Below are 57,671 nucleotides of genomic sequence, written 5' to 3'. Positions count from 1 at the left end.
CGGGCACGATCCCCGCCTTGCCTCGAATCATCACCGGTCTTCAGCAGAAGGGGCTACGCCCGGTGACGGTACACGATCTTTTCGCCTGACCTCGACCAGGCGCGGCGGCTGATGGCGCCGCGCCTGGATAGTGTCGGGCGATGCGAGGGCTCGCGGTTGCCGACGAGGTCCGGGCAGCGCTGGGCACGGGGCAGCCGGTGGTCGCGCTGGAGTCGACACTGATCGCCCACGGCCTGCCGCGTCCCCGTAACCGGGAGGTCGCGGCCGAGCTGGAAACGCTGCTGCGCGACCGCGGAGTGACGCCGGCCACCATCGCCGTGATCGACGGGACACCCACCGTCGGCCTGTGCCCGGATGCGCTCAGCGCAATCGCGGAGGCCTCGGATGTAGCGAAGCTGTCCGTCCGGGACCTGCCCGTCGCCTCCGCGCTGCACCGTACCGGCGCGACCACGGTCGCCGCCACGTCGCTGCTCGCCGCCCGTGCCGGCATCCGCGTCTTCGCCACCGGCGGGCTCGGCGGGGCGCACCGCGGCTGGGCCGACAGCGCGGACGAATCCGCGGACATGGTCACGCTGGCCTGTACCCCGATCACCGTGGTCTGCGCGGGGGTGAAGTCGATCCTGGACGTCGGCGCGACGCTCGAACGGCTGGAAACCCTCGGCGTGACCCTGCTCGGGTGGCGAACGAACAGCTTCCCCGGTTTTTACCTGTCCCGGACGGAGTTCGCTGTCGACTGGCGGGTGGAGGACGCGCGGCAGGTCGCCGCCGTCATGGCCGATGCCGACACGCTCGGCCTGCGCTCTGCCGTGGTCGTCGCCAATCCGGTGCCCGAGGCCGAGCAGCTCGACCATGACCTGCATGACCGGGTCCTCGCTGAGGCGCTGGCCGGGGCGGCCCGGCGGGGCCTGCGCGGGAAGGCCGTCACCCCTTTCCTGCTGGAGACGTTCCACCGCGAAACGGCCGGCGCCAGCCTGGAGACGAACATCGCCGTCGTCCGCAACAACGTGACCGTCGCCGCCGGCATCGCCACCGCCTGGGCCACCGAAGCTGGCGCTCCGGGTGTCGATGGAGCCGCAGGCTGATGGGGCACAGCATGCCGCCTGCTCGAAAACCCTGATAACCCGTCACGCTGTCGCGCCCGCCGTATCGCTTCCGTCTCAGACGGCCTTCCTGCGAACATCCTTGCTTGGGACCGGAGGCGGGGATGCTGGTGGACAGAGCCTGGAGAATCGTCGCGTGGTCGGCCCGGCCACGGCTCAAGTGGGCCGCCCTCCTGCTGTGGATCATTATTACGGTCGTTGTCAGCCCACTCGCGTCCAGACTGGCCGACGCGCAGAAGAACGACGCCGCGGCCTTCCTGCCCGCCGGAGCCGAATCCACCCGCGTGCTCACGGCCCAGCGGCTCCTGCCGGGCGGGGACGCCGTACCGGCGATCGTCGTCTTCGCCCGTGATCCCGAGCTGACCTCCGCCGACCGGGCAACGGTGGAGGCGCTCGGTCACGAGCTCCAAAGGTTCTCCGTAATCCCGATCGGTGGGCCTATCCCGTCCCCCAGGGGCAATGCGCTGCTGCTGAGTATCAGCCTCGCGCAGCGGTCAGACATCGTGGATTTCACCCATGACGTCAAGGAGATCCGCCGGATCGTGCGCAATGCCGCGCCGCCCGGGCTACAGACGGGGCTGGCCGGACCAGCCGGTCTGTTGACAGACTCCTACGACGTGTTCAGCGGTGTCGATACCACCCTGCTGTTCGTCACCGGTGGGGTTGTCGCGGTCATTCTCCTCATCGTCTACCGCAGCCCTTTCCTGTGGCTGGCGCCGCTGCTGTCGGTCGCCATCGCCGACCAGGTGGCCACCGCCCTGACCTATCTCGCGGCCAGGTACGGCGAGCTGACCGTCAACGGGCAGAGCGCTGGAATATTACGGGTGCTTGTATTCGGCGCGGGCACCGACTACGCGCTTCTGCTCATCGCCCGATACCGAGAGGAACTGACCAGGCACGAAAGTGCGCACGAGGCAATGGGGGTCGCTATCCGCCGGGCCGGGCCGGCGGTCGTCGCCTCCGCCGCGACGGTCATCGTGGGCCTGCTGTGCCTGTTACTGGGCGATCTCAACTCCGACCGAGGTCTCGGCCCGGTGGGAGCCATCGGTATAGCCGCGGCGCTGGTAACGATGATGACGCTTCTCCCGGCCGTGCTTGTCGCGTGCGGCCGGCGGTTGTTCTGGCCGTTCATCCCCGTGTACGGCACGGGAGCGGTCGAGGAATCCGGTTTCTGGTCACGGGCCGGCGCTCGAATCGCCGCGCGGCCTCGCCGGGTCTGGATCGCGGCCACGCTGGTACTGACCGGGCTGGCGTTCGCGACCGTACATCTGAACACGGACCTACGTGGAGATCAGGGATTCACCGGACCGGTGGACTCCGTGGTAGGTCAGGAACTCGCCCAGCGCAGTTTCCCGGCTGGCGCGACCGCGCCGGCATATGTCATTGCCAACGCCTCGGCCGCGGCCGACGTCCTTGCCACCATTCGCGGAAATCCCGCGGTCACCGCTGCCGAAGAAAACGGGCGCGGAGCGAACCTGGTCCAGTTCATTGCTATTCTTTCGCCGCCGCCCGACACGAAGGCCTCCTTCGACACGGTTAAACAGCTCCGGGATGCCGTCCACGCGATACCCGGCGCGGACGGGCTGGTCGGCGGAACAACCGCCGTGAATCTGGACGTACGCACCGCCTCCGTGCGCGATCAGCGGGTCGTCATCCCCGTGGTCCTGAGTGTCCTGGCCGTGATTCTCGGGCTGCTGCTGAGGGCGGTGGTCACCCCGTTACTGCTGATCGCGACCGTGGTGCTGTCGTTCCTGGCCGCGCTCGGCGCCAGCGCGCTCGCATATGACTGGCTGTTCGGCTTCGCCGGTGCCGATCCCTCCCTGCCATTGCTGGGATTCATCTTCCTGGTAGCGCTGGGAATCGATTACAACATCTTCCTGATGATCAGGGTCCGGGAAGAAGCTGAGAGAATCGGCCCCGAGCCGGGAGTACGCCACGGGCTTGCCGTCACCGGCGGCGTCATCACCTCGGCGGGAGTCGTGCTGGCGGCCACCTTCTCGGTACTGTTCATCCTGCCGCTGGTACAGCTTGCCGAGGTGGGCTTTCTGGTGGCGTTCGGCGTGCTGCTCGACACCCTGGTGGTGCGCTCGATCCTCGTCCCCGCGCTGGCGCTCGACATCGGCCCGAAGATCTGGTGGCCGAGTCGCCTGGCGACGCTACCGCCGGACCGGCTCGGGACAGCCGGCGCCGGCTCTGCCACCGACCATCAACAACGCCGAGGTCCTAGTCGGGCTTTGGGGCACACAGAGCACACAGAGCACGCCGTGACCACGCCCCGGGAGGCGGCATCCGCCATCACGGACGTGCCGCGGTCGCGAAGGGACTCTGCCACCGATATCCGCGAAAGCCCCTAACCGAAAGTCGGAAACTCCGGCCCGAATACCTGCCGCCACAGGTTGACAGCATCCTCGTGCCGGCCTGCCTGTTCCGCTTCAACAGCGTCATCAGCATGGGCACGGGCGAAACGCACCGACTCCGCAAGGGCGTCGCAGTCGCCTGGCTGCAGGTACGTCGACAGGTCACCGCCGACCTCCGCCGGGTCGTAGGCGGTGAATCCCTTGTTCTCGATGTGCCTGAAGACCTCCGCCAGCGCTTGCCGGGTGTTGAGCCCACGGTTGATCAGAATCTTGCCCGCGAGCGCCTCCAGGTGGAACGAACGCAGATGACTGCCACAGACTCGATTCCACGCCTTGAGCAGCCGAACCGCCGAGGCGACCCGCGGGCCCGCGTCCGCCATCCAGCTCGCGTGCCGCTCAGGGCGGGTCGGCAGCCATCCGCCCACACAGTCCGGCATGACATAACCAGCCCGCGGATGGTCGAAGGCGGGCACGAGATGGACGTCCGGGGCTGAGTTGTAGACGATGCGCATGGCCTGGCCACGCGTGCCGATCGTCTGGATGCGGTCACCGCCGATCGCGTTACGGACACAGAGCAGCAGGTCGCGAGAGTCCCAACGGAAGCGCTTCCACGCGCTGTTGGCGGCGCTGAACACGACAAAGATGTCAACCTCGTCCAGCGGGCGGATCATCGTGTCACGCCCCGCGGAACCGATGGTCGCCACACCGACGAGAGGCAACGCGCAGCGCGGCGGGAAGATCGCCCGCAGGGCCTGCTCGGCGTCATCCCGCCGGGCGTCGATGACCGCGCGGTCGTCGGCATTGAGGCGGACCAGGTCGTCGAGCTTGGCGAACGCACGAGCGGTGGTACCCACCAGCAGAGGGCCGGTCATGGCGCCCGTGATGGGACCGGTCTGTGGATTATGCGGATCGATACACGGATCATCCGGGAACAGCGGATTGCACGCCCCTGGCCCGGACTCGTCCGAACGGCGCCAATGTGGCGGAATAATTAGATGATCATACGTGACCTCGGACCCGCGCGGTCGCACTGGACCTGCCTCGTCCGGACTGTTCGTAAGTGCGACTTCACGCTGGGTTTCCACGCTCACTCTGAGAACCTCCCAGGCGCCTTCGCGCCAACCGTACGGTCCCCCATCCATGACACGCGCCGATGATCAACCGACACGGACGCGCGAGCTGGGCGACCGGTCCACACCGTCCCATTCGCGACATCGCATCTATGGTGCCGCATCCTGCGGCGAGGTAAACATCGGGGCCAGCTTGGTAACTCTAAGTTATGAAAATGATGAGAATGCGACCGTGCCGCCCGGACAGTGGTGACGCTACGGAGGCGGCGGCCGGAACCAGACCCGCCAACCATCCGCCAGCACTATGTCCGCGGGCACGAACGCGGTCGCCACAGCCAGCCGCTCACCCGTGCGGTCACCCACCCGCACCCGGCTCTCGACGACTACCTGACCGCGGAACTCCAGCCAGCTGGCCAGCGCCCGCAGCGCCTCGGTGGCATACCCCCGACGCCGGTAGGGACGTCCGATGGACACCGACACCAGGGCACGCCGGTCAACGGCATCCACCGCCAGCAGCCCGACAGCCGCCGAGTCGTCACCGCGTACCGTCCACGTCATCACACCGCGCCCCGCACCGGCTCGGCGGCGCAGGTCCCGCCGTAGCGCGGCGGTCGGATCGCCCGCCGCGTCGACAGCGATCCCCTGCGCCCGGTGCAGGCACGCACCCGCCAACAGCGGTCCCAGCTCCTCGGCCACGAAGCCCGCGTTCCACACCGTCAGGGGAAGCGCGAGCAGCCTGGATGTCGTCAGGGTCGGCCCCTCACCCACGGCTGGCGGGCTTCGCAACGCCGAGCAGTCCCCGCTCTCTCAGCAGCACCTCCGTGCGAGCCATCCCCTCGTCAAGGCCAACGCGGGGCTGCCAGCCGGCAAGGCGTCTGATCTTTGCGATCGAGTAGGTACCCGTTCGGGTCAGCTCCGTCAACGCAAGGGGGCCAAGATCGACATAAGATCGAGGATGCAGGCGCGAGCTCACCCGCCCGGACAACCACCCACGCTCGATCAGCAGTCGGTCGACCGAGTCGAGCGTACGAAGCACCGCCGCAGGTACCGAGTGTGGCAGCGGCAGGCCCGCCATCCGCGCATACCGGCCGAAAAACTCGGCTGCCCCGATGCCCGTGCCACCGGTGACATGCAGGATCTCACCTACCGTCGCCGGGGAGTCCGCCACCGCGGCGATCGCCGAAACAAGGTCGTCGACGTGGACCGGGCTCAGCACGCCCCGGCCAGAGTCCACCAGAACGAATCGGCCAGCCCGCAGCAGCAGCAACGGCCACAGGGTCCATCTGCCCGCCCGTGGTCCGTACGCGTCGCCGGCCCGCAGCACCGTCACCGCCAGACCGCGGGCGGCGGCGGCTATTGCCGTGTGCTCGGCCGCGGCCAGCGCGTCAGCCCGCGCCAAGCCCGTCATGGTGACGGGCACGGCCTCGTCAGCCTCGGCCGGGAAGGAGCCACCCAGCACGCTCACGCAGGAAATGTGGACAACGCGGCCGACACCAGCACGTTGGCATGCGTCCAGGACGCTGGCCGTGCCCGCTACCGTGATCCTGCGTAGTTCACCGTCCGCAAGCGGAACCGACCGGCTCGGCACGCCAGCGCGGACCGCGGTCAGTTCGCCGCCGCCGCCTGTCCCGACCGCTGCCGCATGCACGACAAGATCCGCTCCGACAAGGAGTTTCTCCCAGTCACCCGGATGGGTGATGTCGGCCACGACGATGCCGGGACCACGACGGACGTCTACCGGCACGACGTCGTAGCCGCGTAGACGGAACTCCCGCGCAACCGCGTCCCCGATGAATCCGCCAGCGCCGGTCACCACCGCACGAACCACGTCGCCCCCTCTCGCCCTGGGGTCCACCCGGTGAAACACAGACCACGGGGATCCACTTTCTCGGAAGATCGGTTCACGATCCACCGGGTTCCCTGGCCCGGACACACCCGGATCCATCAAGATCCACTAGATAGACCTAACGCACCGTCACGCCCAACGCGTCGACAGGTCGCTCCAGTCGCATGATATCGACCCTACGTGATCGGCACCCAAGAGTAACCGCTTTTGAGAACCGATGGCTGTGACCGTCCGAACGCAATTGCCGGTATCATGCGGCGTACGCCAGCACCCGACAAGCAGCGAAATATACGTTAAAAGCGACTGGTAACAGGGGACGCGGCCGAGCGGGGCCGGGGTGCGTGCGCCCCAGTCCCGCTCGGTGACTCCTAGGGCGTCCCGAAATCCTGCGTCCAGTACATCCCGTAGCTGCCCCCCACGCCGTAGCCGACGCCGATCTGCTTCAACGAGCAGTTAAGGATGTTCTCACGGTGCCCGGCACTGTTCATCCAGCCGGTCATGACCTCAGCGGGAGTGCGCTGCCCAGCGGCGATGTTCTCGGCCGCGATCGAGAACTGGTACCCGGCGGCGGCCATACGCTGGAACGGCGTCCGGCCGTCCTGGCTTGTGTGACTGAAGTAATTGTGGGTGGCCATGTCATCGCTGTGCGCCTGCGCCGCGGCTGTCAGCCTGGAGTCAACGGTCAGCGGAGCACAGCCAGCTTTAGCCCGCTCGGTGTTCGTGAGCGTTACCACCTGGGATACCGGGTCTGCCGGCGCCGCCTCGGTCGCGGCGACCGGTATGGCCGGCGCGGCCGTGCGCGCGGGACCTGTCACCGTGGCCTCCGCGCCCGCCGCGGACCGCGGCTGTGGGCTCGGCACGAACGACGGCGACGGGATGACCGTCGCTCCGGGCGACGCATGTGCGTCCGAGGTGCTTGCCGGTGCGGGCGTGTTGATGATCCGCATTCGGCTCGTCCGTACCCACGGGGTCCGCGACCCATTGAACACGGCCTCGTTCAAGGTGTATAAGCCGTCAGGTACCGAACGGGTATCGAGACTGATCTCATATGGGGCAACGGGTGCCACCCGGACGATCGTGCCGGGCCCTCGCAGAACGTAGGCCACCCACGTCTGCGCGTCGGCTGGGACAGCGGTGCGAATCTGAACGGTCCCGCTGACCGTGCCGCGGTCGACAATCTGCTGCGATACAGATTGAGCCGCAAGCTCAACCGGTGATGTCGACGACATCAGGGCCGAGGAGGCAGTCGAATTGCCCGCGGCGGCGGGCCCTCCCCCGTGGACAACCTGAGTCAGCAGCAGCCCGGTCGTGGCAAGAACAAGAACGAATACTGCCAGGACAGCGCCGGACCAGCCCTGCCGGGAACGGCGATGTCTGCGATGTCGATCCATGGAACCTTCCGTATGGTCGGTCCCCCCCGCGTCGTGTCCCCTCCGCGTCCCCTCCAACAGGGACAAGGGTAGCGAGTACTAGGCATGGTGAGCCATCTGATATCGCTTTTGACCGAATAGTCATGAGCAGATCGGGCCAGCGTATCGCTGTGCCTGAGGAGCCCGCGGACGCGCCGTATCGGATAAGCGACCAGCGACCCAGGCCAGCTACCCCCGGTAGCGCCGGAACGGACCCGCCCGCGATACCGACGACACTGGAACTCAACCGCCGCCCCGCCCCGATCAGGAACATCGCGATCGGGAACATCGCGACAGCACCGGCAGTCCAGCCGTGGTGCCCGCTCCCGCACGCCCAGGGGCAAACGTCCGCATCCGTCGGACAAACCGGGCCACAAGCCGGGCCAGAGTGCCAAAGCCCTGGTAGAGGGCATCAACACAGGCACGTGTCCGGCCGTGACGCCGTTGGAGACGGGGCCCGCCAGACCTCGGCGCGGTAACATGACCGACTACGGCGCCAGCGGTCGCGGCCAGCACGATCCCGGACGTGGGCGCACTGTGCGACATGTCCGTGCGCGGGTCTGCCGCGAGCAGGCCGGCAACGAACAGGATCGTGTCACCAGGCAGCCAGAAATCGATATCGATGAGGACGCCGCTGTCGACGAATACGAGCGTGAAGATGCCAGCATAGAGCGCCGCGCCGGACGGGCCATCCACACTCACGGATCCCAGCCCGCCCCGATGACCCGCTCATCATACTCATCGTGCGGCTTCCCGCCCATGATTGCCGAACAAATCAGTTCATTACCAACCGGACAGACACGCAACCCCGACTGCTCACAGGAGCCAGACCCATGCCCATCGCCACCCCGGACGTCTACGCGCAGATGCTTGACCGGGCCAAGACCGAGGCGTTCGCCTACCCGGCGATCAACGTTACTTCGTCCGAAACCCTGAACGCCGCGCTGAAGGGCTTCGCCGATGCCGGCAGTGACGGCATCGTACAGGTTTCCACCGGTGGCGCCGATTTCCTCTCCGGCACCAGGGTGAAGAACATGGTCCTCGGCGCCCAGGCGCTCGCCGAGTTCGCCCATCATGTCGCAAAGGCCTACCCGGTCAATATCGCCCTGCACACCGATCACTGCCCGGCGGACAAACTCGACACTTATCTGCGTCCGCTGCTCGCGATCTCCAAGGAACGGGTTCTCAGCGAAGGAAGGCCCCCCCTCTTCCAGTCACACATGTGGGACGGCTCGGTGGTCGAACTCGAGGAAAATCTCAAGATTGCCGACGCTCTCCTGATTGAATGCCACCAGGCTGAGATCGTCCTGGAAGTGGAGATCGGCGTCGTCGGCGGTGAGGAGGATGGGGTCGTCGGCGCGATCGACGAGAAGCTCTACACCACACCAGCGGATATGTGGCGAACCGCCGAGGTTCTCGGCACCGGCGAACGGGGTCGCTACATGCTCGCCGCAACCTTCGGAAACGTACACGGTGTGTACAAGCCGGGCAACGTGAAACTCCGTCCAAGCATCCTTCGGGACGGACAGCAGTATGTCGCGCGACAGCTCGGGCTGCCAGCCGATACCAAGCCGTTCGACCTGGTGTTTCACGGCGGTAGCGGCTCCGACCCGGCCGAAATCCGCGAAGCGCTGGACTACGGCGTTGTGAAGATGAATGTGGACACCGACACTCAGTACGCGTTCACTCGGCCGATCGTCGACCATATTTTCAAGAATTATGACGGAGTGCTGAAAGTTGACGGCGAGGTCGGTGTGAAGAAACAGTACGACCCACGCAGCTACGGCAAGGCGGCCGAGAGCGGCATGGCCGCCCGCGTCGTGCGGGCCTGCGAGGACCTGCGCTCCGCCGGGCGTTCGCTCACCGGCTGAGCCGGCCGGCTCACCGGCCGGAGGACGCGCGAGCATCGCTTTTCGCGCATCCTCCGGCCGCCACCGGATCCTCGTACCCAACCAGACCGGTCCGTGCGGCCCTGCCCTTCCCCGTCGTAGAACCTGTTTTGAATCACAGCCGTCGACCGCCCGGACAGAAGATTCAAAACAGGTTCCCCCAGAATGCATCGGACGATATCGTGTGAACGTCCGCTATGACTGCTGGGAACCTGAATTCGATGCGGTGCCGCGGGCTACGCAAACAACCTGTCCGGGTGCACGCGGTATTACTCGGGCCAGCTGCGGCACGGTGGCCGCCCCACCGCTGCCCGTGGTTTCCGTCGCTGGAAAGTGCTGAGCGCGCGCCTGCGTGCGTTAGCAGCCGATCTCGAGATACGGCAAGGGCGCCCAGCCCGATGTGCGCATAGTCACGAAGCGCATTCACGACTTGTTCAGCCACCAGCGATGCTGGTTATGGTCTGCGCCGTGCCCGTCGATACGGCGGGGACACGTCGGGCGGCACGCCGAATCCTGCCCGCGCCCGACGAAAACCAAACTTGCGGCAGGAACGGGGGACCCACTTCCGGGCGTCGATACCAGGCGTCCTCGGGGTGAAGCCGCGAAAGCGGCCGGGCAGTCCCAGCCCGAACCCGACAGCTCACCTCGCAGGCGTGGGGAAGGGCATTACCAATATGTCCCGTACAAGTTCTCGCGGCCGACATCGCGGAATTCGCCGGGCCCGGGTCCGTACCCGAGCCATGGTGCTGACCCCGGCCCTGCTCGCGGCGATCAGTGGTGGCATCGCGATGTCACAACCGGCCAGCGCCGCCACCACGTGGGAGGGGCTTCGCCAGTGCGAGTCCGGCGGTGACTACACGGCCAACACCGGCAACGGCTATTACGGCGCATACCAGTTCTCGCTGAGCACCTGGCAGAGCCTGGGCTACACCGGACTGCCCAGCAGCGCCTCCCCGAGCACCCAGGACGAGGCCGCGCTCAAGCTCGCCACCCAATCCGGCTTCGGCCAGTGGCCCGTCTGCGGCCGGGGCATGGGCGCCGGCCAACTCGGGGCTGGCGCCAGCTCGTCAGGCAGCGGCTCATCATCAAACAGCACCGGCACCGGCTCGTCGGGCACCAGCTCGTCGGGCGCCAGCTCGTCGGGCGCCAGCTCGTCGGGCGCCAGCTCGTCAAGTCCAGGCAGCGCCACCGCCAGCAGCGCCAGTCCAGACAGCACCGGTTCGTCGGACAGCAGCTCGTGGCAGGCACGCTCATACGGCAGAAGCGGTTCCTCGCGTTGGGCATGGCGCGCGGCGGACGCGGCCACTCCGTCGACCGCTGTCGCTTCCGCTGCCACGCCCTTCACGACCGATCTGGTCGACCAGGTGCGACCGGACGTGCGGTCATGGCAGCGGCAGATGAACGGTCTTGGTTACAACATCCAGATTGATGGTCAGTACGGACCGGAGTCGGCTGGTGCGGCGAGCCATCTCCAGGCTGACAAGGGCCTGACGGTGGACGGAATCTGCGGACCGCAAACCTGGACGGCCACCTTCAGCTGAGCCTGAACCGAACGGCTACCGCCTGACGGCTACGAAACTGATATAGACCCCGCACACGACGAGTCGGGCTGGCCACACCAAAGTGACAACAAACACAACAGATAAACACCATAACGACCAGCCCGATTACTCGTCGTTACAAAAACCCAACACAAGCAACCCTCCGGCGGAGCTTTCCCAATCGCCAGGTACAGTTCTCAGTTTGGCCCACATAGTTCATTCGGGGGATGTAGGCCAGATCCATGTAGTTCATCCGACACCCCGATTTGCTTCGAAAGAGCCAGGCTCGCTAGAGTCCTCCCCACTCGCCAGATCGGCGAGGCCGCGCGAACGGACGCCGAATCCCGTCCCCGTCCGCCGTGGCAGGACCTACCGCGAAGCCGCCAGGACGGGATCGGGGGAACCACATCCGGATACCGAGACGCCGGTGTCCTTGGGGTGAAGCCAACGACGCGCATGGGCGTCACCGGCCGGGCATGTTCCCAGCCCGAACCCGACAGCTCACCTCGTAGGCGACGGGAAGGACCGACCCACATGCCGTCTGTTGGCAGGCACCGCGCCCCGCAACAGTCGTCCACCGCAGTCAAGGTCCTGCGCACCACTGGTGCTGTCACAGCACTCGTGGGCAGTGGTCTCGCCGTCGCGGCCAGCCCAGCGAGCGCCGCGACCGCCGACGACTTCGCCAAACTCCGCCAGTGCGAGTCCGGTAACAACTATCACATCAATACCGGCAACGGTTTCTACGGCGCCTACCAGTTCGACGCCGGGACCTGGCATGGCCTGGGTTATTCCGGTCTTCCCAGCGACGCGCCACCGGCGCTGCAGGACGATGCCGCCCACAAGCTCTACAACGCTCGCGGCTGGTCCCCTTGGCCGTCCTGCTCAGTCAAGATGGGCCTGACCAACAACGGCCCAGCACCGCAGACAGCGGCAGCCGTCCCCAGCACCGAGGTGGTCCAGCAGGCGGTTGCCCCAGCGCAGCCTCCGATGACCTTGGAACGCGCGAAGGCCCAGCTGGCATCGTCAAACTTCGCCGGCACAACCCTTTCCACCGCGCTGGCCGGTGAAGTTCGCGCTGACGCTTACGTCTGGCAGAGCACGATGCGTGAGAAGAAGTTCATTCTGCAGGTGGACGGCCGCTTCGGCGGGGAATCCCAGGGTCTCGCGTCGCTGTACAGCTATCTGACACGGGTCGACGACGGACAGACCGGTGTGGTCGGCAAGAACCTCTGGGACATCACCGTCACCAGCCCGTCGGCCCTGTGAGCGCGGGCACTCGTAAGAGGCTCCAGCAGTAGGGTGTTCGATCAGACAGCGGCGTCCGGATGGATGGATCGCGAGGCTGCGGAGGGGTGCGCCGGAGGTGTTGGGCGTCGACCGACGAGCCAGCGTATCCGTGCACCACGCGGCGATGGACGGGGAGCGATGGCTTGCGGCGCCGCTTGGGCGGCGCAAGCCGGACAGTCCTGTTGCCGGGCGCTCTGAACCACAATTTTCCCGGCTGTCCGAAGACGATGTCGGCTTCGGCCCCCGATCCCGCGGCGGACCTGATGGCCCACCCCCTCCCACCAGGTCCGCCGCGTGAGAGCTCCCCATGCGATGCGGCATGAGCGCGATCCGGCAGGATGAGCCTCATGACGACATCCCCCGAACGTCCGGATCTCCTTGGCGGTCCGCCTCCGACAAGGCTCGCTCTCGATCCGGCCGCAGCCAGGGCCCTCAGCGTCGGCGATACCCCGGAGGCTGTCGCGGGCCGCTTCCCGGACTCAAGCCTCGCCTGGGCGATGTTGGCCGAGCGCTCCCTGGACGCGGGCGCGGCTGTCACGGGCTACGCCTACGCGCGGACCGGGTACCACCGCGGTCTGGACCAGCTGCGCCGTGCCGGTTGGCGCGGGCATGGGCCGATCCCGTGGTCCCATGAGCCCAACCAGGGCTTCCTACGCGCGCTCGCGGCGCTGAGCCGTGCCGCCGCCGCCATCGGTGAAACCGAGGAGGCCGCCCGCTGCCGGGAGTTCCTCGCCGACAGCGATTCCGAGGCATCCAGCGTGCTGGGCTTCACAAGCGACTGAGCCGCTTGTGGATACCGGCCACGTTGCACCGGTTATAGGGGACTGTCCGGCTCGCGCCGTCCGGGTGGGGCATCCCGTGGTTGTCGTCGGTCGACGCCCAGCACCTCCGACGTCTCCCTCCGCCGCCTCGCGATGCACGCACCCCAGCCCCGCTCCTTGATCCACACCCCTATTGCCGGGCGCTCTTAACCGACCTGTGCGGCGGCGCGCAGCGCGCACGTGATCGCGTTGATGTCGGCATCGGTCGAGATGAACGGCGGCATGGTGTAAAGGAGATCCCGGAACGGCCGCAGCCAGACGCCGTTGCGCGACGCGGCCCTGGTCGCGGCCGGCACGTCCACCGGATGATCAAGCTGGACGACCCCGATCGCGCCCAGGACCCGCACGTCGGCGACTCCGGGAAACGCGGCCACGGACGACAGCCCGCTCGCCAGCCGGGCCTCGATACGGGCGACCGAGGCCGCCCACGCCCCCTCCGCGAGCAGGTCCAGTGACGCATTGGCTACCGCACAGGCGAGCGGGTTCCCCATGAAGGTCGGGCCGTGAGCCAGCACCGGCATCTCGCCCCGCGAAATCCCCCGGGCGACCTCCTCGGAGCACAAGGTGGCGGCCAGCGAGAGATAGCCGCCGGTCAGAGCCTTCCCGACACACATGATGTCGGGGCTGACACCGGCGTGTTCAACCGCGAACAGCCTCCCGGTACGCCCGAAGCCGGTGGCGATCTCATCAAGGATCAGCAACACGTTGTGGTCGCATGCCAGCTCCCGCAGTGCCCGGACGTAGCCGGGGCTGTGGAAGGTCATCCCACCGGCGCCCTGGACCACCGGTTCCACGATGATCGCCGCGATGTGGTCAGCGTTGCAGGCCAGCAGGTCCGCGAAGTCCGCCAGATACCTCGGGTCGGTCGGGACATCGAAGCCGCCGGGTGGCTGGTCCGCGAAGACCTGGGCCGGCAGCACCCGCCGCCAGAGCTGATGCATGCCGCCGACCGGGTCGCACACGGACATCGGATGGAATGTGTCGCCGTGATAGCCCCCGCGCCAGGTCATCAGCCGGACCTTCTCCGGACGCCCCGTCGACCGCCAGTACTGGATCGCCATCTTGGCGGCGACCTCGACGGACACGGAGCCGGAGTCCGTGAGGAACACGTGGCGCAGCGGCTCAGGCGTCATCTCCACCAGCCGGGCGGCCAGCCTGATCGCCGGCTCGTGGGTCAGGCCGCCGAACATCACATGGCTCATCTTTGCCGCCTGGGCATGCAGGGCGGCGTCCAGAGCGGGGTGCGCATAGCCGTGGATGGCGGCCCACCAGGAGGACATTCCGTCGATCAGCTCGGACCTGCCTTCGACTGGCCTCGCCAGGCGCAGGCGTGTCCCGGACGCGGATTCGACGAGGAACGTCTCATGTGTGGAGGGCATCGGCCCATAGGGATGCCAGACGTGCGCCTGGTCGAGCGCAAGCAGGCGATCCGCCGACAGGGGTGCCCGGCTGCCCAGGCCCACCTGGCCGGGCACGCCAGTGGGGCTACTCGATGACACATCACCCTCCAGGGTCGGGACACGCGGCGCAGGGCCGGAGATTCTTTGACGGCTCGTGTCTGTGTGGTGCTCAGTCGTAGCGGCCGGCACGTCCGCGGCAGCGGCCGCGGCCGACATGGCAGGCCTGCCGCGGCGACGGCCCTGCCTCTGCTGGGGCGCCGGACCGGATCGCCATGAGGATCATGGGGTGGTCCTCGGGCATGCACAGGCGCTACCAGCATGCGACCGGCCCGATGTCGCATGAGGCGGCGGGCAAGATTAGCTGGCTGCGGTGGGATGCGCCCTGGCGCGGGCGACCAGCCCTTGCCGGGCGCATGAGACCAGAAACGAGACCACAAGATCGTTGATCGGTTCTCATGAACGGAAGGCCCGTGGCTCTTGCCCTGACAGAGCTGCATGATCGCTGCGGAGGATGAGGGATTCGAACCCTCGAGGGGTTGCCCCCAACACGCTTTCCAAGCGTGCGCCCTAGGCCACTAGGCGAATCCTCCGCTGACGAGCTTATCGGATCCCAGCGGCATCAACGCCGCCGGGCATCAAGATCCATTGTGCCCGGCCAAACGATGACTCGCGGATCACCGATGCGCCGCTGAAGATCCATCCAGCAGGCCTTAGACTCCCTTGCAGACCCCTCGCGCGGCGTCACCCTCGTGAACTCCCCCAGGGCCGGAAGGCAGCAAGGGTAAGCAGGCTCTGGCGGGTGTGCGAGGGGTCGTCCTCTTCGCGGGGGCCATGAACCCGACGAGAGCCCTGATCCCTGGCAACGCCCGGGATGCCGACGGAGCGAGCGACGGAGTAGGCCGGTGATCGTATGAGCGGCGCGCTGTACAACCGGTACCGCCCAGCGACCTTTGCCCAGGTCGTCGGCCAGGAGCACGTCACCGGCGCGCTCATGCAGGCGCTACGGACCGGCCGCCTCCACCACGCCTACCTGTTCAGCGGCCCGCGTGGATGTGGCAAGACGTCATCCGCACGCATCCTCGCCGCATCCCTGAACTGCGTGAACGGACCGACGCCCGAACCGTGCGGAGTGTGCGAGCAGTGCGTGTCGATCCGTCGCGGTATGTCCATGGACGTCACCGAGATCGACGCCGCCTCCCACGGGCTGGTGGATGATGCCCGTGATCTGCGGGAACGTGCCTTCTTCGCGCCAGCCTCGGCGCGGTTCAAGGTGTATGTCGTCGACGAGGCCCACATGGTCACAGCGGCGGCTTTCAACGCCCTGCTCAAAGTCGTCGAAGAACCACCCCCTTACCTGAAGTTCGTGTTCGCGACCACCGAGCCCGACAAGGTCATCGCCACCATCCGCTCCCGCACCCATCACTACGCGTTCCGACTCGTGCCGCCCGGGGCACTGCGCGACCACCTCACGTCGGTCTGCGTTTCGGAGGGGGTCGACGTCGACCCGGCGGTGCTGCCGCTGGTGGTGCGAGCCGGCGCCGGCTCCGTGCGTGACTCGCTGTCCGTGCTCGACCAGCTGCTCGCCGGCGCCGGGCTGGATGGCCTTTCCTACGACCGGGCGGTCGCGTTACTCGGGATGACCGATGGCGTCCTGCTGGACGAAGCGGTCGACGCCCTTGCCGCGCGGGACGGCGCCACCGCGTTCACCGTTGTCGACAAGGTCGTCTCCTCCGGGCACGACCCCCGCCGTTTCGCCATAGATCTGTTGGAACGGCTACGAGATTTGATCATCCTTGCGGCGGTGCCGGACGCTCCCGCCAAGGGGCTGCTGGAGAACTACTCAGCCGACCAGCTTGAGCGGATGGGCAGCCAGTGCGGCCGGATGGGCCCGGCCGAGCTCTCCCGGGCCGCGGATGTCGTGCACGCCGGTCTCAAGGAGATGCGCGGGACGACCAGCCCGCGGCTGCTGCTCGAACTGGTCATGGCACGGACGCTGCTGCCCGGTGCCGGGTCCGACCCATCGGCCCTGTTGGTGCGCCTCGAGCGGTTGGAACGACAAGCGGACGCGGGCGGCGTCGCCGATCCGGCGCATGCCGCGGCAGCGACCGGCGGCCCGGGACCATCGCGGCCGGCCGCGCACATGCCGACGGCATCCGCTCCGGTTCCGGACGCCACCGAAAGACCCGTTCCCACGGTTGCTCCGGGCCTGGCAGAACCGCCCTCCCCCGCTCGATCTTCCGGGGGTTCCGCGGCCGGAGCACGCCCATCGCTCACATCCGGCGCCACCACGGTGGCACCATCCGCCGATGGGACCGATGTGGGACGGCTGCACGCGGTGTGGGACGACGTGCTACGTGCGGCCAGGTCGCGCAAGCCCGCCACCCATGCCCTGCTTCAGGAGTACGCCTCCGTCACCGATGTTCGTGGTGACGAGGTCATCCTCGCGTTCACGGTCGCGACGATCGCCCGGATGTTCGGCCAGGGCAGCAACATCGAGGTCCTACGGGCCGCGCTGACCGAAATTCTGGGCGGGACCTGGCGGATCACCATCGCGACAGCCGGCGGGCCGGCGGGCGGCACTGCCGGTGCACCGCCTGGATCCGGTGGATCACATGGCTTTGGTGCCGCCGGGGGCTTCGTCCAGGGCGGCAGGCCAGGCCGCCCGAGCGGGAATCATGGGCTGGCGCCAGACGGCTTCGGTGCGCCATGGGCTTCGGCCGGGCCAGTGCACGCTGTGGCCGTCATGCCCCCGCCACCGGCAGCACCCCCGATGACGGCAGCGCCTCCACCGACGCGGCCGGGGCCACCGGCAGCCGCGCGGCTCGCGTCCGCGCCTTCGGCGCAGGCTCCGCCGGCCGGGCCGATCCGCCATGCGGCGACGACCGCCGACCGGCCGGGTTCACCCGCCGTGGGCAACGGTCATGCCAGCGCCCATGCAGGCGTGGATGTGACAGGACGCTCGCCCATGTACCCGACATCGTCAGCAACGCCGGCGGCGCCGACAACACCGATGGCGGCAACGACACCGATGGCGGCAACGGCCAGCCACGGCGACATCGACAGTGAAGCCTCCCCTGACGACGATGACGCGCCGGCCCACCCAGACGCGTCCCTGTCGGGGGAGGCTGCCGCGATGGCATTGCTGCGGTCCGATCTCGGCGCCACTGTCATCGAGCAACCCGCCGACTGAGCGCGCCAGGAGACCAGCCGGATATCCGCGGGCACACCCAACCAGCTGGACCGCGAATCGCGGCCTTCCCCGCAAGGTGTGTCGGAACCCGGACGTAGGCTCAGGGACATGTCGAACCCGCAGACACCTGGGCCGGACTTCGGCCAGTTCCTCATGCAGGCCCAGCGGATGCAGGCCGAGTTGATGAACGCCCAGCAGGAACTCGCCGGCACCAGAGTGGAGGGCACCGCCGGTGGAGGCCTGGTGAAAGCCACTGTGACCGGCGGCGGCGAGCTGGTCGATCTCACCATCAGCCCCGCCGCGGTCGATCCGGCCGACACCGAGACCTTGGCGGACCTCGTCCTCGCGGCCGTCCGGGACGCCGCCGGCAACGCGCGCGGGCTTGCCGCGGATCGCATGGGCCAGGTCACCGGCGGGCTCGGCGACGCCCTCGGCGGGCTCGGTATTCCCGCCGGACCGCCAGGCCCGGCGGGCCGGTCAGGTCTGGCAGGCGGATTCGGGCCGGGTTCTGACGCCTCGGGCCTGGGGTGACAGCCATGTCGATGGACGGCTGGGCCGTATCTGGTAACCGCATCGGGGCAGGTCAGTAACGATGTACGAGGGGATCGTCCAGGATCTGATCGACGAGCTCGGCAGACTGCCGGGTATCGGCCCGAAAAGCGCCCAGCGGATCGCTTTCCATCTTCTTTCCGCGGACCCCACTGATGTGCGGCGCCTCGCGGCCACGTTGAACGAGATCAAAGACAAGGTACGGTTCTGCCGGCTCTGCTTCAACGTCGCGCAGGCGGAACTGTGCCGGATCTGCTCGGACCAGCGGCGTGATCCAGAACAGATCTGCGTCGTCGAGGAATCGAAGGACGTCATCGCCATCGAGCGGACGCGGGAGTTCCGGGGACGTTATCACGTTCTTGGCGGCGCAATCAATCCGATCGGCGGAATAGGCCCTGACGATCTGCATATCCGGGAGCTGATCGCTCGGCTGGCCGATGGAACGGTGACCGAGCTGATTCTCGCGACAGATCCGAACACCGAAGGTGAAGTCACCGCGTCCTATCTGGCTCGGCAGATCGCTCCGATGGGCTTGAAGGTCACCCGCCTGGCCAGTGGCCTACCGATGGGCGGCGACCTGGAATGGGCGGACGAGGTGACTCTCGGCCGCGCCTTCGAAGGCCGTCGCGTCGTCGCCTGACCGGGCGCTCCCCGGTCAGGCGCTGTTGGGATAGACAGTGTTACCCCGCATCGCGCGTAGCGGCGTGCGAACGCCTCTCGGCTACTGTGGGCAACTCCTGTCGAGTTCAGCAGGACGGCGCGACCGCAACCCTCCCGCGCCGCCTTTGGCCGCGAGGAAAGAGACATACAGCCTGTTCAGGTGACGTTCGCGGCCCGGTCGTCCGCGCGCGGACGAACTCCTACGACCCTCAGGAGCGCACAACAAATGATCATTAGTGCACACGTAGGTGCGGGAGCGCTGCTCGGGACGGCAGTACGCCGGCCGCTGCCCGCCTTTGCGGTGGGCTTCGCCTCCCATCTGGCAATGGACATGCTGCCGCACTGGGGTACCGGCCCGGGGCTGAGCTGGATCCCGGTCGCCCGGCGCGACGGCGTGGCAGGGCTGATCGCGATGGGCCTTCTGACCGCAGCCGCGCCACCCGGCCGGCGGCTCGCGGTGCTTGCCGGTATGAGTGGGGCATGCCTTCCCGACACCGACAAAATCGGAATCTACTTCGCCGGGCGCAGTCCATGGCCGGGCCGCTTCGACCGCTTCCACGGACGCATCCAGCGGGAGTCCGCCGATCTGTTGCCCCGGGATGTGCTCGTCGCCGCCACGCTCAGCGCAACTGCGGCCGGGCTGCTACACCTGCTGGGCCGGGGCAGGAGTTGAGCAGCCTCCGGGCGGCGGCCAGCCCAGGAGCCAGGGGCCCGGCGAATCGTCGCGAAGCGGCTATTCGGGGAAAGGCCGTAGTGTTGGCTGGCGTCGCAGTGCTGAAAACAGAGGAATCCGGCGATGGGTCGATACGGGGAACAACTCTGGTCCCCGAACCCGGCCGCGCCGTTGCGCGGACGCCGCACGGGGGTGTATCGCCCGTACTATCCTGATCCGCTGGCCGGGTCTCCGCCGGTCCTTCACAAGGATCTCATCGCGCGCGCGACAGCGATCGAGATGGGCATCCGATCGTTGACCGGCACGGTCGTGGTGAGTCTGGACCAGCTGGCAGATTTTCTTCTGCGCGCCGAGGCAGTCGCGTCGTCCCGGATCGCGGGGATCCAGGTCGCTCCCCAGCAGGTCGCCTTGGCGGAGTTCGCCGCTGGAGCCGGCTCCGACAATGTCGTCGAGGGTTTCAGCGTGAACGCCCGCCGGGTCGCCCGCAACATCGCCGCGCTCCGCCGCGCGGTCACCGATCTTCCTGGCACCGAAGCCATCACCGTGGACGGTATCGTCAACCTGCAGCGCACCCTGCTGCCAGGCCACCGGCACACCGGCCCGCGATCCGTCCAGACCTGGCTCGGCGGGAGCGAGTGGAACCCCCTCGACGCGGCCTTCATACCTACGCCACCGTCCGATGTGGTCAGGCTGATGACCGATCTTGTCGCCTATGCTTCAGGCGACGCTCACCCACCGCTGATCCAGGCTGGGCTCGTCCACGCCCAGTTCGAGACCATCCAGCCATTCGACAACGGCAACGGGCGGGTGGCACGGACGCTGATCCATGCCGTACTCGCCCGCCGAGGATTGGTCACACCCGCCGTGCTGCCGATCAGCCTCGCCTTTGTGAGCCGGTCCGACAGATATGTGACGGCGCTGGCCGCTTACTGCCATGACGGCCCGCCTGGTGGCCGAGCCGCCCACGCGGCGCTGAACCAGTGGCTGACCTTCTTTCTCGACTCCCTGGTCGTGGCGATCGAGGAGGCCCGTACGTTCGCCGAGGAGATCGCCGAGCTACGCCGGTCCTGGGATACCAGGCTGGCAGCTTTCCGCGAGCGGACGGTCGCGGTCCGCAACCGGCCGCGGGAACCCGCAACGGCCGATCGGTTACTGACCGTACTATCCACCTCCCCTGTGATCACAGCAACCAGCGCGGCACGCATCCTGGACGTGTCCGTGCAGGCCGCGTGGGCGGCAGCCGAGGAGCTTGTCGGCGCGGGCATCCTGCGCCGCCGGCAGATCGGACGTGGCGCCACCGGGTACCTCAACCGGGAAATATCAGACTTGCTGACTTCCGCCGAACGCCGACTGCTGACGGTCAAACAAGGCTGACCAGCGCATCCCTGGGAACGCCACGCCCGACCGCCACGCTACTGCGCCACGCCCGCGCTGTTCAGCCGGCCGGGAGCAGGACCGCGGCACCGTTCACCCGGTCCGAGGCCAAGTCGATCAACGCCTGGTCCGCTCGGTCGAGCGGATACAGCTGGACCGTGACCGCGAGCCGATGCTGCCGTGCGATCCCGAGAAACTCGCGCCCGTCCGCCCGGGTGTTCGCGGTCGTGCTACGCAGCGTCCGTTCCTGGAACAGGTGGCGTTGATAGCTCAGCGCCGGCACATCGGAGAGGTGGATACCGGCGACTGACAGCGTCCCGCCGCGGTCCAGGGCCCCCAGCGCGACCGGGACCAGGTCGCCAACCGGGGCGAACAGAACAGCTGCGTCGAGCGGCTCCGGCGGGGCGTCGTAGGCCCCGCCGGCCGAGGACGCGCCGAGTGCAAGCGCGAGCTGCCGCGCGTCCTCGGAGCGGGTCATCACGTGGACCCTCGCGCCCTGCGCCAGTGCCACCTGCGCGGCAAGGTGGGCGGACGCGCCAAAGCCGTATACCCCAAGCCGGCCACCGGACGGGAGCTCAGCGCGACGCAGCGCCCGGAATCCGACGATACCTGCGCACAGCAGCGGTGCCAGTTCAGCGTCGGAATAGCCGTCCGGCAGCCGGTAGGCGTAGTCCGCCCGGACCACGGCGTACTCGGCATAACCGCCGTCGGCATCCCAACCGGTGTAGCGGGAGGCCAGACACAGATTCTCCGCGCCGCGGCGGCAGTACGTACATGTCCCGTCGGTCTCCCGCAGCCAGGCGATCCCCAGCCGGTCACCGATAGCAACATCTCTCACTGTAGGGCCGACTGCGTCGACATAACCGACGATCTCGTGCCCGGGAACGGTGTTGGGCCTGCGCGGTCGCAGATCGCCCTCGGCCAGATGCAGGTCCGTACGGCAGACCCCACAGGCTACGACCTGTAGACGCACCTCGCCGGCAGCCGGCTCTGGCACAGGGACGGCCGTGCGCCGCAGCGGTCGCGCCGTCGCCGGAGCCGGTGTGGTGACCTGCCAGGCCGTCATCATCGGTGTCATGCCCTTGACGTTCCCCGATCAGCCCGCTGCATTACCGCTTACCGCTTACCGCCCATACGCTGTCACCGTCGGCGAAACCGCCCTCGGTGGACGGTGACCTGAAGCATCGCCGCCCACCGACGGATCATGCCACATAGGCAAAAAGAGCCAAGTGATACGCTGAGAGCAATGCGTCAGATGTTGACCCCATGATCACGGGCGAGACCGCCGAGGTCGTTGTGGCCCTGGCCAACCGCACGGAACTTCCACTCTGCGCCGTTGCGGTAAACCTCACCGAAAATGACTACCGTCTCGGTGGAGTAATCCTCGGAAAGATCATAGCGGACCAGCTCGGTGCCGGTCTGGTCGACGACACGGATGTAGGCGTTGCGCACCTGGCCGAAGTTCTGGTGCCGGTCCTGCGCACCATAGATCGACACCGGAACGACAATCTTGTCGATGTCGGCCGGCACCTGACCAAGGTTGATGACGATCGACTCGTCGTCCCCCTCACCCGCGCCGGTGAGATTGTCGCCGGTGAGCGTGATGGCGCCCTCCGGGGACTTCAGGTTGTTGAAGAAGACAAAATGCTCGTTGGTGAGAGCCTTACCGTCTGCCTTCACCCCGATGGCGGAGGCGTCCAGGTCGAAGTCGGTGCCGGTGGTGGTGCGAGCGTCCCACCCGAGCCCAACCGTCAACGTGGTGAGCTGAGGTGTGCCCGCGTCGGCGGCCTGTTTGGTAAGGCTGACGTTGCCGCCCTTGGCAAGGCTGATGGCCATCTGTAGATCGTCTCCTCTGATCGGTCCGCGTCGGTGCGGATCGTCCCGTGCAGGTACAGACCTACCCCAGGAACCTCCGGCGACGCGAAAAGGTCATGATCGCGTGACCCGGTCTTAACAGCTACGAAAGAACCTTCGCACACGCTAGGGCACCCACCTACGGTCGGTCCGGTCGGGCGCGGTACAGAGCCAGCCCTGCCACCACTGGCGACAGATGTCAACATCACCCAGCGACGACCATGGTCATACCCGATGCACTCTGTAGACGCAGGATCGGGGCGATCGCTGGAACTGCGCAGACTGAGGCGCAGGCATCCTGGTCTCCAAAGAACCCGGGGCGGTTCATTCTGTATTTTCGACGATGATTTTTCCAATCCTATCGCCCTGCGGCGTGTTATTGAGCCAACAGGTGAATCCCCAGCGGTTTGCATCAAAACTCTGGTATGAATAATTTATTCGCGTCAACGCATCGGCGACAGAGTCGCCCCAAGGGGAAAACCCACCATCCGTTATTTCACCAATCTCAACAAGATTTTCAACAACGAGATAATTAATCGTTTCAATAACTTCTCGATGCACGGAATCCTCGTCAGTCGATGACAGAAAGCGTCGCGCAAGCGAATCGACAGCCAGCAGCGGGACCCAGTCATCAAGGCCGGCTTTGAGTATTTCTTTGGCCAACAAATCGATCATAAAAGATGAACCTTGACATGCGTACCATCGGCCTTGAAAATATCGATTGTCTCCCCTCCTGACCTACTGCTCTCACGGAACCCGACCTTGGTACCGTCTTGCAGCTCAACGAACTTACCCGGATAACCCGACTGCACCGGTATCCCATCTCTGGAGATAGTCGACGACAAGACCTCCACCATCTCCACCCTCAACCGTCGATCCGACGGGACACTGCTTGAAGGCCACGGTGGCGATGGTCGGATCCCCACTCATCCAGGTGACCGCATCCAGATCGGACACGAGGGTGAAGAGCGCCTCAGCGTCACACCGAACCAGCCGCACCGGAACGGTCAGAAAAATCGTCCCGCCATAGTTGCCGCTGAGAACCACTGCGGCCCCGGAGTCCCGACGCGCATGTTTCAGTCCTTCATACACAAACGGCTCGCCGTCACCGGACGTCCAGAAACCGATCAACCAAATCCCCGGGACCCGAGTCAGAACCCAGCCACATCGTCAAGATCAAGAATTGCTATTGCTTCATGCCGAAATCCTTCGAGGTCTTCGAACCAGTCAGGGTAAGCACCTCGCCTGCTGAAGAATTTTACAGTAGCGCCCTGCAGAAGAAAGTCGTCATCATCCTCGTCGGCAAAAATACTTACCAGCGCAAGCAATCGATCGCCTCCCTCAAGAGCGGAGGCATCCCTCAACATTCGACGGGCAAAAAAGAGGCCACGCGAAGCCGCGCGGGGAAGATATCTCCTCGTATCCTCCCTGAGGTCAGAAAGCGATATATAGACGTCGTTGACTTCATACTCATAATGTCCGATTTCCGAAGGATCGAATTCACCGCTCCAGCTATTACCATACATTGCCCGCAGAAGGAGCGCAGCATTCGGGCCTATTATCCAGCCGGCTTCGGCAATAGCCTGAGCTCGACGCGGCAGGCTTGGCCTCCAAATTTCCGTCAAAGAATCCGCCAGAAGTTCCCGCATGCGTATATTTGTTTTCAACGTGATCGAATCCCAGAATACTCCCGCAAACCGTATGGCGAAATTCGACAAGAATTCGGTCTTACACCCCGAAGGATCTTTATCGACCGAAGGCTGGCGATTCCGCGACAGATCTTGTTCAAACTTCTTCAAATCTGGGAAGTCTATCGAGTCGACACATCAGAAATCACCCCTACAAATTTACATTCCGAGGATATTCAATCCCTTTGCAATGGCACGAGAAATTTCCGGATCTTTTGCAACCTGGTCCGCCAACCTGCCCGGCAAACCATCAAAAGTCTTGCTTGTAAAATTGTACTGATACTTGTTTCTCGCATAGTCTTGAAGATGAAGTTGTCCCGGACGCGACCCAGGTGCAGGATTCTCGACGTCGATGTGGAATCGTTCGTTCTGCATCAAAGTCTTACTGGTGACTTGAGTACCCTTGGCCCCAATCATATCGTCGTCGGGGCACCGGTTGGTACCGGAAGCACTGGAACTGGTGCTCGCTTTGCCGGAGCCGTGAGAACTGCTGGAGTGGCTGCTGGAACCGCCGTCGGCGCTTGCTACCGCGGCGACAGCGCCACCGATGACGGCACCCACCGCAGCGCCACCCGCGACGATACCCCCGGTCTCGGCCGCGATCGTGACCCCACCACCGAGCACGAGCGCACCTGAAGCGAGCGCCACACCACCGGCCTCAACCAGACCACACGGCTCAAGAACGATGCACGCCGCAGTACCCACAACCGCCGCACCGATACCGAGGCCGGTACCGACCTTGCACCAGAACCCACACAGCCCGCTCGGATCCGCGTCGTTAAGCGGATTCCCCCCGACATACCCATACGGACTACGCGTGAGATCCAGAGCCGGATCGACCGTCAAGAACTGCGCCGTGACCGGATCGTACAAACGAGCCCGCAGATACAGCAGCCCACTTTCAGCGTCGGTGTACTGCCCAGTGAACCCCAACACCGAGCCCACCGCACCCGTATGAGCACTCACCGCACCCCACGGGGTATAGCCGTAGCCGCCGACCACCGCCCCAGTGGAATCCGTCAACGCCCGGACGGAACCAAGCTGATCACAGAAAAACCACTGCGTGGCACTCCCACCGACCTGCTCGATCGGCACACCACCCGACCCATAGACATAAGCGCTGGCACCGTCGTAGAGGAGCTCACCACCCACGCCCCAGGTGAACGGAGTCGTGGCGCCGTTGACGGTCTTGGAGGCACGCAGACCAGACCCGTCATAGGTATAACTCGCCGTGGTTCCGCTCTTCGTGAACCCGGTGAGCCTGCTCGCCTGGTCGTAGGCGTAGGTGGTGACCGCGCTCCCAGTCGTGCTCTTGGTCCGGTCGCCTTCGATGTCGAAGGTGTAGGTGGTGGCGCCGCTGGGCGGGCTGGCGCAGGCCGGGTTCGCGGGCGGGGCGGCCGTGGTGCTCCAGCACAGCCGACTTGTCACGTCGAAGGTCTGCGTCGCCGCGCCCAGGGTGATCGGGTTGTCCGCAGCGTCGTAGGCGTAGGAAGTGACGGTACCGCCGACGGTGGTCGACTTGAGCTGATCCAACGCCGTGTAGGCGAAGGTCTGCGCGCTACCCGGAACACCGGTTGGTGTCTCCCCGCTGACCTGGCCCGCGGCGTCCCTTGGGCTGGTCAGGGAGGCAAGCGTGGTGCTGCCGGCCTTCAACGTGGAGCCGGTGAGCTGGTCGGCCTTGTCGAAACTCCTGCTGACACTGGTGTTGTTGGGGTAGGTCGTCGTGAGCAGGTCGCTGTCGCGGTCGTACCCGAACGACGTGGTCTTGGCGTTCCAGTCCTGGACGGTGACCAACCGGTCGTCCTTGTCGAACGTTCGGGTGACCGTCCGGCCGCTGCCACCGGGGTAGGCGATGGAGGTGACGTTGCCGACAGCGTCGTAGCTGTAACCCACCGTGGCGCCAGCGCCATTGGTGTAGGAGGTGATCTCACCGAAGGAGTCATAGGACCAGTGGCTGGTCCCGGTGCCGTCGGTCGTGGACGTACGCCGCCCGAGGCCGTCGTACGTCGTCGCCGTCACGTTCGGGGTAGCGCCGTCCGAATAGCCCACCGTGGTCTGGTGACCGGCGGCGTCGTACCCGTAGGTGGTCACCCGACCGGCCGCGTCAGCGAGTGTCAGCAGCCTGCCAGCCGTGTCGTACTTCCAGGTGACCGTGTGGGAGCCGGGATCGGTCCGGGTGGTCCGCCGCCCCTGGTTGTCGTAGCCATAGGTGGTCTTGTGGGCGGCCCCGTCGACGATGTCCGCGACGGTGTTGTCGGCGTTGTAATCGGTCTTCAGCGTCGTGGCGTCCGGCCGGGTCGTCACGGTCTGCCGGTCGGCGAGGTCGTAGGTGTAGGTCGTCGTCCGGTTGTTGGCGTCCGTGGCCGAGGTCCGGTTGCCGTCGGCGTCGTAGGTCGCGGAGCTGACGTCACCGAGCGGGTCGGTGGTTTTGATCGGGTTGTTCCAGGCGTCGTAACTGTAGGTGGTGCAGCCCTTGGCCGGCGGGGTGCAGCCGGGGACGATGCCAGCGGACACGCCGATCGGCGAGACAACCGAGGTGCGCAGGCCGCGGGCGGTGTCGTAGCCGTATTTGGTGGTGTTGCCTTCGGGGTCCTTCGTGCTGGCGAGGTCACCGAAAGTGTCATAGGTGTTCGTCGTCGTGTTCCCACGCGCGTTCACCGTGCGGGAGACGTCATCGGGATGCGCGGCGTCGTCGTAGTAGAAGCTCGCGGAGCGGACCACGGTCGAGGGCGGATTACCGTTGGAAACTTCAGCGGCCTGGTCGACCTGTTGCAGGGTGATGCTGGTCGGCAGCTTGTACGCGGACGTGCCGTCGTTGGTGCCGGTGCTGGTGGCGATGTGCCCGGCCTCGTCGTAGCCGTAGCTGGTCTGCGTCCCGGTCGGGTCGATCGTCGCGACGAGGTTGTCCCGGTCGTCGTAGGTGCGGGAGGTGGTGAACCCGCGCGGATCACTGGCGGAGATCTGATTGCCATGATCGTCGTAGCTGAAGGTCTGGAAGTTCCCGTTCGGGTCGGTGATCGAGGTGACCCCGAGGCTGACCGGGTCGTAGGTGTAGCTCCAGGTCCCGGCATCGGCCGTCCCGGCGCCACGGGTCTCCGAGATCAGCAGACCGCCGGTGTAGGTGTACACGGTCTTGTGACCGGCCGGGTCGGTGACCTGGGTCTGCCCGGCTACGAGATTCGCCGCCGTGTTCGGGCCGTAGGTGAACGTGGTGGTGTGGCCAAGCTGGTCGGTCTGGGCGGTGACCCGCTCGGCGGTGTCATAGGTCATGCCGACGACCGGGGGCGGGGTGGCGGTGCTGCCGTAGGCGACCGGTTCACGCATGGAGTTCAGCAGATGCGCGGCGGTGTAGGTGTACTGGCTCCGGTCGTTGTCCCCCACTGACGGGCTGCGGGTGGTGCCGACGCCGAAGACGTCGGTGAGGTTGCCGGCGGCATCATAGCCGTAGGTGACCTGGCGCCCGGCCGTGTCGGACAGGCCGGTGATGTGACTGCCCGTCCAGGTGAGCGTGTAACTGCGGGCAGCCGGGTCGGTAATGGTGCTCAGATGCCCGGAGCTGTCATAGGCCAGCGCCGTCACATAAGCAGGGCTGGCCTTGCTGCCCGCCAGATCCGTCTCCGAGACCAGCCGGCCCGTGGCCACGTCGAAGCTGAGGATCTGGCTGCCCCGCCGGGTGAACACGTAGGACGAGCCGTTCTTGACCAGGGTCGCGTCGTACCTGGGTGCTGACGGCGTGTAGGTGCCCGACGAGTTGACGAACGTGACCTGGGAGCCGTCCTCCTGCTTGACCGTGACGTTGCCGGTCGCGCTGTCGGTGACTGTCGACAAGTTGTAGGAGAAGGTCCACCCGTAACCGAACGGGCCGTTCAGCGCCGCCGACCCGTTCGGGCCAGCCGGGTCGGCCAGCGCGGAGACATAGGTGCGGGTGAAGTCAAGCGGCATGCCCCGCCCGGGAGTGGCCAGGTCGGTGAAGGTCTGACCGAAATAGCCGGTGCTGGTGTCAACCGGGTCACCGGCGGTGCGTCGGGCGCAACCGCACTGCACCCAGGCCGGGTTACTGCCCTTGGGCGCGTCGATCACCTGCGGTGGGCCGCCGATGGGCGTACCAGGGGTACCGCCCATCTGGACGAAGGCGACCGCGTCGTATGCCACGTCGAAGTTGCTGTAGTCGACGTTGCCGTAGGCGGTGTCCGAGCTGGTGTTGCTCAGCTGGACGTACCCGCCGTTCTGCATGGCAAAGGTCCCGATCGTGACCCACTGTTCGGATCCCCAGTGCTGGTTGACCCGGATCTTCCATGGGTTCGCGCCACCGCCGGGGTAAATCTTGTAAACCACGTCGGTGGCGGAGGCTCCCGTCGCCGGGAGATGAATTTTGATCTTGTAGTACTGGAGCCGCGGCAGGACCGGCGTCCAGGTACCGGTGTTGACCAAGCTCGGATCGGAACCGTTCTCGGTGTGCGTGAACAGGATGTGACCGCCAAAACCGGCGCCCGCCTGGTGCGTGTCGATCGCGCCGATGGGGTCGCCGGCCGCGTTGGCGCCGTAGATGTAGCTGAACGTGCCGCCCTGGGACCAGTTCGACGACCCGCAGCCGACGAGGTTCAGCGGCGGCTGGCTCTGCGACTCGTCCACGATGATCGGTGCACCGCTTGACGTGGTGGGCACCTTACTGGTGTCCAGGGAGCAGGTCGGCGGGTGCGGGTCGGCCCCGGCCGCCGGTTCGGTGGAGCCGGCAGCGACCGAGTAGTCGCTGGTGGCACAGGTCGTCGCGCAGGTCGACACCCAGGTGGCCGGCAGGTGCTACCAGCACTCCCGGTCGGTCAATGTGCAGAAACTCGCCGTCGGGTCGGTGGCGTTGGTGTAGTTCGGGTCGCATTTGTTGTCGGTCGTGCAGAAGGTGTCGACCCCGGGGATCTGCAGCCAGGTGCTACCGCCGTGGTAGGTCGGGGTGGCATAGGCGGCGTGACCGAAGCGGATGATCGGGCTGCCCATCCACCCCATCACCCGTTCCTGGTAGGGCCACTGTGAGGGATGCGCGGCGTCGGCGTACGTGTCACGCAGGAAGGGAACCCGGTTGGGTGGGTAGTCGGGGTTCTTCGGGTTGTTGGTCCACCCCAGCCCCCAGGTGCCGTCCGGACCGACACAGGTCGGGCTCGGCGTGCATCCGGTGGTGTTGCCGAACTGCGCTGTCGGCTGGATGCCGGTGTTGTAGGCCCACGCGGCGAAGTACCAGTTCTCCAGATAACGGGGGTTACCACCGTTGGCGGTGATACCGGCGTCGTAAAGCTGGTTCCAGGCCTTCTCAAGAACCTGCAGACCGGCGGCTATGTTCTCCTCGTAGTCAATCGCGATCTTTGTTTTGCCATTGGCGGAGTATGTGGTGTCAGCGGCCGTCATTCCGGTGGTCACCTGGCCGACGCCGTACCCGCAGTCGGCAGCCGCATAGTTGATCGTGTTGATCCCGCCGCCCGCGCCGTAGTAGTCGGCGATGAGCGGGTTCCCAGCGATGCCCGGGAGCGCATGCCAGGATGCCTGGCTCCAGTTGCTCTCCTGAGCCAGGATCGCCTCGTAGACCGACCGGGGAACCGAGTCCCAGGTGTCGCCGGTCGGATGCTGCAGGGCGATCTTCGGGAAGTCGCTGTTCGCCGCGTAGGCGGCCAGCCCGAGGTTGGCGTAGCCGGCGGGCCGCTGCGCCGATGACCCGGTCAGCAGACCCTGTTCGGCAAGCTGTGTCGCCCAGTCGATCTGGTTCGCGAACGGCTGGAGCACCTGCCGGTTCTCGGCCAGACGCGGCACGGCGCACGTCGGAGCGCCGGCCGCGATCGGGGTCACGCTCACGATCGGCTGGATGGACGGCCCGCCGCGGGTGGCGTATCCGCTCGGCGCCGCCGTTGCCGGCGGGGGTACCGCAGTCCAAGTGCGTGCCCTCGACGGCGCAGCCGGGCGGGTGAGGACCGATCTGGTCCGGGTGTCGAGAATCAGCGGGGCGGACTGATCGGACGTGGTGCCGGCGCCCAGCAGGGCATGGCCATCCAGAGATGCCGTGGTCGCGCCGTGCGGCAGCCCGCCAGCTGGTACGCCGACCACACCGGCACCGCCGCCCTGTGGGAGGGCCGCCCCGACCAGGACCGGATGCCCCGCCCTCCCCTGAAACAACTGCACCGACGTCCCCGGACCGGACCCGAGAGTGGTCACCTGGCCCGCACGCTCCACCGCGACAGTGGCGGTCGGCGCGCGATCGCGCAGGCTGAGGAACGCAACTCCGCCGTCCGCGGTCGGCCGCAGGTCATACGCAGCCCCGTCAACGGCCGCGAGCAACACCGGCTTCCCGTCAACGGGGAGCCGCACCAGGTTGCCGCCCAGAACACCGACCGGCTCCTGGGAGGTGGGCACCACCGAGGTGACCTGCCCGGCCACCGTAGTGCGCCGGGCTACAGACCCCGTAGCCAGGTCGACGGTCAGGATCGTCGTCGTCCGTTGATCGACATCATCGTTGAAGGTGAACGCGGCCTCGTCACCGGTACCGCAGCCCGGTGAGTGGTACTTCAACCCGATGCCGGTTGCCACCGGACGCACCACGCCGCTGAGCAGATCCACCGCATACCCGACGGCGCCCCGGTCCCGAGCCTGCGCGTTGTTGGCCGCCGAGGCCGGCAGGACCGCGACCCCCGCATACCGGCCGTCGCCAGAGACACACTGGTAGCCGAGCCACGACGAGTCGTCGCGGCCACCGGGTCGTAATACGGCGAGTTCCCGCCACGACCAGCCACCCGACTCGTTGGCGACCTCAAGGTGGTAGCCGGCGCCATCACCCCATCCGTTCACCGCGACGTCGCCAGACGGGTCGGAAACCGGTTGTGGAATCGATGTTGCGGCGGTACCAATCACGCCAGCTGACGAGAGAACCCGGGCGCGGTGCCCCCCGGATGCGGGCACCATCGGGCTCGCCAGCACCACCAGGCCAACGCGGCGATCCCGAAGGCTCGCGGAGTCGAGCCCCCGGCTCGGGCATACCCGAACTGGGACATCCGCCGTCGAGTTCCGAACACGCGCCCCACTGACACGGTGACCCGCCCTTCACGACCGCACAGAAGGCTGAACAGGTCGGACGCATCCCGGCAGCGGCGTGCCCAGACAGTCCGTACATATCACTGATTTAATACCTATTTATTGATTTTTGCGATAGAAACAGAGACTGTCAGCAAGGAGCCTTGCACGCAACAGATCGGCCGATGAGTTGTTGGCCCGCGTAACGCGCTGTTCGCCGCGGGCATCGACGACTTCATACAGCTAGAAACAGTGACTGCGGGTGGCCCGAAACCCCGTGAGCCACCCGCGATCCCACAGCGATGGGACTGTTACCGCGTGCGGAGAGCGTTACCGCGTGCAGGGCACGTTGAACAACCCGCTCGCCGCCGCGGTGACGGTGTTGGTGCAGGAAACGGTGTTCTTGGTCTTGTCCGGCTTGTCAACGCTGACGCCAAAGCCGGGACCGCGGACGTCGAGCTTGTTGCCGGTGATGATGTTTCCCATTCCCCAACCGTCGACGACGACATGGGTCTGGATACCATCCTTCGGGCTGTTGACACCGACGTTGCCCTCGATGAGCCAGCTGTTGCCCTTCACGTCGACCCACGAATCCGCGTAGTTGTCACCCGTGATGGCGGAGCCGTCGAAGGTGTTGTTCCGCAGGACGCCATTGGCTGTGGCTTCCTTGATGTCAACCGCCTCCGCGGTCACTCCGTTGATCGCGTTACCGATAATCTGGTTACGGTCGGAGTTGTCCGGCTTCCCACCGCTGAACTTTGCCCAGTTCGACTCGGCCGAGCCGATGTAGATGCCCTCGCCGAAGCCGGGATCCTTGCGTCCGGTACCGCTGACCGTCGACCCGGCGACGATGTTGTCAGTCGAGAAGTTCCGCAGGTGGATGCCCTCGTCACCGATGTTCCGCACCAGCAGTCCGGTGATGACCGCCCCGCTGGTCTGGTCGGTCATCACCCCCTTCTGGCCGTCCTGGATCGTGAAACCCTCCAAGCGCCAGTAATCGGCGTTGTCAAGGTGGAAGACATAGCCACTGTTGATCGACCCACCATCAAGCACTGCGTTGCGTGAACCACGCACCGTAATCGGGGTCTTCGCGGTCGCTGCCCGGTTGGCGACGAAGTGCCCGCTGTACTGCCCGTCCGCGAGCTGGATGAGATCCCCTGGCTTGGCGTCCGCGAGCGCGGCGGTCAACTGCTGGGCGGTCGACACCCCGACCTGACGCAACGGCACCGGCGGCACCGGCAGCCCGGCAATCAGGGCTGGCAAGGCCGATGCGGCGGCGGCAGGCGCTGGGGCCTGGGTGGTCGCTGTGGCTGCCGGAGACGAAACAACCGACCCGGCAGACAGCATGCTCCCGGTAGCCGTGGGAGCCGTGGGCGTCTGGATCGGTGCCTCGTTTCCCGCGGGGGCCGCCGTGCTATGGGCGGGTTGCGTCAGGCTCGAATCGGCTGGCTTGCACGCGGCAAGCCCACCGGTCAGAAGAACAGCGGACAACACCACGGTGGCTGGTAGCCGGCTGGCAGCCGAGTGGCGCCCGGCACGGCGCTCCTGGGAGCACTCGGCCGCGTCGCCCAGCGGAGAGGCGCCTCGAGGGCCCACGCCTAGTGCCTCGGTGCTTGCCACGGGACTCCACCGGGCACTGCAGTTGATCATCACTGGCTCTCTAAGCCTTTCGTAGGTCCCAATCTTGGTGTCCCCCCCAAGTAGGACGAAAGGAGCATAGCGGTGAACCGGCCCGCATCCTCATGGGCCCCCACGATGCGCGAACATCAGCCACCATCCGTAATAGCAGCATCATATGCATGAAAGAAAAATTAATGATTATCGGTTGACAAACCAACGAAGAACCCACTTCAACCCACATCATAAAAATGTGACCAACCAGCAGCGCCGTGCCACCACTGGAACACTCGGTGAAACAGCGCCAGGCAAGCCATCTCACGCATGACCCACGCGTAACCCACACATGTCCCACCGCACGCATCATTACGCCCCACGCAAAATAGCGGTTAAGAGGCCTCCGACAGCGGGGCGTCCGGGCAGGAAGCGGCGCCGCGAGGCTGGGGCCCGCGCCTCGCGTCATCGCTCCCCGGCCATACGCCGCGCGATGCACGCGCCCCAACCCCGCTCCTTGATCTAAACCTCTATTATCGAATGCTTAATTTTTTTGAAAATTCCAAAAAACTATTTTCAAAATCAAAAAAATATGATAGTAGACGCTATGGCGACAACGCTTCGTTCCCCAGCGCGGGCAAGACGACCGCCCGCTCCGTTGGGGCAATCTGATCGCCCACCCGAAAGCACCGTGACCGCAGCTCTTCTCCGTCCCCTGAGTGCCAAGTAGCCTGGGCCCCATGGCGGTTGTGGTGACGAAGTTCGGCGGTTCCTCCGTCTCGGATGCCAACCGGATCAAACGGGTCGCCGAACGGATCGTGTCTCAGCGCCGTTCCGGCGACGATGTGGTGGTCGTGGTGAGCGCGATGGGTGACACGACCGATGACCTGCTGGAACTCGCCGAACAGATCACGCCGGTACCGCCGGCCCGAGAGCTCGACATGCTGCTCACCGCCGGTGAACGCATCTCGATGGCGCTGCTGGCCATGGCGATCTCGAACCTGGGCGCCGAGGCACGGTCGTTCACGGGCTCCCAGGCAGGAGTGATCACTACTTCGGCGCATGGCAAGGCCCGCATCATCGATGTCACACCGGGACGCATCCGTGACGCTCTGGACTCAGGTGCGATCGCGATCGTCGCCGGTTTCCAGGGTGTCAGCCAGGATACGAAGGACGTGACGACACTCGGTCGAGGTGGGTCGGACACGACCGCTGTGGCCCTCGCGGCCGCCTTGCGGGCTGATTTCTGCGAAATATACACCGATGTGGACGGCGTTTTCACCGCCGACCCGCGTATCGTGCCGGACGCACGCCGCATCGAGCGCATCTCATATGAGGAAATGATGGAGATGGCGGCCTGCGGCGCCAAAGTGCTCATGCTTCGGTGCGTCGAGTACGCCCGCCGCTACACCGTCCCCGTCCACGTCCGTTCCTCGTTCTCCTCGAAGCCGGGTACGTGGGTCACCGAGATTCCGGAGGCAGATCTCGTGGAACAGGCCATCATCCGCGGAGTCGCACACGACCAGAGCGAGGCGAAGGTGACCGTGGCCGGCTGCCCGGACAAGCCCGGCGTCGCCGCTGCCGTCTTCCGAGCCGTCGCTGACGCGGACGTCAACCTCGATATGATCGTGCAGGTCGGTTCGGTCGCCGGCACCGGGCGGACCGACATCTCCTTCACCCTCCCGAAAGCCGACGGCCGTACCGCGCTGACCGCGCTGACGAAGGTCCGTGGCCAGATTGGCTTCGAACGGACCCTGTACGACGATCACATCGGCAAACTCTCCCTGATCGGCGCCGGGATGAAGTCGCATCCAGGGGTGTCAGCCCGTTTTTTCGGCGCGCTTGCGGACGCCGGGGTCAATGTAGAGATCATCTCAACCTCCGAGATCCGGATCTCGGTCGTCATCCGCGACACCGACCTGCCCGTAGCCGTCCGGGCCGTCCACAGTGCCTTCGACCTCTCCGATCCCAACGGCCAGGCCGTCGTGTACGCGGGCACCGGCCGATGACGACACAAACTGCCGCCCACCGCCCGACACTCGCTGTAGTCGGCGCGACCGGCGCGGTCGGCACCGTGATGCTGTCGCTACTGGCGGAACGCCCGAACATCTGGGGAGAGATCCGCTTGATCGCTTCCGCCCGGTCCGCTGGGCGGAAACTGCGGCTACGCGGCAGGGACGTCGAGGTGCTTGCGCTGGCTCCCGAGGTCTTCGACGGCGTCGACATCGCGATGTTCGACGTTCCGGATGAGGTTTCCAAGGAGTGGGCACCGGTCGCCGCGTCCCGTGGGGCTACCGTGGTCGACAACTCGGGCGCTTTCCGGATGGATGCCGACGTCCCGCTCGTCGTCCCCGAGGTGAACGCGCAGGCTGCGGCGAGGCGACCTCGTGGGATCATCGCCAACCCGAACTGCACGACGCTGTCAATGATCGTCGCGGTTGGCGCGCTACACCGGGTGTTCGGGCTGGAGTCCCTGGTGGCGACCTCCTACCAGGCAGCGAGCGGAGCGGGCCAAGCCGGTATCGACACGCTGTACGCCCAGCTTGCGGTCGTCCTCGATGCCGGGCTCACCCGCCGCAACATGCCGGCCGACGCGGCCAGCCTGCCCGCCGACGCGGGTGGCGAGATCGAGCTCAGACTCGGACAGAGTGCCGGAGACGTCCGCAAGGCGATCGGGGAGAACGGGCTCGGCCCGTTCCCCGCGCCGCTCGCGCTGAACGTGGTGCCGTGGGCCGGTTCATACAAGGACGGCGGCTGGTCGTCCGAGGAAATAAAGATCCGAAACGAGTCACGGAAAATCCTCGGGCTCCCCGGCCTCAGGGTATCCGCGACCTGTGTCCGGGTACCGGTCGTGACGACCCACGCGGTGGCGGTACACGCGTGGTTCGCGCGTCCGGTAACGGCGGATGAGGCACGAGCCGTCCTGCGCGCGGCGCCAGGTGTGGCGGTCCTGGACGACCCGGCCGCAGGGGATTTCCCAACGCCGGCAGATGTCGTCGGTACCGATCCGACCTGGGTCGGGCGGATCAGGCAATCGCCCGACGACCCGTGTGAGCTCGCCATGTTCGTCTGTGGCGACAACCTCCGCAAGGGTGCGGCCTTGAACACCCTTCAGATCGCCGAGCTCCTGGTGTCCCGCGGTCGATAGTCCCCCGGCCTCGGCATGGTTGACGGAAATTTTGCTACGAGCGTTCCATTCGGTGGATACGCTCGGCAAAAATCCGACAGCGCGACGAGGGGTATGCCCCAGCCTCGCGACGCCGCGGTCCTCTGTTGCCGGGTGCTCCTATTCAACAAAAAGATCGCAGCTGGCGGAGCCGACATGTTCGGGCGCACGTCAGCCGCTATACGGGAACACGCAATCTACCAGAAAAGAAACAAGACGAAAAAGAAACGCGATGTGTTATGAATCCGAACGTGTCGCCCACCGCCGACAGATAACGAAGGTCCGCCTCCTCAGCTGGGGATGGCGGACCCTCGCCCTACGACTGTGGAGTTACGTCCCTCGTGGCTCAGACGACCCGAACGGCGTCAGCCTGTGGACCCTTCTGTCCTTGGGTCACTTGGAACTCGACCCGCTGCCCTTCTTCCAGGCTCTTGTACCCGTCCATGTCAATCGCGCTGTAGTGGACGAAGACATCCGAACCGCCGCCGTCCACGGAGATGAAGCCGAAGCCCTTCTCCGAGTTGAACCACTTAACCGTGCCCTGAGCCACGTGCCGTTCTCCCTGCTGGTGCAGTCAGGACCCACACCGCGCGGGCCCCGGACCGTCTGAAGTGAGATTTTGGCGCTCCCACGACAGTGTTCGCCGTCCGCGTCCCTTGTAGACGCCAACCGCCGAACTTGGCCATGGAAGACGCTACACGGCTACAGGCCATCACGGGAGGTCTCCGGGGAAGGAAGTCCACTACATACCTCACGTAGCGGATGGCGGCGCATCGCCCGAGGTAACCCACCGCGACTACCGGTCGCGGGCACCTCCATCGTCCGCGCCGACGGGGCGCCGCGGCCGGCCACCGTCAGGGCGTGCCACCAGAACTGCCCATGGTCAACGCCTCCAGGGAGCTGATCGTGGCCACCAGCCCCCCGAGGCGGCTGACACCCCCGGGATCGGCCTGGGCGTTCCTATGCGGCCCGGCCGCGTACTCATTGGCGCGGGCATCCCGCCTGTCAGCCGGCAGATAACCCGTACCACTAATGTGACTACTCATAGTAAAAATCATGGTGCGTATTTCACTGCCAGATCACCGTGCGACCATCCAATGACCCGGGCTGTCCAACGCCCGCGGACGACGCGCCCGGACCGCCTGCGAGCAGACGGCATTCCCGCGCACCGGCCATGGCGGCCGGGCGGCGGTCGCTCATCTTCAGGAATGTCAACAGGACGAACATGACATTACTGACATTACTGACCACGGGACTTCCGGTCGCGTGAATGCTTTCATGCTGGAGAAGCCGGTACGGTCCGGTCGGAGCCAGCCGCCTGGATCCCAGGAGTCCTCGTTCCGCCCAGATCCGGAGTCTCGCATGGGGGTACACACTGACCATGACCCTTCCTACAATGCTCTTGGGCCCGACCGGTTTGAACATCACCCGGGTTGGCTTCGGCGCCTGGGCGATCGGCGGTGCGGAGCACGCATTCGGATGGGGCGCCCAGGACGACGATGAATCGGTGGCCGCCATTCGGCATGCCGTCGAGCACGGCGTGAACTGGATCGACACAGCGGCTGTATACGGCCGCGGGCACTCCGAGGAGGTCGTGGCACGGGCGCTCGCGGACATCGGCGAAGCCGACCGGCCATACGTGTTCACAAAGTGCGGCATGACCTGGAAATCAGATCATGATCTGCTGCCCGCCAGAGTGGGCTCGCCCGAGTCGATCCGCCGTGAGGTCAACGCCTCCCTGCGACGACTGAAGATCGAAAGAATCGATCTTTACCAACTGCACTGGCCGCCGAAGGACGGCACACCGATCGAGGATTCCGTCGCGACACTGCACGAACTGCGCGCGGAAGGAAAGATCCGGTCGGTGGGCGTGTCCAACTTCAACGTTGACCTGCTCGAGCGTGCCGCATCCGCGGGCGGGGTTGATGTTCTCCAGCCACCGTTCTCAGCAATCAAGCGGACCGTGGCCGCAGACATCTTGCCATACTGCGCCAAGCACAACATCGGGGTAATCGTCTACAGCCCGATGCAGTCGGGGCTGCTCAGCGGGGCATGGTCAGCGCAGCGATCGGCCGACCTCCCGGCCGACGACTGGCGGCGCGCCTCACCGGACTTCACCGGCGAGGCGCTGCACAGCAACCTCGCTCTCGCTGACATCCTGCGAACGGTGGCAAAAAGGCACAACACGACCGTCGCCTCGGTAGCCGTCGCCTGGACCCTCGCGTTCGACGGTGTGACCGCGGCGATCGTCGGCGCGCGCAGACCAAGCCAGGTCAATGGATGGATCACGGCCGCCACCCTCGCGCTGACCGCGGAGGACATCGATGACATCGAGCTGGGCATCGATCGTCTCGGAGCCGGCACCGGGCCATCCCGACCGACCGGATAACTCACCGGGGTCAAAGGCCACGCGAAAACCAGCACCGCGCGGCCTTTGACCAGACACCCAAACCAAGGTCGCCGGCCGCGCGAAAAACCAGCATCGCGCGGCCTTTGACCAGACACGACAATCATCATGTATCGATACGGTCAGAGCTGTGCGCCAGGCTCCCGCAGCACATAGCCGAAGCCACGCTGGGTATGGATCAGCGGCGGCCCGTGCGGCGCAAGCTTACGCCGTAGGTAGCTCACATACTGGTCGACGATGGTATGGCCACCGTCGAAGTCGTAATTCCAGACCGCGTCGAGGATCTGGGCACGTGACAATACCCGGCGCGGGTTCGCCAACAAATATCGCAGCAGTTTGAACTCGGTGGGCGACAACTCCAGCGGATGACCGCCCCGGGCCACCTCGTGGCTGTCCTCGTTCAGGACGAGATCGGCGAAGGCCAGTACCTGTGCGGCCAGCGGTGGCTGGTCGCGCCGTGCCCGCCGGAGCACCGCGCGCACCCGGGCTATCAGTTCATCGATGGAAAAGGGCTTGGTCACGTAGTCGTCGCCGCCGTAGGTCAGACCAGCGACCTTGTCGGTATGGCGATCACGAGCGGTCAAAAAAATCACCGGGGTCTCGGCTCCAGCGTCACGCAGTCGACGGCAGACCTCGAAACCGTCGGTGTCGGGCAGCCCCACGTCAAGCACCACAAGATCCGGTGCCATCTCGGTGACAGCGGCCATCGCCTCCCGGCCGGAAGCTGCGGTGACCACGTCAAAGCCGTGGAAGCGCAGAGACATACGAACAAGATCGACGATGTTCGCCTCATCATCCACGACCAGGACCCGCATCGACCGCGAATCACGGCTCCCGTTCTCGCTCATGTCCCTCCCATGCCCTCCGCGCGCCCCGCGGGTCGCAATCACACCGGACGAACATATGAGTTCCATTCGAGCCGAACCGTCTGTTCATACATCCGGCTCTCATAAAGGCCGGGCAGGCTCCGGAGCTGAGAGCAGCACCCGCTGTCCCGCTCCGATACGAGGTGTCGAACGATGAACCGTCATCACGCCAGCCGATCCCGGATGGCCGTCATGCTCCTCGCCGGCATGGCAGTTCTTCCGCTGTCCGCATGCCAACCCGGTGCCCGTACCGCCGGCACGGCCGTGTCCGCGGCGACCACACAGGCCTCCAGCACCTCGTCATCGGTGACGGCAGCCGCGCCCGTGGCAACCGCGCCCGTGGCAACCGCTCCGGCGACGGGTGGTACGTCCGCCGGACGCGGCGTCGGCGGGCCGGGATCTCTGACAGTGTCGATCACATCGCCAATCACAGTCGCCGGTCACGTGGACACAACCGTCAGCTGCGACACAGGCCGGCGCTACGTGGAATCCGCCAGCGGCGTCATTCATGGGTACACCGTTACAGCGACCGTTCGGATCGCCGCCTACCACGGAGCCGGCTCCTACCCGGCTGTGGTCACCGTTTCCGTCGGCTCATCCACGGACGGCCCGTACGCGGTGGAGGCCATCGCGACCACTGCGACGATCACCTCTTCGGGCGGTTCGCTGTCATTCACCGGCCAGACTGCGGCGGGCCGCACCCTGGCCGGCTCGATCAGCTGGTCCTGCTCCGCCTGACCCGGCCACGGCACTCGCGGCACGGCTCGGTGGCCACGCCGGGACCGGCGTGGCCACCGAAGGCGGGCTAAGAACGACTGGCCGCTCACCACCAGTCAGCCAGATGCCACCGCTCTCTCCCCTAAAAAACGGCTCAGCTGACCTGCACGATCACGCGGAGCGCTGTCCGTGTCTGGCCGTCGACACGGGCGCCGATCACGATCTTCTCCCCGGCCTTCACCGTCGATATATCCACTTTGTTCTTACCTCGGCGCACAATCGTGCTATCCGTGACCGAGTAGGAGACGGTGTATCCGTCATCGCTGCGGACGGTCAACGACGAGCCGGACACCGCCGTCACGGTCCCCTTCTGCACCTCGAACGTCTTGAATCCGTCCGCCGTCCGCGCCACGAACTCCCCATGCACGCCTTTGTCCGCGAGCCAGGCGCGATGGCCTCGAACATCAGACGCCACCTCCGAGATCGGGTCGGCGGTGGCAGTCGTGGCATTCGCGGTCGGTGTGACGGGCCCTCCCGAGTCGGCCAGTGCCACGGTCGCGGCGCTACCGGCCGCGATGACCGCGGCGCCCGCCATCGCGGCGAGCTTCGTCGCCATTGATATCCTCACGTCGTCACCTCCGTTGAACGCGGCCACCGTGGTCCGCGACACCGTCACCCTGCCGGGGCGCCGTGTGTCTTTCGTCAGAGAAATGTCAGAACTGTGTGAGAGCCTGTCCGGGGCCGGGCTTTTGATCAGTATGTCGGAATGACGATCTCAAATACACGCTACGAATGCCCGACAACAGGAATGTGGATCAAGGAACGGGATTGAGGTGCGTGCATCGCGCGGCGACAGAGGGATGCGCTGGAGGCCGTGGGGAGCGACCGAGGAGCCGGGGTACCTGTGCATCGCACCGCGACGGATGGGCAGCGCTGACGCGAGGTGCGCACCCCAGCCCCGCAATGCCGCATCCTCTATTGCCGGGCACTCAAGTGGTCAGGGACCCGCGGCCGAAGTCCGGCCAACCGGGGAGGGCAAGGTCGCACTGTGCTGAATGCCGGTAAGCGGCGGTCCTGATGATGTCAACATCGACAGGTGTCCCGTAAAAGCCAGCTGCCAGGTCAACGGCACCTGCCCCGTCGACGGACAGGTGGCCATCGCTCCGCCCGCGGGTGCCTCATGGCTTCCCCCGCCGCCGGGTCTTGCGAAAAGTGTCCGGGCGATAACCGACAGGACGGTTAGCCATGACAGACAGTACAGCGCACGGTGCGATAGGCAACACGGCGAGCAGCGGCGTCCAACGGGAGTCCCAGCAACGCGAACTCGGTAAGTTCCTGCAGGCCCACCGTGAACGAATACCCGGGCTGCCGCGAGAGGAAGTTGCACAGCTGTCCGGCCTGGGGCTCGCCTGGTACACCTGGCTCGAGCAAGGACGGGTGGCGGCTTCCCGACCGGTCGTCGAAGCTGTGGCGCGCACTCTGCGGTTGGACGATCATGCTCGACGACATGCTTTGGCACTCGCGGGCCTGCACGCCCCGCCGCGCCGGGCGCGGCACACCCACGATCAACGCCATGCTGTGGCGCGGCTGCTCCAACCCGTTCTGGACAGTTGGCCGACCAGCCCCGCGCTGCTTCTGGACCACAGCTTCGATATCATCGGCTGGAACAACGCCTATGCGGCGCTGTGGACGGACCCCGGCCTCGTCGACGATCGGCGCCGGAACCTCCTGTATCTGATGGTCACCAGCCGGCTGCTCGGCAGCACGCTGCATGAGTGGGAAGCCGTGACCAAGGCTGTGCTCGCGCAGTTCCGCTCGCGCGCCGACGGCGATTTCCAGGACGAACGTGTCCAGGAGATATTCATGCTGCTCGAGGCCGACAAGCCTGACCTGAAGCAGTGGTGGGAAAACCGGTCGGCACACGAGTTCACCAGCCGGAAGGTTACGGTCGCCACCGCGACCGTCGGGGAGATCCTCATGATCATCTCATTGTTCCGTCCCACTGACGACCCGGATGCGACCATCCTGCTGCAGACCCCGGTCACCCCCACTGACCGGGACCGGGTCCGGCAGCTGACGGAACTGCCGGCACGGTGGGTCGGCAACGACCGATCACATGGCTTCTACGACCATTAGAGCGACCGGCAACAGGGACGCGGCGTCGCGGGGCTGGGGCACGCACCTCGCTGTGTTGTCGTCGGTCGACACCCAAGGACCAGGGTGACTCCCTCCTCCGCCTTGCGATGCACGCACCCCAGTCCCGCTCCTTGATCCACACCCCTATTGCCGGGCGCTCTTAGGGCCTGTTTCGAAGGTCATCTGTCTGGCTCGCCGCGTCCAGGCGGCCCCTGGCCGCAGCTCCCTGATCGAACGACGGCTTCCGAAACACGCCGTAGAACGTACAGATCAACCCAACCAGCGGCGGTGCCGCCGCCGGGATGCCTCCGGCCAGAAGTCGACGAAATCCCGTTCCGCGGTCCGCGCACGGCATTCCTCCAGGCCCAACAACAGCCCAAGCGTGAACGCGGTCGGCTTGCCGGCATCCGCGGCCGCCGTGCCCCACGCACGAAGCAGCCCTTGTGCGACGGTGGCATCCTGATGCGTGCCGAGCAGTTCCTGGATCTGCTCGGCCAGCCTGGCGAGCTCCACCGCGTCGGATCCGAAGAGCGGTACGGCGGTCTCGGCCGCGTATCGCAAGCGCTTCGCCTGCTTGCGGGCGCTGTGCAGCTGGATGTCCCGCTCATGCCCGGACGGCGTGGCCAGGGCCGCGGCAACCTTGCGAGTCAGCCGACGATCGGCGCGTCCGATCAGCTGCGGGACGGCGATACGCGCTGGCTGCGCTGCCGGGCCACGCAGCGGTCCGGCAACCATCGCCTGTAGATCAGCGATGAGCGTCAGGTAACGCTCGCTGCGCAGCATCGCCAAGGTCTCGCCGCGAGCCTCAGCCCGGCCCGCGAGCAGCTGGCTGTCAATCGTCTCGACGACCGGACCGCGTACCAGCTCACCGGGCAGTTCGGCCATCCGCCCGTCGAAGTACTCGACCATCACCTCGCAGTCGCGGGCCGCGGACAGCGCACCGGCCAGATCGCGTAGCTCCCCGTCCAGGTGGGTGACGACCGCCGGGTCGAACATCGGCGCGAAGGTACGCAGCGTGCTGCGAAACCGGCGGGTCGCCACCCGCATCTTGTGCACGGCATCCGGTACGTCCAGGCGGACGCGGGGATCGGTGGCGAGCAGCACCTCCACCTGGGCCGCCAGGTAGGCCCGAACCACCTCGCCGGCCGGCGACTTCGGCCTCAGCCTGCCCCGGGACTGCTGCGCCGCGGATCGCCGTTGGTTCGCCAGCGTCGGCCCCAGCGCCCGCGCGAGTTTGGACGGCTCCACGGCCTGGGACGCGCCAGCCGCGGACAGGGTAGCGCCGACCCTGTCCAGCAGGCTGTTCTCACCAGCACCGACACGTTCGACCTCGATCTCGCGCCACGCACGGCGCCGTGGGCGCGCGGTGTTCCCGCTGAGAGTCTGGGAGCTGACGCAGTCGTCAACCACCTCGGCGAGATCAGCTCCGGCGGCATTGCGAAGGCGGATCGCTGTACGGCTCGTGACCAGCCGCGCCACCGGTTGCAGCGGCGCACCACGCAGGTGGACGGATACCAGCTCCACCAGCTCGGCGGGCGGAGCGCTGTCCGCCCAGCCGTTGGCTGGTCCGGCGGCGGCGTGAGCGGCGGCAGACACTTCTGGTACTGGATCAGCCACAACCGGCAGCTGGCCGCTCCTCCCGGCTGGATCGTTCGCCCCGTCGACGCCGTCCGCAACCGGGTAAAGAGGGCGCTGGATCTCGGTACGCTCACCGGCTTTGATCGGCAGCTTCAGGTGCCAGCCCTCGTCGTGCCCTCCGGTCCGCCGCCGGAATGTGATCTTACTGTTGGCCAGCCGAAAATCGTCGGAGTCATAGTAGACCGCTTCCAGGGTGACCGTTTCCGGCTCGGTAACGCTAGTGACACCTTGCAGCTGATCCAGCGCGGGAAGCGCGAAGGCTGGATCAACCGCGAACTTACGTTCGACTTCCCTCAGTTCACCGCCCATGCCGTGCCCTTTCATCACATCCGACCGAAGCGCCGCCATCGACGGATGGCAATAATCTCGCTACCGGCGACAATTCAGTCACGCCAATCACACACAATAAACAGCAAAAAGATAACTGTTGTTCAACGAATGTTAACCACCTTGGCGCTCCGATGCCCGCTTCGCCACCTGCCGCGATGCCTGCTTCGATGCCCACCCCAACGCCCGCGCCCAACAAGATCACGGCTGGGGGAGCCAGGACACCTTGCCGACCAAAATCACATAACCGACAAAAGCAACTGAATCGATCAGGGAATGAGCTACGACAAGTGGACCGATCCGCCCGTGACGTTGATAGATCCGACCGAAAAGCAGGCCCATGAGCAAATTAGAGACAAAACCACCGAAACCCTGATACAGATGGTATGAGCCACGCAGGACAGCGCTCGTGGCGAGCGCTGTCCGGTCGTTCCAGCCAAACCGGCGCAATCGGGTCAACAGGTAGCCGACCACAACGACCTCCTCGAGCAGCGCGTTCTCCACCGCCGACGCCAGCAGGACGGGGACGCGCCACCACACAGCCGGCAGGCTTGTGGGGACCACGGTCAGGTTCACGCCCGAGTGCCAGGCGAGCAGGTACAGCCCGAGCCCGGTACCGCCGACCATGGCGGCGAGCCCGGCCCCGAAGCCGACGTCGCGGCCGGGCCGGCGACAGTCAAGCCCGATGGCGGACGGGCCGCCGCCGTCACGCGCGAGCAGGTTCAGCGCCAACAGCGCGGGTACCAGCGCGGTTGCGATACCGACCAGTTGCAATGCGAGATCGAGCCACGGACGTCCCGGAGCCGCCGACGAGTTCAGCTCGGCAACCTGCCGACGAAGCGGCACAGGCGCGGTCAGGTCACCGATGTAACGGACGGCGGCCCACAGCGCGGAGGCTCCCAGCGAGACACCGAGGACGAGCCACACCTCGGCTACGAGCAGCCGCCGGGACAACGGCCGGCCGATCCCGCCCAGGCCACCGGCGCCAGCGGCTGACCGGTCGGCCTCGATCGGTACCGCGGTCCGCTCATCCCCACGCACACCCATCTGGCGACCGTAGCCGTCCAGGCGAACCGCACGTCCTGACGGCCGGCTCCGCATGCTGCCCGCCCAGATCCTGACAGCGGGCGTCACCAGCCGAGGGCTCCGGGCCCGCGAGGACTCCGGACAACAACACCAGCACAGGATAAAATCATCCTAATCACAACAAACCATGATCTTAAAATGCAAAAAAGATCTTTTTTACTCTATAAAATTTCTACATTGCGTAAAATATATGTATCGTATGCACCCGGGAAGTGCGTACCGAGCGGGCACCGCAGCACGAAGATGGGACAAAACAGCAGATGACATCCTGTTCTGTCACGCTTACCCCAGCACCGTGCCCACGGCTCCGAGCCGCTGACCGCGAAGCGGATATCCCACGGCAACGGGCTGACAGCCCCAGCGAACGGATCACATGAACGACGCCCAGGACTGGACAGCCCCGTCAACGCGCCTGCTGGTCATGCGCCGGATCCAGCTGGCTCTCATCGCCGCTCCGACGATCACGACCGTCGGCCTGCTGGGCGCATTCATGGGCTCAGCGGGACTCGGCGGACTACTCGCTCTGGTGATCGCCGCGGTGGCGCTGGCCTGGGAACGGCTTCTCCATCACCGGATCAGGGCCTGGGCCTATGCCGAACGCGAGGACGACCTCCTCGTTCGACGGGGTGTCATGATTCGCAGACTTTCCGTGATTCCCTACGGCAGGATGCAGTTCGTCGACGTCACCGCTGGGCCCGTTGAGCGCATGTTCGGGCTCGCTACCGTACGCATGCACACCGCTGCCGCAGCGAGTGACGCCAGAATCCCGGGACTCCTCGCGGCCGAGGCGGCCCGGCTTCGTGACGCGCTGGCCGCTCTGGGCGAAGCCAAAGCAGCCGGGCTGTGAACAGCGCCGACGAGCACTCCGCCATGGACGCAACGGCGATACAACGGTCGGCGGCGGGGCCGTCCAGGGCAGAAGCGTCCGCGACGGCCGGACCGGCCGGTGAACAGGCCGGTGAACAGGCCGGTGAGCGGAGCGACGGCCAACCCATCGCGGGACTTGCCGGCGGATGGCGCCGTCTGCACCCTCTGTCACCGCTGGTACGGGCCGGTCGCCACCTCGTGGTGGTGGCGACTCTCCTGCTGTCCGGCGCCGTAACCCACCAACAGGACAGCGGCGGGCAAGGACGCTACTGGGATCTCGCGGTTGTCGCCGTGGTCGTCATCATCGGGGTGATCTCGTGGCTGGTCACCCGGTGGCAGGTTGACAACGGCACGCTGCGAATCGAGACAGGGTTGCTGCGCCGCAGCTCGCAGCGGTACCCGCTATCCCAGATCCAGGCGATCGACCTGGTGGAATCCGGGCTGGCGCGGATGTTAGGCCTCGCCGAACTCCACCTGCGGATGGCGGCATCCGGTGGCTCCACCGGCCGGCTGGCCTGTCTACGCAAGGCGGACGCGGAGATCCTGCGGGCACGCCTGCTGGCCCTCGCGCACGGGGTCGCCGAGGATTCACCGCCGCCCCCGGAACAGCTGCTGGTGGCGCTGTCCACCCGGCGGCTGATCACCTCCATACTGCTGAGCGGCCAGGGAGTCGTCACGATAGGCGCGACCGTCGTCTTCGCCGCGGTCGCGACAGCGATCCCGGCGGCCGTCGGCGCTCTGGGGGGTGCCGTGGGTCTCCTGATCGGGATGCTCACCGCAGCTTGGCGGCGTTTCAACGGCGGCTTCGAGCTCACCGTCTCCGTCGCCGCCGACGGCCTCCATCTACGCTCGGGCGCGATCCAGACCGCCACGGAGACGATCCCGTTCGGCCGTGTCCAAGCGGTCCAGCTGGTCGAACCGCTCCTGTGGCGACCATTGCGCTGGTGCCGCCTCGAGGTCGAGGTGGCGGGCCGGCGGGTCAGGAACGAGAACAGGCCCGAGGGACGCCAGCTGCGGGCTGTGCTGCCGGTCGGGGACCATGGCCAAGCCGCGTTCTTACTGTCCCAGCTCATTCCCACGGCGCCCACCGCCGATCGGCGCGCCCCGGCCCGCGCCCGGTGGAAGGCTCCACTGCGCTATCGCTACCTCGCCTGGGGAGACAGCAAGACCTGCATCGTAACGACCAACGGTCGGGTACGCCGGGTCACACGATGGGTCCCGTTGGAAAAAGTCCAGAGCATCCGCCGGGTCCAGGGACCACTACAGCGGATGTTCGGCCTGGCCACGATCCATCTCGATACCGCCGGTCGACGCATCCAGGCGGAACTTACCGATCGTGACGTCGAAGAAGCCGACCATCAGTTGGCTGTCATTCCCGGCCGCTGCCGAGCGGCCCGCCACACGTCACGGCTACCGCAGCCGTTTCATGGCCAGTGATCCTCATAGCCGCTTCTGTCGGGCCGTGGGCCAGCTTCGCGAGATCTATGGATCAGGTCACGTCATCTCTTGGCGCGTCGTAGAGTGGACCCATGGCGCGTCTGGGTGACCTTGAGCGGTCAGTCATGGACGTACTGTGGGATACAGACGGTTGGCTGACCGCGCGTGAGGTAGCGACCCGCCTCGACCACGAACGCGACCTTGCCTACACCACCGTCCTCACGGTGCTGGAACGCCTCGAGCGCAAGGGTTTCGTCCAGCGGGAGCGCGCCGAGCGCGCGCACCGCTACCGGGCGTCGAGCAGCAGGGACGCCGTTGTCGCCGAGGCCATGCTGGCGGTCCTCGACACCACCGATGATCGCGGCTCGGCGCTGGTCCGCTTCGTCGGTTCGGTGTCCCCGGCCGAAGCCGAGATCCTTCGCCGGGCGCTGACCCGGCCGACGGGCGCCGAGGACGACGGATCGGACACACTGCGTCCACAGGACGAACCACCTCCTGCCGACAGAGGTACTGTTCACCCGCTATGACGACCGCGGCCGTTCTCACCCTGTTCGCGTGCGCCCTTGCGTGGCCGGTTCCGCGGCTGCTCGCGGCGGCCCGTTGGCCGTCCCGCTGCCCGCGGTCGGCGATCGTGCTGTGGCAGGCCGTCGGACTTGCGGGCGGAGTCTCCGCGCTGCTAGCGGTGATCGCTTTCACCTTCGCGCCGCTGTCGACGAACATGCCGGTGAGTGTCCGCGATCATGCCAGCCATCTGGCGGCCGGTGAGCCTCTGGCCGGGCTCGGCTGGATCAACCTGATCGGTCTCGCGGTGGCATCCGCGCTTGCCGCCCGCCTGTTCGGCGTACTCGCCCTATGCACATCCCGGACCCTGCGGCAACGGCGCCGTCACCGCCATCTGGTCGACCTCGCCGGTCACGACCACAGTGAACAGGCCTGTCGACGTAGTCGGCTCCGCGTTCTGGACCATCCGGTCGCGGTCGCATACTGTCTGCCCGGTGTGCGTCACACCCGGGTAGTCGTCTCCAAAGGGCTGCTCACCGCACTCGCCGCGGACGAGCTGGAAGCCGTCCTCGTGCACGAGGAAGCTCATGCTCGGAGCCGCCACGATCTCGTCATCCAGCCTTTCGTGGCCTGGCAGGAAACGTTCCCCTTTCTGTCACCAGCCCGTGAGGCAACCGCCGCGGTGTCTCTGTTGGTCGAGATGCTCGCCGACGACGCCGCTGCCCGGCGTACCAGCGGGCAGACGCTCGCGCGCGCACTGGCCAGGCTCGGCGTCGCCCGCTCCCCGGTGCCGGCGGGCGCGGTCGCGATCAGCGGTGTGCCCCAGCACCAGCTGTCTGAACGATGCCGGACGCTGTGGCCGGCGCGTGCCAGCCACAGCAGCGGCACGATAGACAACGGGGACACGAACGCTCCGGTGGCCGAGAGCGCCCGGTCGCCGATCGACACTCCGTTGGTCGCCCGCATCTCGCGCCTGCTGGATCCATCGCCCCGGACGCCACTGTGGGCGCATGCGACGATCTATCTGACGGCCGCCGCCGTCAGTGCGTTCCCCGTGTTCGTCCTGGTGACCGTCTGAGCGCGTGCCCCGCCCTCGCATTGGTCCTCGCATTGGTCCTCGCATTTCGATTCGCCCCCGCGTTTGGTCGTGGCTGGCAGCGGGCATCGCCAACCACATGCCTGACCGGTGGAAGGGCGGCTTTCTTGATCTTTTCAACTCGTCGCGTCACTCACCACGATGGATTTGTTCACGCCAGGCGTATTCGGTCTCGGCCACAAGGTGACAACATGGATACGTCTCGTTTCTCTTCGGCTCACACGCGCTGATGGTCCGACGCACAGGTATCCCGGATCGTCGTGAACCAGCAAGATCGGACGAGCTGGAAAGCCTTGAGCTGGCCGCGCTACTGACTGACCTAGCTCCAATTGGCCTACTGATTGTCGACACAGAGCTACGAATACGTCACATGAACAAGACCATACGCACCCTCAACGGTCTGTCCATGGCGGACATCGGAGACAAGACGATCTCGGAGCTGCTTCCCGATGTGGACCCTCAGGCATGGGACGTGATCCGGCGGGTGCTGGACACCGGGAAGCCTATCCTCGATGTCGAAATCGCCGGACGCACTCCAGCAAGCTGGCCGCACCGCCACATATGGAGCGTTTCTCACTATCCGATCCACGATCGGCGCGGCGCCACGACGGCGGTCGGCGTGGCAGTGATCGACATCACCGAACAACGACAGGCGGAAGCCGATCGCGAGGCCGTGGAACAGCGGCTTCGCCTGCTGGGCCGAGCCAGCGGGCTGGTCGGCGCGTCCCTGAAACTACCGGACACGCTGGCGGCGATCGTCGACCTCGCAGTCCCCGAATTCGCCGACAACTGCGAGGTCCTCCTGGCCGACGAAACGCTCGACACCGGCACCCACCCGGACAGGCTGGCGCTACGCGGCGCCAGGCACGCCAACACGCCGCGCTCCGCCTCACCAAATCCGATCAATACCGTGGGAACTCTGGTCTATCTTGATCAGGATAATCCCGCTCATCGAGCATTCGCCACGCGTCGACCAGTGCTTTTCAACATAACAGAACGAATAATACGCAGCGTCCAAATACCCGAACCGCACGACTTCTTCAAACAGATCGCAATCGACATGGCGATCGTGGTCCCGCTGCTGGTGGGCCGGCAGTTCTTCGGGGTCGTCTACTTCGGCATCGGCTCGTCCCGGCGTCGTTATACCGACTGGGACGTGCAGACCGCGGCTGAACTGGGAAGCAGGATCTCCAGTGCGGTGGCCAACGCCCGGGCCTACGCCAGCCAGCGCGCCGCCGCCATCGCTTTGCAACGCGGCCTGCTGCCGCACGAAACCCCTGCTGTCGAAGGTCTGGATATCGCCTGGCGTTACGAACCTGGGACGGCCGGTACTGAAGTTGGTGGCGACTGGTTCGACATCATCCCGCTGTCTGCGGGCAGGGCCGCGCTGGTCATCGGTGATGTCATGGGCCGGGGCCTCACGGCCGCGGCCGTCATGGGGCAGGTCCGTTCCGCCGTCCGCGCCTTCGCCGCTCTCGACCTGCCCGCGGCCGACATCCTCACCCACCTCGACGACCTCGTCCAGAACCTCGGCAGCGGCCCCGATCAAACGCTCATCAGCTGTATCTATGCGATTTTCGAGCCTGCTACCGGCACTATCTGCATTGCCAACGCGGGCCATCTGGATCCCGTCCTCACCTGTCCGGACGGAAAGGTCCGCCGCCTCGAAGGCCACGGCGATCCGATCCTCGGCCTCGGGCTGGGGGAACAGACGTACACCGAAACACGGCACGTGTTCGCAGCCGAAACCACACTTGCGCTCTTCACCGACGGCCTGGTCGAGTCCCCCACCGTCGGCATCGACGAAGGCTGTCGACGAATCGAGCTCATGTTCAGCTCCATCAATCGTGACGCCGAACAGAAACAGGCGCATGATCTCGGCAGGACCGCCGACCGGATGCTCAGCCTCATCGACCGGGGCGAAGGCTACGACGATGACGTCGCGCTGCTACTCGTCCGTGCCACCACCACCGCTACCACCGCCACCACCGCGATCGCCCCGCGTCCCCAGGCAGCCAAGGCCGCGCGCGAAGCCGTCCTGAGCGCCCTCAGCCGCTGGGGAATCATAGGCGCTGCCTTCACCGTCGAACTGCTGGTCAGCGAATTGGTCACCAACGCGATCCGGTATGCGAGCGCCCCGAGTCAACTGATCCTACGGCGCGGCCAGCACGCCCTCTATGTCGAGGTCTCCGACGAAGACACCCGGGTCCCCCGCCTGCTGCATCCCACCGTCGACGACGAGGGCGGACGCGGCCTGCAGCTCGTCGCCGAACTGGCCACCCGCTGGGGCGCCAGGCCCACCCGGACCGGTAAGACCGTCTGGTTCCAGCTCGATCTCCCTGCGCCGACTGAAAACGACTGACCGGGTGCAGCTGGACGGCAACTCGTCAAGAATCCGGCCGCCCGCCCCGCACATGCTCATCTACCGCGTGGCAGAGTGCGGCCGGCTACGCACAGAAATGCGCCGCATCCAGCACCACCTGAAGTCACGGACCTGGATGCGGGTCTCGGGCTGACGATGCCGGCGACGGAACGCAGGCCGCCCTCCTCACCGAACGGAGCACAGGTCTCCCGCCGGCTGGGCGGGGTGACACCGAACTGCCGCTCCACGGGTCGACACACCCCGTTGCATAATTGAAAAAAATTCCATTTTGTGGTAGCCTTGCGGCCGGCATGTAACTTCACTCGCGTGGACATCGGATATCCCAGCCGGACGGCGCTGACCGCCGCTGCCGCGCGCGCCGCCCATCTCCTAGTTGACAAAGACCCGACTATCTTCTCCGACCCGCTGGCGGCTCCGCTCCTAGGAGAACACGCGGCGGAACTCATCTCCTACCACCAGTTGCATGGCTCCCACCTGGTACTGGCCGGCGCCAGGGTAACCGTGTTGACCAGAGCTCGCTTCGTGGAAGATTGTCTGACAAACGCCGTCCGTCGCGGCGTCGGCCAGTACGTGATTCTGGGCGCCGGCCTGGACTCCTTTGCTTATCGCTCAACATTTGGGAAGCGGCTGCGAGTATTCGAGATCGACCACCCGCTCAGTCAGGACTGGAAGCGGCGTGCCCTTGCCAAGGCGGATATTTCCATACCGGACACCGTCTCTTTCGTTCCGTTTGACCTGCGCACCGGCCGGTTGCTCGAGGCGCTGGAGGCAGCCAGCCTCGATCTGGGCCGCCCGGCCTTTGTGAGCTGCCTCGGGGTGGCCATGTACCTCCCAATCGAGGTCGTCGATCAGACGATGGCGCTGGTCGGTGGTCTCGCGACCGGCACAGAAATCGTCGTAGAGCACATGCTGCCGGCGAACCTACGCGACGCTGCCGGCCAGGGCTATGTCGACGCCGTTGCCCCCGCATCCGCCTCCCACGGGGAACCATGGTTGACCTTCTTAAGCCCGGATGCAATGGCGCGGATTCTGGAAACCCATGGCTTCGACGTCGTCGAGCAGGTCGGGCAACGTCAAGCGGTGGACACCGGGCTGTGGCAGCGCAACGATTCCCTGCACCCGTACAGCCTGTCAAACCTGACTCGCGCCATCGTCCGGCCGGCCCGTCCGTTCGATTCTTCACATCCACCAAAGCCGGCGTAGAACCTCCGCGCTCCACCAGGTTCACTGGTCCCAACAAGTTGAACAGGCAAGGGGTCCCGGCCCTGCCCTGTCGGCGCGGGAGTGCAGCTGCCCGGAGGATTGGTCTTGATCTGGAGTTCAGACCGCCTGTGCCTTGGCCGCGGCCTTCATCGCCTTCTTGTAGGCACGAACCTTGTCACGGGTGACCGTGTCGATGATGTCGGCGATCGAAAGGTACGATCCGTCATCCCCGAACGGCGCGGACACCTCCCGCCAGCCTGGCGGCGTCACGCCAAGCTGCTTGCCAAGAAGCGCCACAAAAATCTTGGCTTTCTGCGTACCGAAACCCGGCAGTGCCGCCACCCGCCTCAGTAGCTCCTTGCCGTCGGCCGCGGTCGTCCACACGCGGGCCGCGTTGCCGTCGTAGGTGTCGACGATGAGCTGACACATGCTCTGCACCCGCTTGGCCATCGAACCGGGGAACCGATGCAGCGCCGGCTGCTGGGAGAAGGCCGCGCCGAGTTCGTCTGGGTCGGCCCTGGCGAGATCCGCCGCGTTCAGGGAACGACCAAGCCGTCGGGCCAGCTCGCAGGGAGCCGCGAACGCCCGCTCAAGAGGAATCTGTTGGTCCAGCACCATCCCGATCAGCAACGCGAGCGGATCGTTCGTCAGCAGCTCGTCCGCCTCGGCGATCTGACTCAGATGCAGTCCCACGACATCACCGTAGCCGGACCGGGGCAGCCGTCGCATCGCTGGTCCGGTCGCTGCACAGTCGACGCCGCCGCGTCCCGTCCCACCCGACCGTCGGCGTCCGGGCGGTGCACCGCGGTCGTGCCGACCGGCCTCGCCACCTTTTTGGGCTGGGCTCACTGCTGTGCGGCCTGACGCCCAGCATCGGCTGGCTGACCACGGCCCCGCTCAGCTGAGCAGAGTTCGCAGCTCCTCGGCGTCCATACCGGCCTGGCGAAGGATCGAGGCGAGGGTACCCGTCGCCAGTTCACGGTGCAGCGGCACGATCACGGTACGGGCCGCAGCCTTGTGCCGGAGCTTGCAGTGCGAGCCTCTTGTGCTCACCTCGTCAAAGCCCGCACGACGCAATGCCCGGACAGCCTCCGGACCTGAGACTCTGGGGAACGCGGGTGTCACGCTGACAAGCGGACGTCGACGGGCGCGACGATCGGCCCGTCAACGGAGACCGTCGGAACCGGCTCATCCTCGAAGTACAGCTCCAGTGCCTCGCGCAGGTTCGCCAGCGACTCCTCCACGCTTGGGCCCTGACTTGCCACCTCGACCTCAAGGGCCCGCGCCACGTACCAGTCGCCTTCGTGGGTGACGATCGCGGTCAGCCGGACAGCTCGCTCCATGGAGATCATGGTAGCCCTGTCAGGCGCGTATCGCGCGCGTACCTACCAGCGGCAGGCCACCCAGACCGCACCCACGTTCCGTCATCGATTCCATACTTATCGAGAGCCGCGTCGCGATCCGTTCCTTGTTTGTCCGATTTACTGGTCCAGCACCATGCCAATAAGAGCGTCCGAGGATGGGGCGTTCGATCAGTGAGCGGCTCATCCGCGCCCGGTCCGGCAAGGCGGCGGAGGAAGGCGCCCTGGTGCTGGGCGCCGACTGACGACAACGCGGCCGGGCGGGACGCCGCGAGCCGCGAGCCGGACAGTCCTATCCTCGGACGCTCTTACTTGCTCATAGAACTCGAACGTTCTGGACGGCGAACTCACACACCAGCCGGTGAGGATACGGCCGCAGGTCCGAGAGCTGAGGAGCAGACGCCATGGGTAAGCACCGCATCCGGAGATCCCCCGGCCGGGCCGTCCGAGTGGCTGGCGTGGCCGCCGCCAGCCTCGCGGTCACCGCGGGCCTCGCGACCACCGCGAGCGCCGCGAGCGCCGCAACGCCCGAAACCGGCGACGGATCGGTCACGCTCTCGATCACCGAGCCCGTCAGCCTCAGCGGGACGGCGGCCGCCACGGTCGACTGCTCAGCCGGGCGGCTCACGTACACGGCCTCGGCGAGTACCGCCACCATCGACGGCTACACCCTCTCGTTCAACGTCCTCGCGACCGGCTACCGCGGCCCCGGCAGCTACACCGGTGTCCTCACACTCCAGCTCACGCAACCCGATGGCAGCAACGTCACTCTGCCCGCCGGCGCCGTACCCACCAGCATCAGCGCGACTGGCGGCGTATCCACCGTCGACCTGACGACCCCCGCGGGGACGGCCATCGACGGCTCGCTTGCCTGGACGTGCTCGTAGTGGCGAGGAGCAGGAAGCGCCGCCGGTTCCACGCCGCAGCGGCGCTTGCCGTGGCCATGCTGGCCGCGCCGACGACTCTCGCCGTCGACACGCCGGCCCTCGCCGCGGCTTCGGCGTCGACACCGTCATGCGCCTGGCGGCTGGAGACAACGCCCTCTACTGCCAACGTGGCGCTCCCGGACAGCGACGCCGTGTACTGGACGACGCCGTTCACGGTCGAGGACGGTCTTAAGATCACGGTCGCGGGCTCCTACGCCGACGCCCGCTACACCTCCCTGACCGTGTACAGCTCCAACCGCGCCCCGTTCACGACCAACGGGGTCAGCTCCGGGCTCCCCGATTTCCTGACCGCCCCGGACGCTGGCAGCGTGAATCCGTGGCAACAGACCGCGGCACCGGGCGGCAACTTCACCGTCACGCTGACCCAGGACGTGGTGGCAGGTGAAAGCAACACGCTACCGCTGGCGCCGGCGGAAACCACGTCGGGCGCGACCGGCTACCTCATCTATCGCGTCTACCTTCCGGCCGGTGGGAATGCGGCCGACGTCCATCTGCCAACCCTTACCTTCACCCAGGACGATGTCTCGAACACGCCGCCGGTATGCGGCGCCAGCACCGCGGCCGACTCCGGGCCCGATATGGTCGCGTCCCAGCCAACCGTCACAGCCAGCGCGGCGAGTCCTCAGTTCGCGCGCGGCGCCTCGGGCACCGGCGGCCTTTTCCCGAATCTGGACAACGCCTACCTGTCGGCAAGCGTGACGCCGCCAGCCGACGGCTCGGTGCTCGTCGTGCACGGCAAGGCCCCCCGAACACCGGCGGGTGACGATCCGGCTCCGTGGCCGGCCGCCGACGCCGATATCCGCTACTGGTCGCTGTGCGACAACCTGGCCAAGCCGCCGCTGCCTGTCGTCGTCAACACGCTACCCGACGGCAGTATCGACTATGGCTGCCGCGCGGACGACGCGACCAGTCTCGATTCCTCCGGCTACTACACCTTCGCGGTCGGCACTGAGGCGCAGCGGTCGGCGATCGACAGCATTCCGGGCGTCACCTTCGTACCGCTCTCCAGCGCCAGCCCGACCTCCCAGCACCTTCTGCTGTTCCGTAATCTGCTCGGCGCCGAGTTCGCCGAATCAGTCCAGAACGTTCCTTCCGATGACAGAGCGGCCACGGCTGCGGTCGTTATGAAGGCCTACTATCCGCGCACTACGTGGTGTTCGGTGACCATCCTCGCGGCCGGGGGCGCAGCGGCCTGCTTCGGATCGTGACGATCCCGTGGGTGGCCAGGCGCCCGCCCTGGCCACCCACCGCACAGATCTGCCCTGGGCCCACGCTGAAACCCTCTAGGCAGGCACCCCACCGGCACAACCCGGCGCCCGTCATCCGTTCCTTGTTTGTCCCGCGCCATCGCGACGGCAGCGTCGCTGGTGGCGCGACACATGCTGTTCACCTGATCGACAGCTGACGTCGCCGAGACGCGACTTCGACGTTAGAATGACGTCATGACTACTGCCGAAGAGATCACGACCAACCTCACCATCCGGGCGCTCCCAGCTCGAGTACGTGCCACTCTGACCGCACGGGCGAAAGCGCGCCGGCAGTCGCTGAACGCCTACGTGCTCGACGTACTCAGCCGCGAGGCGACTACCCCGACCATGGACGAGGTACTCGCCGACATCGACAGCGCTCGCGCCTCGGTAGGGCTTACCACGGACGACGCGGTCGCCGCCGTACGCGCAGTCCGTGATGCGCAGGAGGCACGGTGGGGCTGATCGTCGTTGACGCGTCCGTGATCGTCGATCTACTCGCCGGGGATGACAGCCCACGGCGCAAGGCCGCGAGGGATCGTATGGCCAGCGGCGACGCCTCTTACGCCCCCGCCCATCTGGACATCGAGGTCATCTCGGCGCTCCGCGGCCTGGCCAGACGTACGAGCCGCCTAGCCGAGCACGCCCCGAATCTCGTCGCCAACCTGATCCGCCTACCGATCCGTCGCGAACTGCTCGGCGGGCCGACCGCCCAACGCGTCTGGGAACTTCGAGAAAACATGACCGCATACGACGCCGGTTACGTCGCACTGGCCGAACAGATCGACGCCGTCCTTCTCACCTGTGACGCCAAATACATTGCCGCGACTGGCCCACGCTGCGCCATAGAACTAATCACATAGCGGTTGGCGATCGGGCTCGGACAGCCTCGGTACACACGGACTGCCGCGAACTCGCCG

Annotated in this window: 50 protein-coding genes, 1 tRNA gene, 1 other RNA gene and 2 riboswitches (1 of these 54 cut by a window edge); of the genes, 28 read left to right on the top strand and 24 right to left on the bottom strand. The window is 66.3% G+C overall.

Annotated elements, in window-relative coordinates; all coding sequences use genetic code 11:
* From MJ797_RS00560 to MJ797_RS00550, 3 genes are all read left to right on the top strand, one after another.
* On the top strand, nucleotides 1–89 hold the final stretch of the coding sequence (locus MJ797_RS00560) for a polysaccharide deacetylase family protein (RefSeq protein WP_239329496.1). Its footprint begins 748 nt before the window's first position; only the last 89 of its 837 coding nucleotides appear in the window; its start codon lies off the left edge, out of view; it ends in the stop codon at nucleotides 87–89.
* A gap of 51 nt (nucleotides 90–140) precedes the next feature.
* Complete coding sequence (locus tag MJ797_RS00555; RefSeq protein WP_239329477.1) at nucleotides 141–1,082, top strand: pseudouridine-5'-phosphate glycosidase; 942 nt, start codon at nucleotides 141–143, stop codon at nucleotides 1,080–1,082.
* A gap of 128 nt (nucleotides 1,083–1,210) precedes the next feature.
* Nucleotides 1,211–3,454 carry an MMPL family transporter gene (locus MJ797_RS00550; RefSeq protein ID WP_239329468.1) on the top strand — a complete coding sequence of 748 codons (2,244 nt, stop codon included), beginning with the start codon at nucleotides 1,211–1,213 and terminating at the stop codon, nucleotides 3,452–3,454.
* On the opposite strand, the gene MJ797_RS00545 is transcribed toward MJ797_RS00550, so the two are convergent.
* The 5 genes from MJ797_RS00545 to MJ797_RS00525 form a co-directional block, all read right to left on the bottom strand.
* Entirely contained in the window at nucleotides 3,451–4,548 is a 1,098-nt protein-coding gene (locus MJ797_RS00545; protein ID WP_239329458.1) for a nucleotidyltransferase, read from the bottom strand. The two genes, MJ797_RS00550 and MJ797_RS00545, sit on opposite strands and share 4 nt — an antisense overlap.
* A 234-nt stretch (nucleotides 4,549–4,782) precedes the next feature.
* Nucleotides 4,783–5,295, bottom strand: coding sequence for a GNAT family N-acetyltransferase (locus MJ797_RS00540; RefSeq protein ID WP_239329456.1), 513 nt, complete (start codon nucleotides 5,293–5,295; stop codon nucleotides 4,783–4,785).
* Nucleotides 5,288–6,355, bottom strand: coding sequence for an NAD(P)-dependent oxidoreductase (locus tag MJ797_RS00535; RefSeq protein WP_239329446.1), 1,068 nt, complete (start codon nucleotides 6,353–6,355; stop codon nucleotides 5,288–5,290). The genes MJ797_RS00540 and MJ797_RS00535 overlap by 8 nt, the downstream gene beginning before the upstream one ends.
* 386 nt (nucleotides 6,356–6,741) lie before the next feature.
* Nucleotides 6,742–7,764 (bottom strand): CAP domain-containing protein, encoded by a 1,023-nt coding sequence (locus tag MJ797_RS00530; RefSeq protein ID WP_239329435.1) that lies wholly within the window; start codon nucleotides 7,762–7,764, stop codon nucleotides 6,742–6,744.
* A gap of 282 nt (nucleotides 7,765–8,046) precedes the next feature.
* Nucleotides 8,047–8,484, bottom strand: a complete 438-nt coding sequence (locus MJ797_RS00525) for a hypothetical protein (RefSeq protein ID WP_239329426.1) — start codon at nucleotides 8,482–8,484, stop codon at nucleotides 8,047–8,049.
* A gap of 131 nt (nucleotides 8,485–8,615) precedes the next feature.
* Between MJ797_RS00525 and fbaA the strand changes: the two genes are divergently transcribed.
* The 4 genes from fbaA to MJ797_RS00495 all read left to right on the top strand — a co-directional run bounded on the left by fbaA (nucleotide 8,616) and on the right by MJ797_RS00495 (nucleotide 13,281).
* A complete protein-coding gene (gene fbaA, locus MJ797_RS00520) occupies nucleotides 8,616–9,653 on the top strand; it encodes a class II fructose-bisphosphate aldolase (protein WP_239329408.1) in 1,038 nt (345 codons plus the stop codon).
* A gap of 512 nt (nucleotides 9,654–10,165) precedes the next feature.
* Nucleotides 10,166–10,340, top strand: a riboswitch (cyclic di-AMP (ydaO/yuaA leader).
* 5 nt (nucleotides 10,341–10,345) lie between these two features.
* On the top strand, nucleotides 10,346–11,212 hold the full coding sequence (locus MJ797_RS26900) for a transglycosylase family protein (RefSeq protein ID WP_308128265.1): 867 nt from the start codon (nucleotides 10,346–10,348) through the stop codon (nucleotides 11,210–11,212).
* A 369-nt stretch (nucleotides 11,213–11,581) separates the two neighbouring features.
* Nucleotides 11,582–11,740, top strand: a riboswitch (cyclic di-AMP (ydaO/yuaA leader).
* A gap of 6 nt (nucleotides 11,741–11,746) precedes the next feature.
* Nucleotides 11,747–12,478 (top strand): transglycosylase family protein, encoded by a 732-nt coding sequence (locus MJ797_RS00500; RefSeq protein WP_239308290.1) that lies wholly within the window; start codon nucleotides 11,747–11,749, stop codon nucleotides 12,476–12,478.
* 368 nt (nucleotides 12,479–12,846) lie between these two features.
* Entirely contained in the window at nucleotides 12,847–13,281 is a 435-nt protein-coding gene (locus MJ797_RS00495; protein ID WP_239329397.1) for a DUF3151 domain-containing protein, read from the top strand.
* A 185-nt stretch (nucleotides 13,282–13,466) separates the two neighbouring features.
* On the opposite strand, the gene MJ797_RS00490 is transcribed toward MJ797_RS00495, so the two are convergent.
* Together MJ797_RS00490 and MJ797_RS00485 are read right to left on the bottom strand one after the other, a co-directional pair.
* A complete protein-coding gene (locus MJ797_RS00490; RefSeq protein WP_374581100.1) occupies nucleotides 13,467–14,759 on the bottom strand; it encodes an adenosylmethionine--8-amino-7-oxononanoate transaminase in 1,293 nt (430 codons plus the stop codon).
* 466 nt (nucleotides 14,760–15,225) lie between these two features.
* A tRNA-Ser gene (locus MJ797_RS00485) sits at nucleotides 15,226–15,310 on the bottom strand.
* Nucleotides 15,311–15,442: 132 nt separating this feature from the next.
* Between MJ797_RS00485 and ffs the strand changes: the two genes are divergently transcribed.
* The 6 genes from ffs (at nucleotide 15,443) to MJ797_RS00455 (ending at nucleotide 21,166) form a co-directional block, all read left to right on the top strand.
* An RNA gene (gene ffs, locus MJ797_RS00480) (signal recognition particle sRNA small type) lies at nucleotides 15,443–15,539 on the top strand.
* Between the two features lie 91 nt (nucleotides 15,540–15,630).
* Entirely contained in the window at nucleotides 15,631–17,910 is a 2,280-nt protein-coding gene (locus MJ797_RS00475) for a DNA polymerase III subunit gamma and tau (RefSeq protein ID WP_239329368.1), read from the top strand.
* Nucleotides 17,911–18,018: 108 nt separating this feature from the next.
* Nucleotides 18,019–18,441 carry a YbaB/EbfC family nucleoid-associated protein gene (locus tag MJ797_RS00470; protein WP_239329359.1) on the top strand — a complete coding sequence of 141 codons (423 nt, stop codon included), beginning with the start codon at nucleotides 18,019–18,021 and terminating at the stop codon, nucleotides 18,439–18,441.
* Between the two features lie 61 nt (nucleotides 18,442–18,502).
* Nucleotides 18,503–19,099 carry a recombination mediator RecR gene (gene recR, locus MJ797_RS00465; RefSeq protein WP_239329341.1) on the top strand — a complete coding sequence of 199 codons (597 nt, stop codon included), beginning with the start codon at nucleotides 18,503–18,505 and terminating at the stop codon, nucleotides 19,097–19,099.
* 246 nt (nucleotides 19,100–19,345) lie between these two features.
* Complete coding sequence (locus MJ797_RS00460) at nucleotides 19,346–19,792, top strand: hypothetical protein (RefSeq protein ID WP_239308296.1); 447 nt, start codon at nucleotides 19,346–19,348, stop codon at nucleotides 19,790–19,792.
* Between the two features lie 123 nt (nucleotides 19,793–19,915).
* On the top strand, nucleotides 19,916–21,166 hold the full coding sequence (locus MJ797_RS00455) for a Fic family protein (RefSeq protein ID WP_239329323.1): 1,251 nt from the start codon (nucleotides 19,916–19,918) through the stop codon (nucleotides 21,164–21,166).
* A gap of 61 nt (nucleotides 21,167–21,227) precedes the next feature.
* On the opposite strand, the gene MJ797_RS00450 is transcribed toward MJ797_RS00455, so the two are convergent.
* The 8 genes from MJ797_RS00450 to MJ797_RS00415 form a co-directional block, all read right to left on the bottom strand.
* Nucleotides 21,228–22,232 carry a zinc-dependent alcohol dehydrogenase family protein gene (locus tag MJ797_RS00450; RefSeq protein WP_239330175.1) on the bottom strand — a complete coding sequence of 335 codons (1,005 nt, stop codon included), beginning with the start codon at nucleotides 22,230–22,232 and terminating at the stop codon, nucleotides 21,228–21,230.
* Between the two features lie 185 nt (nucleotides 22,233–22,417).
* A complete protein-coding gene (locus tag MJ797_RS00445; protein ID WP_239329305.1) occupies nucleotides 22,418–23,002 on the bottom strand; it encodes a TerD family protein in 585 nt (194 codons plus the stop codon).
* Nucleotides 23,003–23,344: 342 nt separating this feature from the next.
* Entirely contained in the window at nucleotides 23,345–23,695 is a 351-nt protein-coding gene (locus tag MJ797_RS00440) for a hypothetical protein (RefSeq protein WP_239329296.1), read from the bottom strand.
* Between the two features lie 114 nt (nucleotides 23,696–23,809).
* Complete coding sequence (locus MJ797_RS00435) at nucleotides 23,810–24,151, bottom strand: hypothetical protein (RefSeq protein ID WP_239329294.1); 342 nt, start codon at nucleotides 24,149–24,151, stop codon at nucleotides 23,810–23,812.
* A 20-nt stretch (nucleotides 24,152–24,171) separates the two neighbouring features.
* Complete coding sequence (locus tag MJ797_RS00430; RefSeq protein ID WP_239329292.1) at nucleotides 24,172–24,819, bottom strand: hypothetical protein; 648 nt, start codon at nucleotides 24,817–24,819, stop codon at nucleotides 24,172–24,174.
* A 48-nt stretch (nucleotides 24,820–24,867) separates the two neighbouring features.
* Nucleotides 24,868–29,490 carry an RHS repeat-associated core domain-containing protein gene (locus tag MJ797_RS00425; RefSeq protein WP_239329290.1) on the bottom strand — a complete coding sequence of 1,541 codons (4,623 nt, stop codon included), beginning with the start codon at nucleotides 29,488–29,490 and terminating at the stop codon, nucleotides 24,868–24,870.
* Nucleotides 29,491–29,508: 18 nt separating this feature from the next.
* Nucleotides 29,509–31,533 (bottom strand): hypothetical protein, encoded by a 2,025-nt coding sequence (locus MJ797_RS00420; RefSeq protein ID WP_239329281.1) that lies wholly within the window; start codon nucleotides 31,531–31,533, stop codon nucleotides 29,509–29,511.
* 552 nt (nucleotides 31,534–32,085) lie between these two features.
* Complete coding sequence (locus tag MJ797_RS00415) at nucleotides 32,086–33,375, bottom strand: nitrous oxide reductase family maturation protein NosD (protein ID WP_239329279.1); 1,290 nt, start codon at nucleotides 33,373–33,375, stop codon at nucleotides 32,086–32,088.
* Nucleotides 33,376–34,106: 731 nt separating this feature from the next.
* On the opposite strand from MJ797_RS00415, the gene MJ797_RS00410 reads away from it, so the two are divergent.
* Both MJ797_RS00410 and MJ797_RS00405 read left to right on the top strand, forming a co-directional pair.
* Entirely contained in the window at nucleotides 34,107–35,375 is a 1,269-nt protein-coding gene (locus MJ797_RS00410) for an aspartate kinase (RefSeq protein ID WP_239308302.1), read from the top strand.
* Complete coding sequence (locus MJ797_RS00405; protein WP_239329277.1) at nucleotides 35,372–36,514, top strand: aspartate-semialdehyde dehydrogenase; 1,143 nt, start codon at nucleotides 35,372–35,374, stop codon at nucleotides 36,512–36,514. The genes MJ797_RS00410 and MJ797_RS00405 overlap by 4 nt, the downstream gene beginning before the upstream one ends.
* A 364-nt stretch (nucleotides 36,515–36,878) precedes the next feature.
* Here MJ797_RS00405 and MJ797_RS00400 read toward each other — a convergent pair whose 3' ends face one another.
* Both MJ797_RS00400 and MJ797_RS00395 read right to left on the bottom strand, forming a co-directional pair.
* Nucleotides 36,879–37,082 (bottom strand): cold-shock protein, encoded by a 204-nt coding sequence (locus tag MJ797_RS00400; protein ID WP_013872098.1) that lies wholly within the window; start codon nucleotides 37,080–37,082, stop codon nucleotides 36,879–36,881.
* Between the two features lie 304 nt (nucleotides 37,083–37,386).
* Nucleotides 37,387–37,578, bottom strand: coding sequence for a hypothetical protein (locus MJ797_RS00395; protein ID WP_239329267.1), 192 nt, complete (start codon nucleotides 37,576–37,578; stop codon nucleotides 37,387–37,389).
* Between the two features lie 335 nt (nucleotides 37,579–37,913).
* On the opposite strand from MJ797_RS00395, the gene MJ797_RS00390 reads away from it, so the two are divergent.
* Nucleotides 37,914–38,921 carry an aldo/keto reductase gene (locus MJ797_RS00390; protein ID WP_239329258.1) on the top strand — a complete coding sequence of 336 codons (1,008 nt, stop codon included), beginning with the start codon at nucleotides 37,914–37,916 and terminating at the stop codon, nucleotides 38,919–38,921.
* Between the two features lie 140 nt (nucleotides 38,922–39,061).
* Here the strand turns inward: MJ797_RS00390 and MJ797_RS00385 are convergent, their stop codons facing one another.
* Nucleotides 39,062–39,787, bottom strand: coding sequence for a response regulator transcription factor (locus MJ797_RS00385; protein ID WP_239329249.1), 726 nt, complete (start codon nucleotides 39,785–39,787; stop codon nucleotides 39,062–39,064).
* A gap of 171 nt (nucleotides 39,788–39,958) precedes the next feature.
* Between MJ797_RS00385 and MJ797_RS00380 the strand changes: the two genes are divergently transcribed.
* On the top strand, nucleotides 39,959–40,543 hold the full coding sequence (locus MJ797_RS00380; protein WP_239329239.1) for a hypothetical protein: 585 nt from the start codon (nucleotides 39,959–39,961) through the stop codon (nucleotides 40,541–40,543).
* Between the two features lie 133 nt (nucleotides 40,544–40,676).
* Here MJ797_RS00380 and MJ797_RS00375 read toward each other — a convergent pair whose 3' ends face one another.
* Nucleotides 40,677–41,150: a hypothetical protein gene (locus MJ797_RS00375; RefSeq protein ID WP_239329229.1), complete on the bottom strand. Its 474-nt coding sequence runs from the start codon at nucleotides 41,148–41,150 to the stop codon at nucleotides 40,677–40,679.
* 617 nt (nucleotides 41,151–41,767) lie between these two features.
* Between MJ797_RS00375 and MJ797_RS00370 the strand changes: the two genes are divergently transcribed.
* Nucleotides 41,768–42,658 (top strand): helix-turn-helix transcriptional regulator, encoded by an 891-nt coding sequence (locus MJ797_RS00370; RefSeq protein WP_239329215.1) that lies wholly within the window; start codon nucleotides 41,768–41,770, stop codon nucleotides 42,656–42,658.
* 270 nt (nucleotides 42,659–42,928) lie between these two features.
* Here the strand turns inward: MJ797_RS00370 and MJ797_RS00365 are convergent, their stop codons facing one another.
* Nucleotides 42,929–44,605 (bottom strand): CYTH and CHAD domain-containing protein, encoded by a 1,677-nt coding sequence (locus MJ797_RS00365; protein ID WP_239329204.1) that lies wholly within the window; start codon nucleotides 44,603–44,605, stop codon nucleotides 42,929–42,931.
* A 219-nt stretch (nucleotides 44,606–44,824) separates the two neighbouring features.
* On the bottom strand, nucleotides 44,825–45,670 hold the full coding sequence (locus tag MJ797_RS00360) for a CPBP family intramembrane glutamic endopeptidase (RefSeq protein WP_239329195.1): 846 nt from the start codon (nucleotides 45,668–45,670) through the stop codon (nucleotides 44,825–44,827).
* A gap of 412 nt (nucleotides 45,671–46,082) precedes the next feature.
* On the opposite strand from MJ797_RS00360, the gene MJ797_RS00355 reads away from it, so the two are divergent.
* The 6 genes from MJ797_RS00355 (at nucleotide 46,083) to MJ797_RS00330 (ending at nucleotide 53,196) form a co-directional block, all read left to right on the top strand.
* The gene (locus MJ797_RS00355) at nucleotides 46,083–46,556 is read left to right on the top strand and encodes a PH domain-containing protein (protein ID WP_239329184.1); all 474 of its coding nucleotides are present in this window, start codon (nucleotides 46,083–46,085) and stop codon (nucleotides 46,554–46,556) included.
* The gene (locus MJ797_RS00350) at nucleotides 46,553–48,013 is read left to right on the top strand and encodes a PH domain-containing protein (protein ID WP_239329159.1); all 1,461 of its coding nucleotides are present in this window, start codon (nucleotides 46,553–46,555) and stop codon (nucleotides 48,011–48,013) included. The genes MJ797_RS00355 and MJ797_RS00350 overlap by 4 nt, the downstream gene beginning before the upstream one ends.
* A gap of 92 nt (nucleotides 48,014–48,105) precedes the next feature.
* Nucleotides 48,106–48,540 carry a BlaI/MecI/CopY family transcriptional regulator gene (locus MJ797_RS00345; protein ID WP_239329132.1) on the top strand — a complete coding sequence of 145 codons (435 nt, stop codon included), beginning with the start codon at nucleotides 48,106–48,108 and terminating at the stop codon, nucleotides 48,538–48,540.
* Entirely contained in the window at nucleotides 48,537–49,592 is a 1,056-nt protein-coding gene (locus tag MJ797_RS00340) for a M56 family metallopeptidase (RefSeq protein WP_239329096.1), read from the top strand. Before MJ797_RS00345 ends, MJ797_RS00340 begins: the two co-directional genes overlap by 4 nt.
* A gap of 247 nt (nucleotides 49,593–49,839) precedes the next feature.
* Entirely contained in the window at nucleotides 49,840–51,972 is a 2,133-nt protein-coding gene (locus MJ797_RS00335; protein ID WP_239329086.1) for a SpoIIE family protein phosphatase, read from the top strand.
* A gap of 291 nt (nucleotides 51,973–52,263) precedes the next feature.
* Entirely contained in the window at nucleotides 52,264–53,196 is a 933-nt protein-coding gene (locus tag MJ797_RS00330) for an SAM-dependent methyltransferase (protein ID WP_308128264.1), read from the top strand.
* Nucleotides 53,197–53,313: 117 nt separating this feature from the next.
* Here the strand turns inward: MJ797_RS00330 and MJ797_RS00325 are convergent, their stop codons facing one another.
* From MJ797_RS00325 to MJ797_RS00315, 3 genes are all read right to left on the bottom strand, one after another.
* A complete protein-coding gene (locus MJ797_RS00325) occupies nucleotides 53,314–53,925 on the bottom strand; it encodes an HhH-GPD-type base excision DNA repair protein (protein ID WP_374581064.1) in 612 nt (203 codons plus the stop codon).
* Between the two features lie 168 nt (nucleotides 53,926–54,093).
* The gene (locus MJ797_RS00320) at nucleotides 54,094–54,321 is read right to left on the bottom strand and encodes a type II toxin-antitoxin system HicA family toxin (RefSeq protein WP_255738058.1); all 228 of its coding nucleotides are present in this window, start codon (nucleotides 54,319–54,321) and stop codon (nucleotides 54,094–54,096) included.
* Entirely contained in the window at nucleotides 54,318–54,539 is a 222-nt protein-coding gene (locus MJ797_RS00315) for a type II toxin-antitoxin system HicB family antitoxin (protein WP_239329031.1), read from the bottom strand. Before MJ797_RS00315 ends, MJ797_RS00320 begins: the two co-directional genes overlap by 4 nt.
* A 422-nt stretch (nucleotides 54,540–54,961) precedes the next feature.
* Between MJ797_RS00315 and MJ797_RS00310 the strand changes: the two genes are divergently transcribed.
* From MJ797_RS00310 to MJ797_RS00295, 4 genes are all read left to right on the top strand, one after another.
* Nucleotides 54,962–55,444, top strand: coding sequence for a hypothetical protein (locus MJ797_RS00310; RefSeq protein WP_239329029.1), 483 nt, complete (start codon nucleotides 54,962–54,964; stop codon nucleotides 55,442–55,444).
* Nucleotides 55,444–56,712, top strand: coding sequence for a hypothetical protein (locus MJ797_RS00305; RefSeq protein WP_239329019.1), 1,269 nt, complete (start codon nucleotides 55,444–55,446; stop codon nucleotides 56,710–56,712). The genes MJ797_RS00310 and MJ797_RS00305 overlap by 1 nt, the downstream gene beginning before the upstream one ends.
* Nucleotides 56,713–56,946: 234 nt before the next feature.
* Nucleotides 56,947–57,216 (top strand): hypothetical protein, encoded by a 270-nt coding sequence (locus MJ797_RS00300; RefSeq protein ID WP_239307827.1) that lies wholly within the window; start codon nucleotides 56,947–56,949, stop codon nucleotides 57,214–57,216.
* Nucleotides 57,207–57,614, top strand: coding sequence for a type II toxin-antitoxin system VapC family toxin (locus MJ797_RS00295; RefSeq protein ID WP_239329008.1), 408 nt, complete (start codon nucleotides 57,207–57,209; stop codon nucleotides 57,612–57,614). The genes MJ797_RS00300 and MJ797_RS00295 overlap by 10 nt, the downstream gene beginning before the upstream one ends.
* Nucleotides 57,615–57,671: the final 57 nt, after the last annotated feature.

Source organism: Protofrankia sp. CiP3 (assembly GCF_917627345.1).
Classification (GTDB): Bacteria; Actinomycetota; Actinomycetes; order Frankiales; family Frankiaceae; genus Protofrankia.
Note: the sequence above shows the minus strand (reverse complement) of the source record. Positions and strands in the feature narration are given on the sequence as shown.

Excerpts from the sequence above, each read along its gene's own strand:
- MJ797_RS00325 (WP_374581064.1), bottom strand. The coding sequence starts at position 53,925 with ATGCGACGGCTGCCCCGGTCCGGCTACGGTGATGTCGTGGGACTGCAT.
- MJ797_RS00460 (WP_239308296.1), top strand. The coding sequence starts at position 19,346 with ATGATCATTAGTGCACACGTAGGTGCGGGAGCGCTGCTCGGGACGGCA.
- MJ797_RS00450 (WP_239330175.1), bottom strand. The coding sequence starts at position 22,232 with ATGACGGCCTGGCAGGTCACCACACCGGCTCCGGCGACGGCGCGACCG.
- MJ797_RS00315 (WP_239329031.1), bottom strand. The coding sequence starts at position 54,539 with ATGGAGCGAGCTGTCCGGCTGACCGCGATCGTCACCCACGAAGGCGAC.
- MJ797_RS00500 (WP_239308290.1), top strand. The coding sequence starts at position 11,747 with ATGCCGTCTGTTGGCAGGCACCGCGCCCCGCAACAGTCGTCCACCGCA.
- fbaA (WP_239329408.1), top strand. The coding sequence starts at position 8,616 with ATGCCCATCGCCACCCCGGACGTCTACGCGCAGATGCTTGACCGGGCC.
- MJ797_RS00340 (WP_239329096.1), top strand. The coding sequence starts at position 48,537 with ATGACGACCGCGGCCGTTCTCACCCTGTTCGCGTGCGCCCTTGCGTGG.
- MJ797_RS00390 (WP_239329258.1), top strand. The coding sequence starts at position 37,914 with ATGACCCTTCCTACAATGCTCTTGGGCCCGACCGGTTTGAACATCACC.
- MJ797_RS00405 (WP_239329277.1), top strand. The coding sequence starts at position 35,372 with ATGACGACACAAACTGCCGCCCACCGCCCGACACTCGCTGTAGTCGGC.
- MJ797_RS00440 (WP_239329296.1), bottom strand. The coding sequence starts at position 23,695 with ATGATCGATTTGTTGGCCAAAGAAATACTCAAAGCCGGCCTTGATGAC.
- MJ797_RS00555 (WP_239329477.1), top strand. The coding sequence starts at position 141 with ATGCGAGGGCTCGCGGTTGCCGACGAGGTCCGGGCAGCGCTGGGCACG.
- MJ797_RS00475 (WP_239329368.1), top strand. The coding sequence starts at position 15,631 with ATGAGCGGCGCGCTGTACAACCGGTACCGCCCAGCGACCTTTGCCCAG.
- MJ797_RS00455 (WP_239329323.1), top strand. The coding sequence starts at position 19,916 with ATGGGTCGATACGGGGAACAACTCTGGTCCCCGAACCCGGCCGCGCCG.
- MJ797_RS00410 (WP_239308302.1), top strand. The coding sequence starts at position 34,107 with ATGGCGGTTGTGGTGACGAAGTTCGGCGGTTCCTCCGTCTCGGATGCC.
- MJ797_RS00495 (WP_239329397.1), top strand. The coding sequence starts at position 12,847 with ATGACGACATCCCCCGAACGTCCGGATCTCCTTGGCGGTCCGCCTCCG.
- MJ797_RS00445 (WP_239329305.1), bottom strand. The coding sequence starts at position 23,002 with ATGGCCATCAGCCTTGCCAAGGGCGGCAACGTCAGCCTTACCAAACAG.
- MJ797_RS00300 (WP_239307827.1), top strand. The coding sequence starts at position 56,947 with ATGACTACTGCCGAAGAGATCACGACCAACCTCACCATCCGGGCGCTC.
- MJ797_RS00310 (WP_239329029.1), top strand. The coding sequence starts at position 54,962 with ATGGGTAAGCACCGCATCCGGAGATCCCCCGGCCGGGCCGTCCGAGTG.
- MJ797_RS26900 (WP_308128265.1), top strand. The coding sequence starts at position 10,346 with ATGTCCCGTACAAGTTCTCGCGGCCGACATCGCGGAATTCGCCGGGCC.
- MJ797_RS00345 (WP_239329132.1), top strand. The coding sequence starts at position 48,106 with ATGGCGCGTCTGGGTGACCTTGAGCGGTCAGTCATGGACGTACTGTGG.
- MJ797_RS00395 (WP_239329267.1), bottom strand. The coding sequence starts at position 37,578 with ATGAGTAGTCACATTAGTGGTACGGGTTATCTGCCGGCTGACAGGCGG.
- MJ797_RS00360 (WP_239329195.1), bottom strand. The coding sequence starts at position 45,670 with ATGGGTGTGCGTGGGGATGAGCGGACCGCGGTACCGATCGAGGCCGAC.
- recR (WP_239329341.1), top strand. The coding sequence starts at position 18,503 with ATGTACGAGGGGATCGTCCAGGATCTGATCGACGAGCTCGGCAGACTG.
- MJ797_RS00470 (WP_239329359.1), top strand. The coding sequence starts at position 18,019 with ATGTCGAACCCGCAGACACCTGGGCCGGACTTCGGCCAGTTCCTCATG.
- MJ797_RS00530 (WP_239329435.1), bottom strand. The coding sequence starts at position 7,764 with ATGGATCGACATCGCAGACATCGCCGTTCCCGGCAGGGCTGGTCCGGC.
- MJ797_RS00365 (WP_239329204.1), bottom strand. The coding sequence starts at position 44,605 with ATGGGCGGTGAACTGAGGGAAGTCGAACGTAAGTTCGCGGTTGATCCA.
- MJ797_RS00335 (WP_239329086.1), top strand. The coding sequence starts at position 49,840 with ATGGTCCGACGCACAGGTATCCCGGATCGTCGTGAACCAGCAAGATCG.
- MJ797_RS00370 (WP_239329215.1), top strand. The coding sequence starts at position 41,768 with ATGACAGACAGTACAGCGCACGGTGCGATAGGCAACACGGCGAGCAGC.
- MJ797_RS00385 (WP_239329249.1), bottom strand. The coding sequence starts at position 39,787 with ATGAGCGAGAACGGGAGCCGTGATTCGCGGTCGATGCGGGTCCTGGTC.
- MJ797_RS00380 (WP_239329239.1), top strand. The coding sequence starts at position 39,959 with ATGAACCGTCATCACGCCAGCCGATCCCGGATGGCCGTCATGCTCCTC.
- MJ797_RS00355 (WP_239329184.1), top strand. The coding sequence starts at position 46,083 with ATGAACGACGCCCAGGACTGGACAGCCCCGTCAACGCGCCTGCTGGTC.